General features: G+C 44.3%; 52 protein-coding genes and 1 riboswitch (2 of these 53 running past the window's edge). Of the genes, 21 read left to right on the top strand and 31 right to left on the bottom strand.

The window, feature by feature from the left end:
* Positions 1 to 71, top strand: the 3' end of a protein-coding gene (locus FKQ60_RS01760; RefSeq protein WP_158138555.1) for an NADP-dependent isocitrate dehydrogenase. The gene continues 2,158 nt to the left of window position 1, outside the view; only the last 71 of its 2,229 coding nucleotides appear in the window; its start codon lies off the left edge, out of view; the stop codon is at positions 69 to 71.
* A 53-nt stretch (positions 72 to 124) separates the two neighbouring features.
* Here FKQ60_RS01760 and cspD read toward each other — a convergent pair whose 3' ends face one another.
* Positions 125 to 346, bottom strand: a complete 222-nt coding sequence (gene cspD, locus FKQ60_RS01755; RefSeq protein WP_004395077.1) for a cold shock domain-containing protein CspD — start codon at positions 344 to 346, stop codon at positions 125 to 127.
* A gap of 694 nt (positions 347 to 1,040) precedes the next feature.
* Between cspD and clpS the strand changes: the two genes are divergently transcribed.
* Positions 1,041 to 1,361, top strand: a complete 321-nt coding sequence (gene clpS, locus FKQ60_RS01750; RefSeq protein WP_170905908.1) for an ATP-dependent Clp protease adapter ClpS — start codon at positions 1,041 to 1,043, stop codon at positions 1,359 to 1,361.
* Between the two features lie 39 nt (positions 1,362 to 1,400).
* Entirely contained in the window at positions 1,401 to 3,665 is a 2,265-nt protein-coding gene (gene clpA, locus FKQ60_RS01745) for an ATP-dependent Clp protease ATP-binding subunit ClpA (protein ID WP_040904235.1), read from the top strand.
* A gap of 172 nt (positions 3,666 to 3,837) precedes the next feature.
* Here clpA and infA read toward each other — a convergent pair whose 3' ends face one another.
* The 3 genes from infA to aat all read right to left on the bottom strand — a co-directional run bounded on the left by infA (position 3,838) and on the right by aat (position 5,573).
* Positions 3,838 to 4,056 carry a translation initiation factor IF-1 gene (gene infA / locus FKQ60_RS01740; protein WP_004395079.1) on the bottom strand — a complete coding sequence of 73 codons (219 nt, stop codon included), beginning with the start codon at positions 4,054 to 4,056 and terminating at the stop codon, positions 3,838 to 3,840.
* Positions 4,057 to 4,140: 84 nt separating this feature from the next.
* Positions 4,141 to 4,842, bottom strand: coding sequence for an arginyltransferase (locus FKQ60_RS01735; RefSeq protein ID WP_154167921.1), 702 nt, complete (start codon positions 4,840 to 4,842; stop codon positions 4,141 to 4,143).
* Positions 4,839 to 5,573: a leucyl/phenylalanyl-tRNA--protein transferase gene (gene aat / locus FKQ60_RS01730; RefSeq protein WP_154167923.1), complete on the bottom strand. Its 735-nt coding sequence runs from the start codon at positions 5,571 to 5,573 to the stop codon at positions 4,839 to 4,841. The genes FKQ60_RS01735 and aat overlap by 4 nt, the downstream gene beginning before the upstream one ends.
* Before the next feature lie 33 nt (positions 5,574 to 5,606).
* On the opposite strand from aat, the gene FKQ60_RS01725 reads away from it, so the two are divergent.
* Both FKQ60_RS01725 and aroA read left to right on the top strand, forming a co-directional pair.
* Positions 5,607 to 6,062, top strand: coding sequence for a glycine zipper 2TM domain-containing protein (locus tag FKQ60_RS01725; RefSeq protein ID WP_040904237.1), 456 nt, complete (start codon positions 5,607 to 5,609; stop codon positions 6,060 to 6,062).
* 133 nt (positions 6,063 to 6,195) lie between these two features.
* A complete protein-coding gene (gene aroA / locus FKQ60_RS01720; protein WP_154167925.1) occupies positions 6,196 to 7,476 on the top strand; it encodes a 3-phosphoshikimate 1-carboxyvinyltransferase in 1,281 nt (426 codons plus the stop codon).
* 59 nt (positions 7,477 to 7,535) lie between these two features.
* Here aroA and FKQ60_RS01715 read toward each other — a convergent pair whose 3' ends face one another.
* Entirely contained in the window at positions 7,536 to 7,787 is a 252-nt protein-coding gene (locus FKQ60_RS01715) for a YciN family protein (RefSeq protein WP_158138553.1), read from the bottom strand.
* Positions 7,788 to 8,204: 417 nt separating this feature from the next.
* Here FKQ60_RS01715 and topA point away from each other — a divergent pair, with 417 nt between their 5' ends.
* From topA to FKQ60_RS01695, 4 genes are all read left to right on the top strand, one after another.
* Positions 8,205 to 10,835, top strand: coding sequence for a type I DNA topoisomerase (topA, locus tag FKQ60_RS01710; RefSeq protein ID WP_004395085.1), 2,631 nt, complete (start codon positions 8,205 to 8,207; stop codon positions 10,833 to 10,835).
* 433 nt (positions 10,836 to 11,268) lie between these two features.
* Positions 11,269 to 12,486 carry a glucose-1-phosphate adenylyltransferase gene (glgC, locus tag FKQ60_RS01705; protein ID WP_170904597.1) on the top strand — a complete coding sequence of 406 codons (1,218 nt, stop codon included), beginning with the start codon at positions 11,269 to 11,271 and terminating at the stop codon, positions 12,484 to 12,486.
* A gap of 10 nt (positions 12,487 to 12,496) precedes the next feature.
* Positions 12,497 to 13,942, top strand: coding sequence for a glycogen synthase GlgA (gene glgA / locus FKQ60_RS01700; RefSeq protein ID WP_170904628.1), 1,446 nt, complete (start codon positions 12,497 to 12,499; stop codon positions 13,940 to 13,942).
* Positions 13,943 to 14,155: 213 nt separating this feature from the next.
* Positions 14,156 to 14,980 (top strand): alpha/beta hydrolase, encoded by an 825-nt coding sequence (locus tag FKQ60_RS01695; RefSeq protein WP_004395089.1) that lies wholly within the window; start codon positions 14,156 to 14,158, stop codon positions 14,978 to 14,980.
* A gap of 238 nt (positions 14,981 to 15,218) precedes the next feature.
* On the opposite strand, the gene FKQ60_RS01690 is transcribed toward FKQ60_RS01695, so the two are convergent.
* The 3 genes from FKQ60_RS01690 to elyC form a co-directional block, all read right to left on the bottom strand.
* A complete protein-coding gene (locus FKQ60_RS01690) occupies positions 15,219 to 15,809 on the bottom strand; it encodes a TfoX/Sxy family DNA transformation protein (RefSeq protein WP_040904243.1) in 591 nt (196 codons plus the stop codon).
* 116 nt (positions 15,810 to 15,925) lie between these two features.
* Positions 15,926 to 16,008, bottom strand: a riboswitch (cyclic di-GMP riboswitch).
* A gap of 205 nt (positions 16,009 to 16,213) precedes the next feature.
* Positions 16,214 to 17,224, bottom strand: coding sequence for an HTH-type transcriptional repressor PurR (gene purR / locus FKQ60_RS01685; protein ID WP_154167931.1), 1,011 nt, complete (start codon positions 17,222 to 17,224; stop codon positions 16,214 to 16,216).
* Between the two features lie 382 nt (positions 17,225 to 17,606).
* Positions 17,607 to 18,413 (bottom strand): envelope biogenesis factor ElyC, encoded by an 807-nt coding sequence (gene elyC / locus FKQ60_RS01680; protein WP_154167933.1) that lies wholly within the window; start codon positions 18,411 to 18,413, stop codon positions 17,607 to 17,609.
* A gap of 115 nt (positions 18,414 to 18,528) precedes the next feature.
* Between elyC and cmoM the strand changes: the two genes are divergently transcribed.
* From cmoM to mukB, 4 genes are read left to right on the top strand one after another with little or no spacing between them, the layout of a single operon-like run.
* Positions 18,529 to 19,323 carry a tRNA uridine 5-oxyacetic acid(34) methyltransferase CmoM gene (cmoM, locus tag FKQ60_RS01675; protein ID WP_154167935.1) on the top strand — a complete coding sequence of 265 codons (795 nt, stop codon included), beginning with the start codon at positions 18,529 to 18,531 and terminating at the stop codon, positions 19,321 to 19,323.
* Positions 19,320 to 20,657, top strand: coding sequence for a chromosome partition protein MukF (mukF, locus tag FKQ60_RS01670; RefSeq protein WP_161426348.1), 1,338 nt, complete (start codon positions 19,320 to 19,322; stop codon positions 20,655 to 20,657). Before cmoM ends, mukF begins: the two co-directional genes overlap by 4 nt.
* Entirely contained in the window at positions 20,638 to 21,366 is a 729-nt protein-coding gene (mukE, locus tag FKQ60_RS01665) for a chromosome partition protein MukE (protein WP_004395095.1), read from the top strand. Before mukF ends, mukE begins: the two co-directional genes overlap by 20 nt.
* Positions 21,363 to 25,820, top strand: coding sequence for a chromosome partition protein MukB (gene mukB / locus FKQ60_RS01660; RefSeq protein WP_154167937.1), 4,458 nt, complete (start codon positions 21,363 to 21,365; stop codon positions 25,818 to 25,820). Before mukE ends, mukB begins: the two co-directional genes overlap by 4 nt.
* A gap of 426 nt (positions 25,821 to 26,246) precedes the next feature.
* Here the strand turns inward: mukB and FKQ60_RS01655 are convergent, their stop codons facing one another.
* From FKQ60_RS01655 to FKQ60_RS01630, 6 genes are all read right to left on the bottom strand, one after another.
* Entirely contained in the window at positions 26,247 to 27,227 is a 981-nt protein-coding gene (locus tag FKQ60_RS01655) for an alpha-L-glutamate ligase-like protein (protein ID WP_170905973.1), read from the bottom strand.
* Entirely contained in the window at positions 27,223 to 28,731 is a 1,509-nt protein-coding gene (locus FKQ60_RS01650) for an inactive transglutaminase family protein (protein WP_154167941.1), read from the bottom strand. Before FKQ60_RS01650 ends, FKQ60_RS01655 begins: the two co-directional genes overlap by 5 nt.
* Before the next feature lie 8 nt (positions 28,732 to 28,739).
* On the bottom strand, positions 28,740 to 29,492 hold the full coding sequence (locus FKQ60_RS01645) for an ATP-dependent zinc protease (RefSeq protein WP_170905907.1): 753 nt from the start codon (positions 29,490 to 29,492) through the stop codon (positions 28,740 to 28,742).
* Positions 29,493 to 29,648: 156 nt separating this feature from the next.
* On the bottom strand, positions 29,649 to 30,620 hold the full coding sequence (gene cmoB, locus FKQ60_RS01640) for a tRNA 5-methoxyuridine(34)/uridine 5-oxyacetic acid(34) synthase CmoB (protein WP_004395101.1): 972 nt from the start codon (positions 30,618 to 30,620) through the stop codon (positions 29,649 to 29,651).
* A 116-nt stretch (positions 30,621 to 30,736) separates the two neighbouring features.
* Entirely contained in the window at positions 30,737 to 31,465 is a 729-nt protein-coding gene (gene cmoA / locus FKQ60_RS01635) for a carboxy-S-adenosyl-L-methionine synthase CmoA (RefSeq protein ID WP_004395102.1), read from the bottom strand.
* 175 nt (positions 31,466 to 31,640) lie between these two features.
* Positions 31,641 to 32,543, bottom strand: a complete 903-nt coding sequence (locus FKQ60_RS01630; protein ID WP_170905972.1) for a DUF72 domain-containing protein — start codon at positions 32,541 to 32,543, stop codon at positions 31,641 to 31,643.
* 323 nt (positions 32,544 to 32,866) lie between these two features.
* Here FKQ60_RS01630 and aspS point away from each other — a divergent pair, with 323 nt between their 5' ends.
* Together aspS and FKQ60_RS01620 are read left to right on the top strand one after the other, a co-directional pair.
* Positions 32,867 to 34,642 carry an aspartate--tRNA ligase gene (gene aspS / locus FKQ60_RS01625; RefSeq protein WP_170905906.1) on the top strand — a complete coding sequence of 592 codons (1,776 nt, stop codon included), beginning with the start codon at positions 32,867 to 32,869 and terminating at the stop codon, positions 34,640 to 34,642.
* Positions 34,643 to 34,811: 169 nt separating this feature from the next.
* Positions 34,812 to 35,390, top strand: a complete 579-nt coding sequence (locus tag FKQ60_RS01620; RefSeq protein ID WP_040904246.1) for a thymidine kinase — start codon at positions 34,812 to 34,814, stop codon at positions 35,388 to 35,390.
* Between the two features lie 206 nt (positions 35,391 to 35,596).
* Here the strand turns inward: FKQ60_RS01620 and FKQ60_RS01615 are convergent, their stop codons facing one another.
* The 3 genes from FKQ60_RS01615 to FKQ60_RS01605 form a co-directional block, all read right to left on the bottom strand.
* Positions 35,597 to 36,226 carry a YdcF family protein gene (locus FKQ60_RS01615; RefSeq protein ID WP_158143798.1) on the bottom strand — a complete coding sequence of 210 codons (630 nt, stop codon included), beginning with the start codon at positions 36,224 to 36,226 and terminating at the stop codon, positions 35,597 to 35,599.
* Positions 36,219 to 37,049: an NAD-dependent epimerase/dehydratase family protein gene (locus tag FKQ60_RS01610; protein ID WP_170905905.1), complete on the bottom strand. Its 831-nt coding sequence runs from the start codon at positions 37,047 to 37,049 to the stop codon at positions 36,219 to 36,221. Before FKQ60_RS01610 ends, FKQ60_RS01615 begins: the two co-directional genes overlap by 8 nt.
* A 127-nt stretch (positions 37,050 to 37,176) precedes the next feature.
* On the bottom strand, positions 37,177 to 37,413 hold the full coding sequence (locus tag FKQ60_RS01605) for a TIGR02647 family protein (RefSeq protein WP_004395108.1): 237 nt from the start codon (positions 37,411 to 37,413) through the stop codon (positions 37,177 to 37,179).
* A gap of 252 nt (positions 37,414 to 37,665) precedes the next feature.
* Here FKQ60_RS01605 and focA point away from each other — a divergent pair, with 252 nt between their 5' ends.
* Both focA and FKQ60_RS01595 read left to right on the top strand, forming a co-directional pair.
* Positions 37,666 to 38,508, top strand: coding sequence for a formate transporter FocA (gene focA, locus FKQ60_RS01600; RefSeq protein WP_170905904.1), 843 nt, complete (start codon positions 37,666 to 37,668; stop codon positions 38,506 to 38,508).
* Between the two features lie 241 nt (positions 38,509 to 38,749).
* Positions 38,750 to 39,139 carry a DUF2750 domain-containing protein gene (locus tag FKQ60_RS01595; protein ID WP_040904785.1) on the top strand — a complete coding sequence of 130 codons (390 nt, stop codon included), beginning with the start codon at positions 38,750 to 38,752 and terminating at the stop codon, positions 39,137 to 39,139.
* A 110-nt stretch (positions 39,140 to 39,249) separates the two neighbouring features.
* On the opposite strand, the gene FKQ60_RS01590 is transcribed toward FKQ60_RS01595, so the two are convergent.
* Genes FKQ60_RS01590 through sapA form a run of 5 tightly spaced genes read right to left on the bottom strand, consistent with a single transcriptional unit; the run spans position 39,250 to position 44,488 of the window.
* Positions 39,250 to 40,038 carry an ATP-binding cassette domain-containing protein gene (locus tag FKQ60_RS01590; RefSeq protein ID WP_154167953.1) on the bottom strand — a complete coding sequence of 263 codons (789 nt, stop codon included), beginning with the start codon at positions 40,036 to 40,038 and terminating at the stop codon, positions 39,250 to 39,252.
* Between the two features lie 2 nt (positions 40,039 to 40,040).
* Positions 40,041 to 41,030, bottom strand: a complete 990-nt coding sequence (locus FKQ60_RS01585) for an oligopeptide/dipeptide ABC transporter ATP-binding protein (RefSeq protein ID WP_004395112.1) — start codon at positions 41,028 to 41,030, stop codon at positions 40,041 to 40,043.
* Positions 41,030 to 41,917, bottom strand: coding sequence for a putrescine export ABC transporter permease SapC (gene sapC / locus FKQ60_RS01580; protein WP_154167955.1), 888 nt, complete (start codon positions 41,915 to 41,917; stop codon positions 41,030 to 41,032). The genes FKQ60_RS01585 and sapC overlap by 1 nt, the downstream gene beginning before the upstream one ends.
* Positions 41,904 to 42,866: an ABC transporter permease subunit gene (locus FKQ60_RS01575; RefSeq protein WP_154167957.1), complete on the bottom strand. Its 963-nt coding sequence runs from the start codon at positions 42,864 to 42,866 to the stop codon at positions 41,904 to 41,906. The genes sapC and FKQ60_RS01575 overlap by 14 nt, the downstream gene beginning before the upstream one ends.
* Positions 42,866 to 44,488 (bottom strand): ABC transporter substrate-binding protein SapA, encoded by a 1,623-nt coding sequence (gene sapA / locus FKQ60_RS01570; protein ID WP_170904589.1) that lies wholly within the window; start codon positions 44,486 to 44,488, stop codon positions 42,866 to 42,868. Before sapA ends, FKQ60_RS01575 begins: the two co-directional genes overlap by 1 nt.
* A 303-nt stretch (positions 44,489 to 44,791) precedes the next feature.
* Between sapA and FKQ60_RS01565 the strand changes: the two genes are divergently transcribed.
* The gene (locus FKQ60_RS01565; protein WP_040904250.1) at positions 44,792 to 45,349 is read left to right on the top strand and encodes a DNA-3-methyladenine glycosylase I; all 558 of its coding nucleotides are present in this window, start codon (positions 44,792 to 44,794) and stop codon (positions 45,347 to 45,349) included.
* Between the two features lie 32 nt (positions 45,350 to 45,381).
* On the opposite strand, the gene FKQ60_RS01560 is transcribed toward FKQ60_RS01565, so the two are convergent.
* Together FKQ60_RS01560 and cls are read right to left on the bottom strand one after the other, a co-directional pair.
* Positions 45,382 to 46,578, bottom strand: coding sequence for a cystathionine beta-lyase (locus tag FKQ60_RS01560; RefSeq protein ID WP_004395116.1), 1,197 nt, complete (start codon positions 46,576 to 46,578; stop codon positions 45,382 to 45,384).
* Positions 46,579 to 46,610: 32 nt separating this feature from the next.
* The gene (gene cls / locus FKQ60_RS01555) at positions 46,611 to 48,065 is read right to left on the bottom strand and encodes a cardiolipin synthase (RefSeq protein ID WP_004395117.1); all 1,455 of its coding nucleotides are present in this window, start codon (positions 48,063 to 48,065) and stop codon (positions 46,611 to 46,613) included.
* Between the two features lie 344 nt (positions 48,066 to 48,409).
* Between cls and FKQ60_RS01550 the strand changes: the two genes are divergently transcribed.
* Positions 48,410 to 49,744, top strand: a complete 1,335-nt coding sequence (locus FKQ60_RS01550) for a sodium-dependent transporter (protein WP_004395118.1) — start codon at positions 48,410 to 48,412, stop codon at positions 49,742 to 49,744.
* A 266-nt stretch (positions 49,745 to 50,010) separates the two neighbouring features.
* A complete protein-coding gene (locus FKQ60_RS01545) occupies positions 50,011 to 50,709 on the top strand; it encodes a TIGR01621 family pseudouridine synthase (protein ID WP_161425556.1) in 699 nt (232 codons plus the stop codon).
* A 112-nt stretch (positions 50,710 to 50,821) separates the two neighbouring features.
* On the opposite strand, the gene FKQ60_RS01540 is transcribed toward FKQ60_RS01545, so the two are convergent.
* From FKQ60_RS01540 to FKQ60_RS01520, 5 genes are all read right to left on the bottom strand, one after another.
* Positions 50,822 to 51,454, bottom strand: a complete 633-nt coding sequence (locus FKQ60_RS01540) for a CDP-alcohol phosphatidyltransferase family protein (RefSeq protein ID WP_004395120.1) — start codon at positions 51,452 to 51,454, stop codon at positions 50,822 to 50,824.
* Positions 51,447 to 52,094: an ATP-binding cassette domain-containing protein gene (locus tag FKQ60_RS01535; protein WP_170905903.1), complete on the bottom strand. Its 648-nt coding sequence runs from the start codon at positions 52,092 to 52,094 to the stop codon at positions 51,447 to 51,449. The genes FKQ60_RS01540 and FKQ60_RS01535 overlap by 8 nt, the downstream gene beginning before the upstream one ends.
* Before the next feature lie 3 nt (positions 52,095 to 52,097).
* Positions 52,098 to 53,756 carry a thiamine ABC transporter permease gene (locus FKQ60_RS01530; RefSeq protein WP_170905902.1) on the bottom strand — a complete coding sequence of 553 codons (1,659 nt, stop codon included), beginning with the start codon at positions 53,754 to 53,756 and terminating at the stop codon, positions 52,098 to 52,100.
* Between the two features lie 8 nt (positions 53,757 to 53,764).
* Entirely contained in the window at positions 53,765 to 54,910 is a 1,146-nt protein-coding gene (locus FKQ60_RS01525) for an ABC transporter substrate-binding protein (RefSeq protein ID WP_004395123.1), read from the bottom strand.
* Positions 54,911 to 55,145: 235 nt separating this feature from the next.
* Complete coding sequence (locus FKQ60_RS01520; RefSeq protein WP_004395124.1) at positions 55,146 to 55,589, bottom strand: META domain-containing protein; 444 nt, start codon at positions 55,587 to 55,589, stop codon at positions 55,146 to 55,148.
* A 207-nt stretch (positions 55,590 to 55,796) separates the two neighbouring features.
* Between FKQ60_RS01520 and FKQ60_RS01515 the strand changes: the two genes are divergently transcribed.
* Positions 55,797 to 56,051, top strand: coding sequence for a DUF1289 domain-containing protein (locus FKQ60_RS01515; RefSeq protein WP_158138536.1), 255 nt, complete (start codon positions 55,797 to 55,799; stop codon positions 56,049 to 56,051).
* 192 nt (positions 56,052 to 56,243) lie between these two features.
* Here FKQ60_RS01515 and FKQ60_RS01510 read toward each other — a convergent pair whose 3' ends face one another.
* Both FKQ60_RS01510 and FKQ60_RS01505 read right to left on the bottom strand, forming a co-directional pair.
* Positions 56,244 to 56,462: a hypothetical protein gene (locus FKQ60_RS01510; RefSeq protein ID WP_004395125.1), complete on the bottom strand. Its 219-nt coding sequence runs from the start codon at positions 56,460 to 56,462 to the stop codon at positions 56,244 to 56,246.
* Positions 56,463 to 56,664: 202 nt separating this feature from the next.
* A protein-coding gene (locus tag FKQ60_RS01505; RefSeq protein WP_170905901.1) for an aromatic amino acid transport family protein crosses the window boundary here: on the bottom strand, positions 56,665 to 57,671 show its 3' portion. Its footprint extends 250 nt past the window's final position; only the last 1,007 of its 1,257 coding nucleotides appear in the window; the start codon falls outside the window, past its right edge; it ends in the stop codon at positions 56,665 to 56,667.

Genomic DNA, 57,671 nt, shown 5'->3' with positions numbered 1-57,671 from the left:
CTGAGTTTGCCAAGGCGTCTACTTTGATGCGTCCTAGCCAGACGTTAAATAAGATTATTGACCGCGCTTAAACAACAAAACCCGCCGAAAGGCGGGTTAGTTTTAGACACAAGTTGGCAGCGAATTATTTACTTGGTTGGCCTTCAATCGGTACCACATTACTCGCATGATAGCCTTTAGGGCCCTGTTCCACTTCATAAGCAACCTGTTGGCCCGCCTTTAATGTGCGATAGCCATCCATTTTGATCGTTGAATAATGAGCAAAAATGTCTTCATTTCCGCCTTCCGGACAAATAAAACCAAATCCTTTAGCGTTGTTGAACCATTTTACTGTACCTGTAGCCATGCTATACATCCCTCATGCATTGTATTACTGATGTTGTTAACGCTTACCTTGTTTATCGACAATCTCCAATAAACAAGGCATCAATCTTCGCTTTTTATTCCGTTAGCGAAGCGGTTGTTAAGTGAATAACCATTTAGCCGCTGCCAAATTTTTAGTCACTAATTGACCAATGTAGCCAATGATTGAGCGCAGTCAATAGTAAAAAGACATAAAAATCGTCACTTTTATAGGTAAATCACTTAACTAGCCTGCTATAAAACGCATATTTATCAAATACACGCTGGCGTTGTGGTATTGATACGGTCTCAGCCGCATTGATAATGTGATCCTCAATCGCTAAAAGATAGATGCGTTGTTTAGGATTTCCCTCCAGATCTCAGTTGATCGATTGAAGGGGTTATTAACGTAAGATGATGTAATGAGAAATTTAGCGTGTGGATAAATGCAATTTGATTTGCAAATAGCAATGCATAATGTGACATCTGGTGCATAGTGGTGGGTGAATTTTACACATTTAAACCTAGCGGATAACCGGAAAAGTGAGGTTTTATTTGCAGCGATACCATTGCTAGATTAGTCTCTAAGTAAGGGTTGTTTTTCACCTGAGCAAGCCACCAGTAAAGTTTATTTACTGCGCTGATGAAAAGGGTAACAATGAGTAATACAACGAGAAACGCTCCTAAATACGACGGTTATGAGTAGAAATTTTGAATGGGTCACTCCAGGCTCTGACTTACTGGAGAAAGAGAAAACCGCGGTTAAACCCCCGGCAATGTATCATGTGGTACTCAATAACGATGATTATACTCCGATGGAGTTTGTCATCGAAATACTGGCTCGGTTCTTTTCAATGGACATGGAACGAGCGACGCAAGTCATGTTGAGAGTTCATTATGAAGGAAAAGCCATTTGTGGCACGTATACTGCAGAGGTAGCAGAGACGAAGGTGGCACAAGTCGCGACATACTCAAGAGAAAATGAACATCCCCTCTTGTGTACCATGGAGCAAGCTTAGACTTGCAACAACAATCTGGTTGTTCCTCAAGGAGGCCTTATGCTTAACAAAGAACTAGAATCGAGTCTCAATGGCGCGTTCGCTCGAGCGCGAGATAAAAGACATGAATTTATGACCGTCGAGCACCTCCTACTTGCATTATTAGAAAATGATGCAGCGAAGGATGCACTCGTCGCTTGTCAAGCCGATATCGATAACTTACGTCGCGAGCTTGATCAGTTTATTGATCAAACCACACCCTTAATTCCTAATAACGATGAAACACGCGAAACTCAGCCTACATTAAGTTTTCAACGTGTATTACAGCGTGCTGTTTTCCATGTTCAATCTTCTGGCCGAAGTGAAGTAACGGGTGCCAACGTATTGGTTGCCATTTTTAGTGAGCAAGAATCTCACGCGGCGTACCTATTGAAAAAGAACGATATCAGCCGTCTCGATATTGTTAACTACATTTCTCATGGCATCACGAAAACATCTGGTGCCGAAGATTCGTCAGGGGATGCCTTTGGTAGCAGTAGCCCTGAAGAATCAAATTCTGATGAACGTTTAGAAAGCTTTGCTTGCAACTTAAATCAGCTTGCCAAACAAGGCCAAATTGACCCTCTAATCGGCCGAGATAAAGAGCTTGAGCGCACTATTCAAGTATTATGTCGTCGTCGCAAAAACAACCCTTTATTAGTGGGTGAGGCCGGAGTAGGTAAAACTGCGATTGCTGAAGGTTTAGCGTGGAGGATTGTTGAAGGGCAAGTGCCTGAAGTCATCCAAAATAGCGTGATCTACTCTTTAGATATTGGTTCGTTATTAGCCGGGACCAAATACCGTGGTGATTTTGAAAAACGTTTTAAAACCATTCTAAAACAGTTAGAAAAAGAAAAAGATGCAATTTTATTTATCGATGAAATTCATACCATCATCGGTGCTGGGGCGGCTTCTGGCGGACAAGTTGATGCGGCTAATTTAATCAAACCTTTGCTGAGTAGTGGTAAGCTACGTTGTATCGGCTCAACGACTTATCAGGAATACAACACCATATTCGAAAAAGAGCGTGCGTTATCCCGTCGCTTCCAGAAAATTGATGTTGTCGAGCCTTCCATCGATGATACAACAAAAATTTTGATGGGCTTAAAACCAAAATATGAAGCTCACCACGATGTTCGTTATACCAATAAAGCGTTGCGCGCAGCGGTGGAGCTCTCGGCTAAATACATTAACGAGCGTCACTTGCCAGATAAAGCGATTGACGTCATTGATGAAGCTGGGGCGAGAGTTCGATTGATGCCTGCAAACCGACGCAGAAAAACGGTCGGTGTGGCAGAAATTGAAGCCATGGTTGCTAAAATGGCTCGCATACCCGAAAAGTCAGTTTCTTCTTCAGATAAAGATATTTTGAAAAATCTGGATAAGAAGATGAAGATGCTGGTATTTGGTCAAGACAAAGCTATTGAAGTGTTGAGCGAGTCGATTAAGCTGACTCGTGCAGGATTGGGTGCGGAAAATCGCCCTGTCGGCTCCTTCTTATTTGCAGGCCCAACAGGGGTCGGTAAAACTGAAGTCACTGTTCAGCTATCTAAGTTGCTTGGTATCGAGTTACTGCGCTTTGATATGTCGGAATATGGTGAGCGTCACTCGGTCAGTCGTTTAATTGGTGCGCCTCCTGGTTATGTTGGTTACGACCAAGGCGGATTATTGACTGATGCAGTGATTAAACATCCTCATGCTGTCGTGTTATTGGATGAGATAGAAAAAGCGCATCCCGATGTATTTAACCTATTACTCCAAGTGATGGATAATGGGACGTTAACCGATAATAATGGCCGTAAAGCCGATTTTCGTAACGTTATCTTAGTCATGACCACCAACGCTGGGGTTGCGGAAACGGTTAAAAAATCGATTGGTATGATTCAGCAGGATCACAGCCATGACGCGATGGCGGAGATCAAGAAGGTCTTTACGCCAGAGTTTCGTAACCGTTTGGATCATGTAATTTGGTTCAATAGCCTTGATGAGCGAGTGATTCACCAAGTCGTTGATAAATTTATTGTTGAACTACAAGTGCAGCTTGATGCTCGTGGTGTTTCTCTTGAAGTGTCAGAAGATGCACGCCACTGGTTAGCCGTGAAAGGGTATGATCGTGACATGGGGGCTCGCCCGATGGGTCGAGTGATTCAAGATCAGTTGAAAAAACCATTGGCTAATGAATTACTGTTTGGTTCGTTAGTCGAAGGTGGAACGGTCAAAGTGGATTTAGCTGATGATCAATTAACGTTTCAGTATATGAGTTCTCGTGAAAAGGTCGCTCATTAAGCGTAATCCTTTGCTCAGCGAAACTCACGATTGAATGAAATTAAGTTAATAAAAAAGCGCACAGAGTATCGTGCGCTTTTTGTTATCCGTGTATCACCCGATCCATGATTCACTCTCAGGCAACAAAAACGGAGCATTAAGCTCCGTTTTTGTTGCATTCGAAAATCAGTGATTAACGAGCACGGAAGACGATGCGACCTTTAGAGAGATCGTACGGTGTCATCTCGACAGTAACTTTGTCTCCAGTAAGAATGCGGATATAGTTTTTGCGCATTTTACCAGAAATGTGAGCCGTCACTGTGTGACCATTTTCTAGCTCAACACGGAACATTGTATTTGGAAGAGTATCAAGGACAGTGCCTTGCATCTCAATTACGTCTTCTTTAGCCATTTAATCCTCTTTAGAAATTTGGCGAAAAATAATCAACGGCGTATTTTGCCGTTAAAAAATCAATATGTAAACTTGGGGCGTATTCTACCCTTGCCAACGCTGTTTGACTAGCTTTTGATGTGCTCTGAAGCGTACTTTGTAGTTCATCGCTGGGCATTCATCAATTTGATATCCCAAATAAAGCCACTGTTTGTTCATGGTTTTAGCAAGCTCAAGTTGACTAAGAACGCCCAATGTTCCTAAAGATAGGGAACTATCGGGATCAAAGAAGGTGTAAAATGCACTCGCACTACTCGGGAGAATATCGGTGATAGCGACAGCGACTAACTGATCATCCAAATAGAGATGTAAGTATTGTGTATCTAACCAGTCCGAATTAGCAAATTTAGCAAATTCATCACGGCGAGGAGGATACATAGTACCGCTGTTATGACGCGCTTCGATGTAACGAGAATAGAGCGTAAACCAATCTTGATCCATCTCTGGTTTTAATTGCCACCGATAACGAGATTGTACTTGTTTGAGCAGGCGTTTTTGACTTTTCGATGGGGTGAACTCACTCACTGATACGCGCAGAGCTTGGCAAGCTTGGCAATGATCGCAATGAGGCTTATAGATAATGTCACCACTGCGTCGAAAACCATTGGCTAGCAGTAGCTCATAGTTTTCTGGGCTCTGCATGTGAGGCTCCATTGCAACGGCGACTCGCTCCATACGATCGGCTAAATAACTGCAGGGATGATTACTGGTTAAACCAATGCGTATTTGCTGTAAATCAGAACTCATAGCGACTCCTTCGATGAGTCGTTAACGGTAAGAGATAACCATTGAGGTTGAAAGCAGTGATCTGTTACCTGACCTTGCTTTAAGGATAGCAATGAATCTAAAAATTGGTCACGTGGTAATTCAACGGCACCTAATGAGCGAAGATGTGGGTTCATGACTTGGCAATCGATTAATTGTCCACCACAGCGTGCAAAATGGACACAGAAATACCAAAAACCGATTTTTGATGCGTTATCAGCTAAACTAAACATCGATTCACCACAAAAGAGCTGCCCGACTTGAATGCCGTATAGCCCACCCACTAAGGTATCATCACGCCATACTTCAACGGAATGGCAAATGCCTTGCTTGGCAAGTTGTTGATAGGATGAACGCATATCCGCATTTAACCAAGTTTGCTCAGCAGGACGTACTGCTGCACATAATTCAATCACACGTGCCGTATCATGATTTAAACTGACTCGATAAGTGTGTTTGCGTTGAAATTTTTGCACACTTTTTGCTGGTTTAAAGGTCTTAGGAAAAAACACGGCACGCGGGGAGGGGCTCCACCAAAGAATGGGTTCACCAGGGCCATACCATGGGAAGATACCATTGTGGTAAGCTGAAATAAGACGATCGGGATGCAAACTCCCACCAAAAGCCAGTAGGCCATTAGGCTCATCTGAGGCAAGTAAAGGCGAGGGGAAATCGAAATTATCACTCGCTAATTCAGTGAGATAGAGTGCCATTACTTAACCAACTTATCCTAATAGGAGTAAAAAATGACAAAGTGGATATGGATCTTATTGATTTTTCCTCTGTTTGCCAATGCTGCGTATCAACGAAATCAGGCGAGACCGGTTAATGATGTCGTTTTTGGGCAAGTAGAAACCGTCCGTTATATTACCCAGCAAGAGATTATACATTCAAAATCAAAGGGCTGGGAAACATTGCTTGGTGCGGTAGTTGGAGGTCTTGTCGGTCATCAGTTTGGTGATGGTCGAGGTAAACAAGTTGCCACGGCGGTTGGTGCAGCAGCTGGTGCGGGTGTTGCTCATCATCATGGAAATAAAACTCATCTTATTGAGTATAAATTGGTTGAGCTATTGATTAGAACGAACGATGGTCAATTGATTGATGTTATTCAAGATCTCGATAACCAAATGATCTTTAACCGAGGTGATTTAGTAAGAATCTTGTACTTCTCAGATGGTGTGAGAGTGGATAAAGAAAGATAAGCAAGATTTTTTGTATTGAGCGGGGGATAAAGACTAGCGAGGATAAAAGATTTTGGTTAGTCTGCCAGTATCAAGAATTTTACTGCCTTCAATATTAATGGTTATGATGACAGTGCAAGGAAATACACGTTTAATGGAAAGTCTTACCTTACAGCCTATTGCAAATATTAATGGTGAAGTTAATTTGCCAGGTTCAAAAAGCGTTTCAAATCGAGTGCTTCTGTTAGCCGCATTAGCCACCGGAACGACACGCTTAACCAATTTACTCGACAGTGATGATATCCGCCATATGCTCAATGCATTGAGCCAATTGGGTGTTAAGTATCGGCTTTCAGCGGATAAAACACAGTGCGAAGTAGAGGGGTTAGGTCAACCCTTTGTAATCGATGGTTTACAAGAACTCTTTCTCGGTAATGCCGGGACGGCAATGCGCCCATTGGCTGCAGCATTGTGCTTGGGGCGTGGTGAGTTTGTTCTCACGGGTGAGCCACGAATGAAAGAGCGACCAATAGGCCATTTGGTGGAGGCTTTGCGTCAAGCGGGGGCAAATATCGAGTATTTGGAAAATGAGCATTATCCTCCATTGCGTATTCAAGGAACCGGATTAAAGGCGAGTCATGTTTCGATTGACGGTTCTATTTCCAGCCAATTTTTAACGGCCTTCTTAATGTCGGCACCATTAGCAGAAGGCACCGTGACTATTGATATTGAAGGCGAGTTAGTTTCAAAACCGTATATCGATATTACGTTACATCTGATGCAACAATTTGGTGTTCAGGTGATCAATCACAACTATCAGCAATTTGTGATTCCTGCCGGTCAATCGTATGTTTCTCCGGGTGATTTTCTGGTTGAAGGCGACGCTTCTTCTGCTTCTTATTTTCTTGCTGCTGCCGCGATAAAAGGCGGTCAAGTTAAAGTAACGGGTATTGGTAAAAATAGTATTCAAGGCGATGTCCAGTTTGCTTATGCGTTAGAGAAAATGGGCGCACAAATTGAATGGGGAGACGATTATGTGATTGCTCGTCGTGGAGAGTTAACTGCAGTCGATTTAGACTTTAATGCTATTCCTGATGCTGCGATGACGATTGCTACGACGGCTCTATTTGCTAAAGGGTCAACGGCGATTCGTAATGTTTACAATTGGCGAGTTAAAGAGACCGATCGGTTAACCGCGATGGCAACAGAACTGCGTAAAGTCGGTGCTCAGGTCGAAGAAGGTGAGGACTACATTATCATCACTCCGCCAAGCCATTTACAACATGCGACAATCGATACCTACGACGATCATCGCATGGCGATGTGTTTTTCTTTAGTCGCGCTTGGTGAGACACCAGTGACGATTAATGATCCAAAGTGTACATCAAAAACTTTCCCTGATTATTTTGAGAAATTTGCCCAGTTATCTCACTGAGTTAATTAGGAAAATAAATGTTCAGCGTCACTACGGAAAAAGCCTCAATATAGAGGCTTTTATTGTTTTTTAAGGGTAAATTGTTTTGAAAGATGATGAGCTAAATATTTAAACATATTAAAAACGGCGGTTGTTTTTTCACTTGGCAGACCTTGAGGGTCAAGAAAATACTCACCTTTAAATACCAATACGCCGTCTTTTTCTTCTACGCTGGTCGTGCGCATTCCCTCTATATAGCTATCGTGTTCTTGAATTAATTGATTGGCTATGAGTAATAAATCGAATTCATTGATGGGTTGTTTGGTCTGCATATTGTTCTCTTTATTTTAGGTTGTTCTTTGATTTACTTGCTCTCGGTATTACGTTTCTCTATGCTGCTGCCCAGTAGATAACGACTGTCTAGCAATTGATAACGTGATTGTAGAATTGTGTCATGTAAAAACCATGATCATAAACAGGAAATGGATAAAAGACAATTTTGCTTGATTTTGTGATTAACAACATATTTTCTAGATTAATGGTCGCGCCTAAAACAGACTCTCTTTACTATGAGGCTAATTTTGTCTTGCGAATGCGGTTTCGTCGATTTGTCGAGCAAACAAGCGTTTTTTTTCAAAAACAGGTTGATCTTCTGCTTAACTGGCTCGATAGTAAAAAAAGAAGCAATATTTTTAGAACATCATGCGATTTATTACTCGCAGTGTGATTAAGGGCATTTGAATCAAATTATGGGTAAATCACTCGTTATAGTGGAATCGCCAGCCAAGGCTAAAACAATCAATAAATACCTTGGTAAAGACTTTATTGTTAAGTCTAGTGTCGGTCATGTCCGCGATCTGCCTACGGCAGGTCAAACTACTACCACGGCTAAAAAAGCGACACCAGCAGCGAATAAAGCACTTTCTTTGGAAGAAAAAGAGCGTTTAAAAAAAGAAAAAGAACGGACCGCTCTGATTAAGAAAATGGGAGTGAATCCTTTTCAAGGTTGGGAAGCGAACTATCAAATTCTCCCAGGCAAAGAAAAAGTGGTGGCTGAGCTACAGAAATTAGCTAAAGACGCCGATTGCGTTTATCTCGCAACCGATTTGGATCGCGAAGGAGAAGCTATCGCTTGGCACCTACGTGAGATCATCGGTGGTGATGAAGAGCGCTATAAGCGGGTAGTGTTTAACGAAATTACTAAAAATGCCATTCAGCAAGCCTTTGAGCAACCGGGAGAGCTGAACATGGATGGCGTTAATGCTCAACAAGCGCGTCGTTTTATGGATCGCGTTGTAGGCTTTATGGTCTCGCCATTATTATGGAAAAAAGTGGCTCGTGGCCTTTCTGCTGGTCGTGTGCAGTCGGTAGCCGTAAAACTTTTAGTTGAGCGTGAGCGTGAGATCAAAGCGTTTATTCCTGAAGAGTTTTGGGATATTCATGCGGACACAAAAACCAGTACGCAAGATGATTTTCGTTTGATGGTGGCTCAACAAGCGGGCTCTGCTTTTAAGCCGACCAATGAGGCTGAAACTCAAGCCGCGCTTTCAGTGTTACAAAAAGCGCGCTTTGAAGTTTGTAAACGCGAAGATAAACCTACCAGCAGTAAGCCTAGTGCACCTTTCATCACCTCAACGCTTCAGCAAGCCGCCAGTACACGCTTAGGCTATGGCGTGAAGAAAACCATGATGTTGGCACAACGCTTGTATGAAGCGGGTTACATTACTTATATGCGTACTGACTCGACTAATTTAAGTGGCGAGGCGGTAGAATCAGCCCGTCAGTTTATCGAGCAGCAATTTGGTCCACAATATCTGCCACAACAAGCGATTGTCTATGGTAGCAAGAAAGGGGCTCAAGAGGCGCACGAAGCGATTCGTCCTTCCGACGTTAATGTCAAAGCCGATGACTTACAAGGGATGGAAGCGGATGCACATAAGATTTATGCTCTGATTTGGAATCAATTTGTCGCTTGTCAAATGACCCCCGCCCAGTACGATTCAACCACCATCAGTGTTAAAGCAGATGAGTATACGTTGAAAGCGAAAGGACGGATTTTGAAGTTCGATGGCTGGACTCGCGTACAGCGTCCACTCGGTAAAAATGAAGATCAAATTTTACCCGCAGTTCAAGTCGGTGAAGTACTTACTCTTGAGAAACTTGATCCTAAGCAGCATTTTACCAAACCGCCAGCACGTTTTACGGAAGCCGCATTAGTCAAAGAATTAGAAAAGCGTGGCATTGGGCGTCCATCGACCTACGCATCGATCATTTCTACCATTCAAGATCGTGGTTACGTGAAAGTTGATCAGCGCCGTTTTTATGCAGAGAAAATGGGCGAAATCGTGACCGACCGTCTCGATGGTAGTTTTACCGATCTAATGAACTATGATTTTACTGCTCGGATGGAAGAAAAACTTGACCAAATTGCAGAGGGTGAAGCGAATTGGAAACAAGTATTGGATGCCTTCTTCGTTGATTTTAGTGGTGATTTAGAGCAAGCCGAGCAAGACGAAGATCACGGTGGTATGAAGCCTAATCATATTGTCATGACTAATATTATGTGCCCAACCTGTTCTCGTCCTATGGGGATCAGAACGGCTTCAACGGGGGTCTTCCTCGGTTGTTCAGGTTATGCATTGCCTCCGAAAGAACGTTGTAAAACGACGATTAATTTGGGCGATGAAGATGGCATTATCAATGTTCTTGAGGAAGATGTCGAAACGGCAGCGTTACGAGCGAAAAAACGTTGTCCGATTTGTGAAACGGCGATGGACGCTTATCTGATTGATGGTCAACGTAAACTACATGTTTGCGGTAATAACCCAAACTGTGAAGGTTATGTCGTTGAAACCGGTGAGTTCAAAGTTAAAGGTTACGACGGTCCCGTTGTTGAGTGTGATAAATGTTCATCAGATATGGTGTTAAAAACTGGACGTTTTGGTAAGTACATGGACTGCACCAATGACAACTGTAAGAACACTCGAAAGATATTGAGAAACGGCGAAGTTGCTCCTCCTAAAGAAGATCCGGTTCATTTCCCTGAACTGCCGTGTGAAAACTCAGATGCTTATTTTGTACTACGTGACGGTGCTTCTGGACTATTCTTAGCCGCCAGTAATTTTCCGAAATCTCGTGAAACACGAGCGCCTCTTGTTGAAGAGTTACAGCGTTTTAAACAACGTTTACCTGAAAAGTACCAATATCTAGCGACGGCTCCCACTCATGATCCCGATGGGCTTGCTGCGGTGGTACGGTTTAGTCGTAAGAGTAAAGAGCATTACGTACGCACCGAAGTAAATGGTAAACCTTCCGGTTGGACGGCAATCTATGACGATGGTCACTGGCAAGTGACGGACAAACGAAAGTCAGCCAAATAAGAGAAATTTTTCTTATCGATAAAAACATTGAGGCAGCCATTGGCTGCCTCAATGTTTTCCGAGTGAGTCATTTTTAATGGGGAATCGGTGTGCTTTTTCAAGCAAAATTATTCCCCAATTTTCATCCTATTTTTCCCATCATCAATAAATAGTCGTTATTTTTCGTTACCAAAAATGAAACATAAAAATGCAATTTCATAACGTTATGATGCCTTAATTGTGAACAAGATTAGGAGTTCAACCGATTGGCTGTTTTACTGGCTCAAAATAGACAATTGCCATTTGTATTTTTATGCAAACGCTATAAAGTAATACACAACCAATTGCACTTTTCGTGGTTGGCCGAAAGGCCGTAATAAACTAAGGATAGTATCGTCATCCCCCCAATAATATTGACATGACGATAATCAATAAAACTTAATGGAGAATAACAATGACCGGTGTACTAGGAATGATTCTGGCTGGTGGTGAAGGCTCAAGATTGAAGCCTTTAACTGAATCGCGTACTAAACCTGCCGTGCCATTTGGTGGTAGTTATCGCTTGATAGATTTCGCCCTAAACAATTTTATTAATGCAGATTTAATGCGAGTGTATGTATTAACCCAGTTCAAATCGCAATCCCTTTATCTGCATATGAAAAAAGGCTGGAACGTCTCTAGCTTGCGTGGCAGCTTTATTGATTCCATACCTGCCCAGATGCGTGATGGTAAACGTTGGTACGAAGGAACGGCCGATGCTATTTATCAGAACTTACGTTTCATTGAAATTTCTGAAGCCGATGATGTCTGTATCTTTGGTTCTGATCATATCTATAAAATGGATATTCGTCAGATGCTTGATTTCCATCGTCGAATGGAAGCCAAACTGACCGTCTCTGCCATTCGTATGCCTCTTGCCCAAGCGTCACAATTTGGGGTGATAGAGGTAGATGTTACGGGGAAGATGATTGGTTTTGAAGAAAAACCTCAACACCCTAAATCGATACCGGGCGAGCCTGATTGGGCATTAGTATCAATGGGTAACTACATTTTTGATACCGATACGTTATGCCGTGAATTACGTGAAGATGCGGTAAACCCAGAGTCTAGCCATGATTTTGGTAAAGATATTATCCCTAAAATGTTTCCGCAGGGTGAAGTCTTCGTTTATGATTTCTCAACCAATAAAATCAAAGGTGAGAAGGGCGAAGCCTACTGGCGTGATGTCGGCACGATTGAATCTTATTGGTCTGCGCATATGGACTTATTGCAAAAAGATGCGCCATTTTCTCTTTATAACCGCAGTTGGCCTTTACATACTCATTATCCACCGTTGCCACCAGCGACCTTTGCTAATGAAGGAGAGAAAAAGGTTTGTATTACCGATAGTTTAATTTCAGCGGGAAGTTACATCCAAGGTGCAAAAATTTATAAATCGGTGTTAGGTTTTCGAACCAATATCGGTGCAGGTTCATGGATCAGTGAATCGATTATTCTTGGTGATGTCAAAATTGGCGCTGGTTGTACGATTAAACGCACGATTATCGATAAGGACGTCGAAATTGCTCCAGGAACGGTGATTGGGGAAGATCTACAATTAGATAAGCAGCGCTTCCATGTCTCTGATGAAGGCATTGTAGTCATCGAAAAAGGAATGAAAGTTGGATTCTAATCTTGAAAAAATGAATATTTGGTTTGTTGTATCCGAAGCAGAAGGCTTAGTGAAGAGCGGAGGCTTAGCCGACGTTGCCAAAGCTTTACCAAAAGCATTACAGGAGTTAGGTCACCAGGTAGCCATTGTGCTACCTGCTTATCGTTCAATTCCAAATAAAATGGATTTACCCATCATACTCGAAACCGAGTTAACCCACTGGCCTCATACTCGCTATCAAGTAAGGCAGGGTGAGCTCGATGGTGTTGTGGTTTACCTGATTGATTGTGATGTTTACTTTGATCGACCAGAAATGTATGCGGAGCACAATCAAGCTTACACGGACAACGGTGAGCGTTTTGGTTTTTTCTCGGCGGCGTGTCTGGATATTTTGCCCAAGCTGAATATTAAGCCAACCATCATCCATGCCAATGATTGGCATACAGGTTTAGTGCCTTTTTTATTAAAAACTCGCTACCGTGAAGACCCACACTTTTTCGGCGTTAAGTCGGTGCTGACTATTCATAATGCCATTTTCAAAGGTATTTTTTCCTATTACCAATTGGAAGTTATCCCCGAGTTAAATCTCTCTGGGATGGAGTTTCTACAGTACGGACATGATCATGTTAGCATGCTACGAGCTGGTATTGCTTTTGCCGATAAAATCAATGCGGTGAGTCCTAATTATGCTTCTGAACTGTTGACGCCGTTAGGTTCTCACGGATTGGTGGATGATTTTGTGCGCCGTGCGCGAGATCTGCATGGGATTGTCAATGGATGCGATTATTCTGAATGGAGCCCTTTGACGGATCGTTATATTCCTCAGACTTACCATGCGGAACGACAATCGCTCACTCGAGGAAAATCAGCCAGCAAGCTTGCCTTGCAGCAAGAGTTAAATTTACCACAAGTGACGACACCGATGTTTGGCATGGTATGCCGTTTGACTCATCAAAAAGGATTTCATTATTTATTGCCTATTCTTGAGTCGTTTTTGCGTAATCAGGTACAAGTGGTGATCGTCGGCACCGGTGAACCGGAGATTGCGGCGGCATTACATAAAATTGCTGCGCATTATCCTGATAAGTTAGGGTTTGTTGAGACTTACAGCAATCGTTTGGCTCATTTAGTTGAAGCGGGCTCGGATTTTTTTCTCATGCCCTCAGAATTTGAAGCTTGTGGACTAAACCAAATCTACAGTATGGCTTATGGTACTTTACCTATCGTACGCGAGGTTGGGGGTTTAAAAGATACCGTACAAGATTATGATAAATACCCTCAGCAAGCGACGGGGTTTGGTTTTCAAGAGCCGTCACCAGCGGCATTATTGATCACGATGCAGAGGGCGTTGCTGTTTTATCTACAGCAGCCTGAAGAGATGCTTAACGTTCAAATACGAGCGATGAGCAGAGATTTTGGCTGGCGTGAGTCTGCTCTTGAATACCTTAAAATGTACCGCTTAGCCATTTTTGACTAAATGTCTATGAAGACGGGAAGCGTCAATGCTTGTTGATCGGCTACCATCGTCTTTTCTTTTCTAATCACTTTCCTTTATACCGATGGGGAGCTTCCCCGTCGGTTTACTAATCGCCCGTTTAACAACAATAGATTTTTACAACTCAAAAACGATTTTTGACACTAAAATATGCTAATCTCTCAGTATCAATGATTTTGATTTTCTGTGGTATCCATGTCTCAATCTTTACTGTTTCATAAAGTTTATCCACATCCAACCAGCCGAGAATGGGTGGTGTTTGTGCATGGGGCGGGTGGAAGCTCGTCTATTTGGTTTAAGCAGATCAAAGCGTATAAGCAGCATTTTAATCTGCTATTGATTGATTTACGCGGCCATGGAAAATCTCATCGTCTTATCAAAGATCTGATTGCTAATCGATACACCTTTAAGACAGTAACCATTGATGTACTTAAGGTGCTGGATCACTTAAAAATAGCTTCAGCCCATTTTGTCGGGATGTCACTGGGGACCATTATCGTGCGTAATATTGCCGAATTGTCCGCCCAGCGAGTTCGCTCTATGGTATTAGGTGGCGCTGTCACTCGTTTGAATATCCGCTCTCAGCTTTTGGTGAAGTTAGGCCATCTCAGTAAACATCTCATTCCCTACATGTGGTTATATCGACTGTTTGCTTATATTGTCATGCCGCAACGCAGTCAGAAAGAGTCTCGTCATCTGTTCGTTCGAGAAGCTAAAAAATTGTGTCAGCAAGAGTTTAAACGTTGGTTTACATTGACTGCCGAAGTCAATCCATTGATGCGTTATTTCAAAGATCGAGAGTTGCCTATTCCCACCTTGTATTTAATGGGGGAGCGCGACTATATGTTTATTCGCCCAGTACGCGAAATGGTCGCCGCGCATCGACAGAGTGAACTGTTGGAACTCCCAAATTGTGGTCATGTTTGTAATGTCGAACAACCGGAGTTGTTTAACCAGCTGTCGATTCAATTTATCCAGCGGCAAAGTACAGCAACGACTTTATCTCATTCAGTGACTTAATCTCAGTATCAACTGATTGAATGGCACGATTGTTGGGCAGCTATGCTTGTCTTAAGCCAATCATGTTGTTGATTTATATTGATAGAGATTAGAGGAAAGGGTTGGCGAGCTGTCAGCTTCAATTGTGCAAACGATATCGAAATGATTAAGGTCAAGGAATCATGATGCTTATTAGGAGGCGTTATGATTGGTAGATATACCCGCTACTGATTCTCAGTGAGCGGGCTAGATATCAAAATTAAAACAGGTTTTTTTTCAATTCTTCACGACGACTTGGAGGGATAACCGACCAATGTTTACCTTCGATTGCCCCTTCTAACGCCCACAATAACTCTAAACTGACATCAGATGAGTGACTTTGTCTGATCGCCTGATAAGCGGCGACAGCACCCGTTTGTTGCAACTGATCAACGGAATGAATACCTGCTTTTTTGAGCATTCTTTCGGTTGCTAAACGTAGGTTAGGCAGATCTTTAAGACGAGTGGGTTTAGTCTGCTCTTGCTGCTCTCGCTCCGATTTGGCTTGACGTAAGGCCACGGTTGCTTCCTGCAAAATGGTCGTTGGATCAAGCCAACAGGTATCAGGTAAAGCAAAGTACTTAGTTACCACAGGAAAGCCCCGTTTTTTATAAACGTAGGGCAGATAGCCTCTTTCGGTAAAAACTTTAGCGGATTCATCGTCAGCTCGAAGATGGAGTTGATTGTTGACGACTAAAGCGAACATAGTGTCATCGACAAAAATTCCGAAGCCACCAAACATTGAGCGCGACTTGACCTGGCCAAGCAGTTCGAATAGCCGCATTGAATCTTTTAATACCGGTTTATCCATGCTGTCATTCTCGGTGTATTAAGCAATTCGCCAGCAAAATCAGGTCCGAGAAAATAGCAAAACGTCAAAAAGCATAATAATAGGGGGAGTTGACTGCTTGTTTTGGCTATTTTGTCATCGGCAACCCCGCTACCTACCACTATGGTTTAGGCCGGAGGCTTTGCGTCCCATCTTTTCAAATGGTTTGCCCTGTGCGTGACACGTTTCATTATTGACAAAATAGTATAACGTGGATGTATAAAATAAACAAATCATTGAATAAATATCACACTCAGTGATTGTTTATATGATGTTTGTTTCATTTTGATTTGAATTAGGCAAAGATTGCCCCCCAATCGTGGCGCTAAGGCTACGATTGGGTTTGAAGTCTTTTTTGCTCAACAATGGGTCAATGAAGTGGTTATCTATTTAGCGGTGAGTTTTTTGACTGAGTCACGTTCCACGATTTCAGGGTGCATTTCAAAAATACGTCTTTCGTGTTCTTTATCTTTGATGCGCTCCAACAATATTTCAAACGCATTTTTCCCAACACGGCGTTTAGGTTGATGGACCGTGGTTAGTGGCGGAGAAAAATATTCGGCTAACTCAATATTATCATAACCAATGACTGACATATCGTCTGGTACGCGTATGCCACGTTGCTGTAAACGGCTGATCAGACCTAATGCCATGGTATCATTAAAGCAGAATACCGCGCTCGGGCGTGTATCCATAGCAATGATTTTATCCGCGGCTAGAACGGCAGTATCGCATTCGAAATTGCCTTCTAAAATCCAATCTTCTTTTACCGTTAGGTTGGCTTCTGCCATGGCACGCCGAAAGCCTGCGATACGTTCTTGACAGGCGGCTTTAACAAAGTGACCACTTAGACAAGCAATTTCAGTGTGCCCATTTTCGATCAAATATTTCGTTGCTAGATAACCCCCTTCTTCAGAGTTATCAATGATCTTATCGGCTTGTGATGTTTGCGGGCCCCAATCCATAATAACTTTAGGGATCGAGGGATGACTCTCTAACATCTCAAGTAACTCTTCCGTTAAATCGGAGCACATGACCAACATACCGTCGACCCGCTTTTCAGCAAGCATGCGAATATAGTCACGTTGTTTCTCGTAGATACCCCCGGTATTACAGAGGATCAGCGTATAGCCTTGGCGATAGCAATAGCTTTCAACACCATCGATCACTTCAGAAAAGAATAGATTGGTGGATTGAGTCACCAGCATACCGATCGTACGCGTGGTGTTACATTTTAAGCTGCGTGCGACGGCGCTTGGTGCATAATTCAGCTGTTTAACCGCGTCCAAGACTTTTTCTTGAGTGGTTTCTGCCACAAAACGTGTTTTATTGATGACATGAGATACGGTTGTTGTCGATACGCCTGCTAGGCGTGCAACGTCTTTAATCGTAGCCATAAAATTATCCTGTCGGTGACTGCTCGGCGTTAGGTAACTAGAGCAGTAGTTATGTCCCGAAAGTGCAATCGCCCTGTTAGGAGATCGTGATAGGAGAGAGGTTTGTTTTAAGCACTGTCGATGCTGCCTTTTTACAACGTCTCATTCTTCGGGTATAGGCTAACGTCAGCCTAAAAGTAATAAAAACACAAAAACCGCTGTTAAATAGCGGCCTATTGGTTACATTTAATCTTGTTAATAACCAGCAAGATTCTAGACTGCAACGCAGTAACTCGCAATCAAATTCGGCCCATAATCCTTCCAATTGATGTTAAATGTGCACAATGTTTATCAAGTTGTGCACCAAACCACTTTTTCGACGATGCCGCTTATAACAAGAATATCAATCACCCTCTACAGCAGGCGATGATTCATTCAATTTGGGTTCATGGCTCACCCAATCGCGCATGGCTTGCCATATTAGCCCCATGGTTTCATACCAATACCGCTCAGTTTGTTCTAAATAGAGCGCTCTCGGAATATATTTATCCCAAGCTTGGCTGATATTCGTTTGGGCAAGATAATTTGTCGGCGCAGGGATAGGCGTTAGCCCTGCAGATTGAAATTCATTCATTGCACGGGGCATGTGGCTGGCCGAGGTGACCAGAACCAGAGTGCGCTGCTGAACAAAAGCGGCCGCTTGTCTTGCTTCTTCCCACGTATCTTGCGCCGTTTCGAGCAAAATAATGTCTGATTTTGCAACACCAAGCGCAAGCGCCACTTTAGCCAGCATGCGTGCATGACTCATTTCACTCCCGCCTGCATAACCCGATAGGATCAGTTTTGCGCCAGGGTACATCCGCATTACTCGAATTCCTTCGCTAAGACGCATTAACGCGGCTCGGGTAAGTTCAGAGGTTGGTGGGATGCTATCATCGACGACATGGCCATTACCTAAAACCATAACATAATCGATAGTACCCTCAATGGGTAAAAAAGCGCTGTACTGACGCTCTAAAGGCATTAATAAGCGACTGGATACTGGTTGAAAAGAAATAACCAATAAACTAGACAAACAAAATAGAACCACTAAGCAGCCAGTCTTTCGCTTTGCGGTAAACATAATCAGCATCAAGCCGATAAAACCAATCATCAGCAGTGCTGGTAATGGCATCAGTAGAGAAGAAACGATTTTTTTCAGCTCAAACATAGATTAAATAGTCCGAAAAAACAGCACTTGATAATAAAATCAGCGAAAGGTCCTTTATTCCTGCCATTCCTATGACAGAATAGCAGCACGATTTATTATCATAACTCAAGCCACTGTGACTGAAGATCGCAATTTCGACGATATTGCCCACAAATTTGCAAAAAATATTTACGGCTCTGACAAAGGCGAGATTCGTCAAGTCATTGTTTGGGATGATCTCATGCAAATTTTGACCCATTTTAACGGTCAGACAACGCCCCTGCATATTTTGGATGCGGGAGGGGGCTTGGCGCAAATGTCGCAAAAACTCGCCATGCTTGGCCATCAAATCACCTTGTGTGACCTCTCGCAAGAGATGCTCGATTTAGCCAAACAAGAGGTGACCGACCATGGATTACTGGAGAGATTTCGCTTTGTGCATTCTCCCGTACAATCTGTGCAGCAACATTTGACTGAGCCCGTTGACATCATCTTATTTCATGCGGTGATGGAGTGGTTGACGGAACCACAAGAGGCTTTACAGCAGCTGTTAGCACTGGTGCGTCCGGGCGGTATGGTTTCGGTGATGTTTTACAACCAACATGGCTTAGTTTATAAAAATGCGGTATGTGGCAATATTCCGCATATTTTAAATGGCATGCCACATCGTAAACGATTTAAATTACAGCCACAAAAAGGGCTGCTCCCGGCTGATGTGTATCAGTGGATTGAACATGCTGGATGTCAAATTATGGGTAAGTCAGGCATTCGTTGCTTTAGCGATTATATCGGCAATATGACCAATATGGGCGAGTTTGAGTTTGCAGACCTTTTGGCATTGGAGCAACAATTTTGCCGCCAAGAGCCTTATCTATCTTTAGGACGCTACATCCATGTTTGGGCTAGGAAACAACCACAGGAAGAACAATGAGTGATATGACTCACAATGCGACTGAACAACCGATTGATGAACTCGTCAGTTGGGTGAAGCAGCACGATTTTTCTTTGAACTTACCTGCTGAACGGCTGGCGTTTTTGATAGCGATTGCGGTATTGAGCCATGAAAAATTCGATGAAGAATTAGGGGAGGGGGAATTGCATGATGCGTTTGCGATTGTTAGCCGCCTATTTACTGAAACGGGTGATGTCTCTGCATTTCGGGCTAATAATGCTATTAATGAACTGGTTAAACAGCGTTTGCTCAGTCGTTTTACTAGTGAGGTCACCGATGGCGCGAGCATTTATCGCTTGTCGCCTTTGGCGATTGGCATTACCGATTATTATGTTCGTCATCGTCAGTTTTCGAAATTAAAACTCTCTATTCAACTTTCCTTGTTAGCGGATGAAATGGCTAAAGCCGCCAACTCCGCTCAGCAAGGGGGGACACCTGCGCATTGGAAAAAGAATGTTTACGGGGTATTAAAATACTCGGTGAGTGAAATCTTTGATCGCATCGATCTCAACCAACGCGTTTTAGACGAGCAGCAGCAATCCGTGAAACAACAAATTGCCGATCTATTGAATAAAGATTGGCGAGAAGCGATTCATAACTGTGAAAGTTTATTGTCTGAAACCTCATCGACGTTACGAGAGCTACAAGATACGCTTCAAGCCGCAGGCGACGAATTACAAACTCAAATTCTTGATATTCAAGAGATTGTTTACGGCGATCCAGAATTAGAGTTTATCGATGAAGTGCTGTTTGTGCTGCAAATGAAATTAGACCGAATCATCAGTTGGGGACAACAAGCGATCGATTTATGGATTGGTTATGACCGCCATGTGCATAAGTTCATTCGCACGGCGATAGATATGGATCAAAATCGCGCTTTCAGCCAACGTTTACGCCAGTCGCTGCACGATTACTTTTCTCAACCTTGGCTGCTCACTTATGCCGAGGCCGAGCGTTTGTCTGATTTACGCGATGAAACTCTGATGTTACGAGATGAAGAAGTGACCGGCCACATTCCCCCAGCTGTCGAATATGAAACGTTTCAAAAGGTTCACGATGAGCTTGCAGAGCGTATTGCTGGGATGCTTCAGAGCCATAAACAACAGGGCCAACCGATCAACCTTGGTCATGTGCTGCGTGATTATCTTGCCGCACACCCAAGAACTCATCATTTCGATCTAGCCCGTATTGTTGTCGACCAAGCCGTTCGCTTGGGGTATTCACAATCCGACTATCAAGCCATTCAACCTGATTGGCAAGCGATTAACCAATTTGGTGCAAAGGTACAAGCTAATGTCATTGACCGATATTAACCACTATATGCCAGAGAATCTGGCTAAAGCGATTGTTAACCCGCTTTTTCCGGCTTTAGACAGCCAATTACGCGCAGGGCGCCATGTGTCCAGCGATGATTTAGATAACCATGCGTTTCTCAGTGATTTTGAGCCAGAGTTAGCACTTTTTTATCAGCGCTACAATACTGAGTTAGTTCGTGCGCCCGAGGGCTTTTTTTACTTACGTCCACGCTCTACCTCATTGATCAATCGCAGTGTTTTGTCTGAATTAGATATGCTGGTTGGTAAGGTGCTGTGCTTCTTATATCTAAGCCCAGAGCGTCTTGCCCATGAAGGCTTATTCACGTATCAAGAACTCTATGAAGAGTTATTGAGTTTGACCGATGAGAAGAAATTGATGAAGCTTGCGACCAATCGTGCGCAAGGTTCAGATTTAGATAAAGAGAAACTGTTTGAAAAAGTCCGCACTTCGTTACGTCGTTTACGCCGCCTAGGGATGATTATCCACCTTGGCGAAACCACCAAATTTAGAATTACCGAAGCGGTATTTCGTTTTGGGGCCGATGTGCGTATTGGCGACGATTTACGTCAAGCGCAATTGCGTTTGATACGAGATGGTGAAGCCGTTGTTCATAGTCAAGAGCCCAGTCAGCAAAGCTTATTGGATACGGTATCTGCTGACGAACAACATGAAGATCAACCGACATTATGGGAAGATGAAGCATGATTGAAAGAGGTAAGTATCAATCGCTGACCATGATCAATTGGAACGGCTTTTTCGCACGTACTTTTGATATTGATAATTTGGTGACGACGTTATCGGGCGGCAATGGGGCGGGTAAATCAACCACGATGGCGGCGTTTATCACCGCATTAATTCCCGATCAAAGTTTACTGCATTTTCGAAATACCACAGAAGCGGGCAGCTCTCAAGCCTCTCGTGATAAAGGCCTGTACGGTAAATTACAACCTGGCGCCTGCTATGCGGCATTGGATGTGGTCAATTCTCGCCATCAACGCTTACTGTTTGCAGTAAAACTTCAACAAGTTGCCGGCCGTGATAAAAAAGTCGATATTAAACCCTTTGTGATTCAGGGTTTACCTAGCCATATCAAACCGACGGATATTTTGATTGAAAGTGTTTCTGATCAACACGCTCGAGTGAGACAGCTCAATGAAGTCAAAGATGCCGTTCATGCTATTGAAGGTGCGCATTTTAAATCGTTCAGTTCCATCGTCGATTATCATAGCCACATGTTTGAATTTGGTGTGGTACCAAAAAAGCTGCGTAATAGCAGCGATCGATCAAAGTTTTATCGCCTCATTGAAGCGTCTTTGTACGGCGGTATTTCCAGCGCGATTACCCGTTCATTACGCGATTACTTACTGCCACAAAATGGTGGGGTGAAAAAAGCGTTTCAAGATATGGAGTCAGCGCTGCGAGAAAACCGCATGACGCTGGAAGCGATTAAAAACACCCAAGCCGATCGTGATCTGTTCAAACATTTAATCACCGAATCGACCCAATATGTTGCCGCAGACTACATGCGTCACGCCAATGAACGTCGCAGTAAAGTGCAGCAAACGTTGACGTTACGCCAAGAGTTATTCAGCGCTCGAGATACGCTTCTGGAACACAATCGGCTATTGAATCAAGTGCACGAAGAGCTGGAAACGCTGCTTGAACAAGAAGCTGCGCTAGAACAGGATCATCAAAGTGCAGCCGATCATCTGCAGTTAGTACAAAATGCCCTTCGTCAGCAAGAAAAAATCGCCCGTTATCAAGACGATCTTGAAGAGTTGAGTCTGCGTCTTGAAGAGCAGCTAATGGTGGTTGAAGAAGCGCAAGAACGCTTAGTGATGGCTGAAGACCAAGCCACTGCGGCTGAAGAGGAAGTCGATAGTCTGAAAACTCAGCTTGCGGATTATCAGCAAGCGTTGGACATTCAGCAAACGCGCGCTTTGCAGTATCAACAAGCAATGCAAGCCTTGGCAAAAGCACGTCAGCAGCTCGCTGATGATAGCTTGACGGCAGAAAGTGCTCAGACGGTGATGATTGAGCTGAGCGCACGCCAAGAGTCAACCACCCACGAATTACTGGCGGTTAAACATAAGCTCGATATGTCTTCGGCCGCTTCCGCGCGGTTTAACGAAGCCTTACATTTAGTGAGCCGCGTTTTAGGTGAGGTCACTCGTAGCCAAGCGGCAGAGCATGCAAACCAATTACTCGCTCAAGCACAGCAAGCACAGCAACTCGTACAGAATGAAGCGCTTTGGTATGAACAGCAGCGCGATTTACAGCACCGTATCGAACAGCAACAATCTGTGCGTCAATCGGTGACTGATTATCACCAGCAATTTCAGGTGATGATTGATGATCCATCCCAATTGCAGCAAGAACGCGAGAAGCATCTCGCTCTGTTAGAAGAGCTTGATGAGGCACAAGAAGTGCTACGCGATCAGCGTAGTCAACAGCGTGGTCTTGAACAAGAACAACGCAATGCTATCAAACAGTTGGAGCTAAAAGCGCCAGCTTGGCATCAAGCGATAGAAGCATTGCAGCTATTGCGTGAGCAAAGTGGGGCGGGTTTAGACAGTCGACAGTCGGTAATGACTGAGATGCAAAGCATTTTAGAGCGTGAAAAACACCAATCGGCTCAGAAAGATGCGTTAGCTCAACGTCGTGAGCAATTAGAGAAAGATATCGAACGCTTGGCTTCACCGGGCGGATCGAATGATCCTCGCCTTAAAGGCCTTGCCGATACCCTTGGTGGCGTTCTACTTTCTGAAATTTATGATGACATAACGTTAGAAGATGCGCCGTACTTCAGTGCTATGTACGGTCCGGCTCGTCACGCGATTGTGGTCTCTGATCTTTCAGGCATCAAAGAAAAACTGGTCGAGTTAGACGACTGTCCAGAAGATCTTTATCTGATTGAGGGCGATATTGATGCGTTCGATGATAGCTCATTTAATGCCGCAGAATTAGAAGGTGCGGTCTGTGTTCAGCTCAATCAGCGTCAAATGCGCTATTCCCGTTTTCCAAAAATCCCACTGTTTGGGCGTGCAGCTCGTGAGCAACGTTTAGAGCTACTGCGCGATGAGCGTGATGAAGTCGTCGAAGCGCATGCTAAGGCCGCGTTTGATTCACAAAAGTTACAGCGCTTATACCGCAGTTTTAATGATTTTGTTGCTCAGCATTTGCAGGTTGCGTTTGAGTCGGATCCTGAACAAGCACTCAGTCAAGCTCGTGACGCGCTCAATCATCTTGCTCGCCAGTTAGTCGAGTTAGAGCATCAACAACAGCAACAAACCAGTCGACGTCAACTGAGTAAACAGGCATTAGCACTATTAGAGAATATTGCGCCTCATTTACGCTTGTTGTCTGAATCTGGATTAACCCAACGAGCCGCAGATATTGACGCCAAGTTAGCTCAGTTAGTGGAAGCGAAAGCTTGGCTTCATGATCATGGTAAAACGGTTGAACAACTGGCGCCGATTGCTTCAGCGTTAGAGGTTGATCCTGAGCAGTTTGAAGTCTTAGAACAGCAATATCTTGCAGCGGATCGCGGGCTGCAACAACTCAAAACACAAATTTTTGCCCTCGCTGATTTGGTTGAACGTCGCCACCACTTTGCTTACGCAGATTCGGTGGATCTTCTCAATCAAAGTAGCGAACTCAGTGAGCAGTTAAAAGCTAAGTTAGTTCAAGCTGAGAGCCTGCGTCAGCGTACTCGCGAAGAGTTAAAACAAGCGCAAGCGCAATTCAATCAGTACAACCAAGTGTTGGCATCGTTGAAAAGTGCTCATCAGGCTAAATTGGAAACAATGCAAGAGTTTAAGCAAGAGCTACAGGAGTTTGGCGTACATCCAGATGAAAACGCATTATTCAGAGCTCAGCAGCGCCGTGATGAGCTGCATGAACGTTTGCACAGCTCTCGTAGCCGTAAGAGTCACTATGAGCGGACAATCACCTCAACCGAAATTGAGATGAAATCGCTTGCCAAGCGATTGAAAAAATTAGAAAAAGAGTATCAAGATTTACGTACTTTCGTTGTTAATGCCAAAGCTGGGTGGTGTGCGGTTCTTCGTTTAGCCCGCCAAAATGATGTTGAACGTCGTTTGCATAAACGTGAATTGGCTTATTTATCGGCTGATGAGTTACGCTCCATGTCGGATAAATCACTCGGGGCGCTACGTCTTGCCGTGGCGAATAATGAGGCGCTGCGTGATGCGCTGCGTCTCTCGGAGGATAATGCTTATCCTGAACGTAAAGTACTGTTTTACATTGCGGTTTATCAGCACTTACGTGAGCGCATTCGACAAGATATTATTCGTACCGATGACCCTGTTGAAGCGATTGAAGAGATGGAAGTCGAGCTAGCTCGCCTAACAGAAGAGCTGACTCAGCGGGAAAACCGCTTAGCGATCAGCTCAGATTCGGTGGCGAGTATTATTCGTAAAACCATTCAACGTGAACAAAACCGTATTCGCATGCTCAACCAAGGGCTTTCGAATATTGCTTTTGGGCAAGTGAATGGTGTGCGTTTAAATGTCAAAGTTCGTGAAAGCCATGAAGTTCTGCTCAGTGGTTTAGCCGAGCAGCAGGCTCAACATAAAGATCTGTTTGAAAGCTCACGTTATACCTTCTCAGAAGCGATGGCGAAGTTATTCCAGCGCGTCAATCCACACATCGATATGGGGCAGCGTTCACCACAAATATTAGGTGAAGAGCTACTCGATTATCGTAACTATCTTGAGTTGAGTGTTGAAGTTAATCGTGGTTCAGATGGATGGTTACAAGCCGAATCGGGCGCATTGTCAACGGGTGAAGCCATTGGTACTGGCCAATCTATCTTACTGATGGTCGTACAGAGCTGGGAAGAAGAGTCTCGTCGTCTACGCAGTAAAGATATTATCCCATGCCGTTTATTGTTCTTAGATGAGGCAGCACGTTTAGATGCTAAATCAATAGCAACGCTATTTGAACTGTGTGAACGTTTGGATATGCAATTATTGATTGCGGCGCCAGAAAATATCAGCCCAGAAAGAGGGACCACCTATAAACTGGTGCGTAAGGTATTTAAAGATCATGAACACGTGCATGTGGTCGGACTGCGTGGCTTTACTAGTGAAAAACCAAAAAATGAGTCTTTGCCACTGGCCGATGCTGTCAGCTAAGCTGAGTCACTTGTAAATAAAAAGCGCCTTGATGATAAGGCGCTTTTTTATGATCATTGTTGTCTTCGCTGAACGGGTATTGATGTAGGAGAACATTAAAGTTTGAAACCTTTCTGCTTCCGAAGCTCGCTTCCATCGCGGCTACCAGAGACCAAATGTAACAATAAAGATTGAAACTTAGACTCAATCAACGTGGCTACCCTAAGAAAAAGTGTGACTACACAGATTTCGTTTTTAACGGCGTAACACATTTCGGGGCAAATCTGCGTTACGGTCATTGCCCTTCAGTATGGTTCTGGATAAAACCTTGTCAGAGTAAAAGGTAAACTACGACAAAAAATCATCGAAAAGTTTCGAACTTTATTGTCGAGCTGCAAACTTAGTTGTCCACCGTTAATTGAATGGCGGTAATCAATCTAATGAGTATTACCCGTTTTTTAGCCCAAATTGTTTCGCGGCATAAGCCACTCGCTCGGCTGGTGTTGGATAAATCAGTGGTGATCCGATGCTTTCAATATGCTGTAACCTTGGTAGTAAGCCAGCACCATTAGCGGTTTGAATCGCTAAACCTGGGCGGGCATTAAGCTCAAGCACCATCGGACCTTCTTCTTTATCAAGGACCATATCAGTTCCAATATAACCTAAACCGGTCATTTCCCATGCACTGGCCGCTAAGGTTAATAAGCGTTCCCAATGCGGTACCGTAAGCTCAGATAATGATCTTCCGGTATCGGGATGATGGGTCACTGGGCGATTGAACTGTACAGCACGTACCGCTTTACCCGATCCGAGATCAACGCCCACTCCCACCGCTCCTTGGTGTAAGTTAGCCTTGCCATCTGAAGCCGAGGTAGAAAGCCGCATCATTGCCATTACTGGGTAGCCTTTAAAGACGATGATCCGTACATCGGGAACGCCTTCATAGCTGAAACCATCAAAGCAGTCATCAAATTTGATTAGGTTTTCGATCACGACAACGTCATTTTTACCACCCAGCGAGAAGAGACCAGCTAAAGCGTTACTGACGTGCCGTTCCACATCTTCTTTATTAATGGTCGAGCCAGAGGGCTTGGTGTAAATGCCATCTTTGTGTGAGGTGATGACTAAGATACCTTTGCCGCCACTGCCTCGTGCCGGTTTGATAACAAAGCCCGGCCACTCTTTGACCATCTCGTGAATACGCCTAACATCGCCTTGGTTGCTGATCACGCCAATCAGCTTTGGCACCGTACAACCTGCGCGTTGAGCAATCAGTTTTGTTTGCAGCTTATCGTCAACCAGAGGGTATTTGGAGCGATCATTATAGCGACCAATATAGCTATGATTACGCTTATTCATGCCCATGATCCCCTTACGGCGTAGCTTGAAAGGGGAGGTGTATTCAGAAAGAGAAAAAAACATATTAATCTCCGTCTACCAAGGGTTTAAAGCGACGCAGTTCGGTTAAGCGATAACCGGTATACGTTCCCAATAATAAAATGCCTGCTAAGACAATTAACTGTAATCCGATAAAGTTGAAAGTTAAGTGCTGCACATAAGGGTTAGTCATGGCTAAATAAATCAGTACGGCAGTCAATAACGAGCCACCACCTTGCAGAATCACTTCTTTAGCGCCTTCCTCTTCCCAAAGGATAGACATCCGTTCAATGGTCCAAGATAAGATGATCATTGGGAAGAACGTAATCGTTAAGCCTTCGGTCAGGCCGATTTTGAATGCGACGACAGTAAACATTGAAATGATTAAAATCACCGAGATAATCACCGCCGATATTCGGGCGACCAGCAATAAGTTTAACTTAGAGAGATAGCTACGAATGATTAAGCCTGTGCCGACAATCAATAAAAACCCGATGATCCCCGTGGTTAATTGGGTCTGCACAAACGCGACGGCAATCAAAACGGGCATAAAAGTGCCCGAGGTTTTTAAGCCAATGATCACACGTAAAAAAACCACAATCAGTGCGCCGATAGGGATCAGCATAATATTTTTAAACATCGCTTGTTCTTCAAGCGGTAAGCTATGAATGGATAGGTTTAATAATCCATCGGCGCTGACTTTACTGTTGGTGGCTTGTTGAGGAGAGACATCTTGCGCAATCATCGTGAAATGCACTTGGCTGTTTTGTCCACCCATCACATCAAGTAAAGAAACATTCGATTCATCCCACACCAACAAATTCGGTTGAGTCGGTTGCGTGCCAGTTTCTGGATTAAACAGCACCCATTTACTGCCGTCCCAGACTTGATTCATATGTTGGATCGATTGACGCCGACGTCCGTCTTCTAGGCGAATGACGCCAACCACTTTATTAGGAATTTGTGCATACGAAAGGAGTTTTTGCGCCGCGTCGACTTTACTCATTTTATTGAGCAGTAAGGCGGCGTTTTGATTTTCTGCTTCGTTGAGCGCTTTAATCAGTTCGCGAGTAAAGGTAACGTCATCCGCTGAACGACGGTTAGCCTGCTCGATAAGCGCGATGGCTGAGGTTTCATCTGGACCGTCAAATGTGGGTTTAACCATTGGTGCGCTTGGCGGGAGAGGAATCGCGTTCGCTTGTGGGTCCACCAAGAACTGAGTTTTGTAATAAATAGTCTGTGGACCTTTGGCCTGACGAATTGTCCACTCTGCACGTCGGCCACTTTCTGTAGTGACATAAGAGATACCGTAACCCGGAGAAGAGGCATTCTCTCCAATCAACGTAAAGCCATCTTGGGTATGAGGAGCGGCGAGAGAGACTTTGACTTCCCGACCTTGCGCGTTAAATTCAATTCGCGCTTCAATGTCCCAGACTTGGCGAGTTTCACCGGGTGTCCATGGTACACCATAGCTTTGATGACGCATGACACTTAAAGTAATCCCCACCACAATTAACAACAATATGGATAGATAAAACGGAATTCGTGACGTCATAATGGGCCTTATTTTACTTTAGTTTCTGTCTGAATGTATTGACGGCTTACATCCACCACGGCGATATCGCGAATAAATTCCCGACCTAATAAAATAGGATGGGTCATTTGTGAACGATCAGCGAGGGTAAATTGAGATTTTTGATGAATAGGCCCCAATTTCACCCATAATTCGACCACAGCACGACGCTCTGTTTGCTCGTTGGTCGCTTGACGAATACGAACATAACGGAGAATAGGCGCTTCTATCCAATTGCTATCGTCTTTGACGCTATTATCACCGGTGAGGTGAAAACGTACCCAATTCTTGCCATTGCGTTCAAACTCTTCAACGTCGACGGCATTCAGTGAAGAAGTCGCTGCGCCAGTATCAATTCGAGCATCAAACGATTGTTTAATACTGTCGATGGTCACGCGTTCGATTTCACCTAATACCAGATCCTGACGAGGAATAGTTTGAGTGGCATTCACCGTGGCGAGGGAATCAGCGGATGATGATGGTTCACTGATGATGATTGGTCGGTTGGCGAGGTCTTTTAGCTCGTACATTTCATTCTGTAAGCTAGAGACTTTACCTTCAAGGCTATCGATATAATCCATCTGATTGCTGATATGGAGTTCTAAATTAACGATTTTATTAGCAATGTTTGACTCGGATTGGTGAAGTGCGGCCAGCGTAGCCTGATGATATTCATCCCCCTTTAATAGTGTGCAGCCTGAGAGTAGGCTCAGTGCAACGATGGGAGCTATTCGCTTAAACATTGGCAACCTTATTGTTATGTGATGGTTTCATTCATTATACCCTCGATGACTTAAAGGACGATCGGTGACTTTAAGTCATCGATCAGCGCCCGAGGGCGCTAATCTCATCCGTTAGGGTAGACGTATCCGTAGCCTGACGAGTTAAGGCTGTGTCAATTATGGTTTCTGAGCAATTAAAATTGCTCGACGTGGCGCTGGATAACCTTCCACGGTTTTACTTGGATCGTTATTATCAAGGTAATCGGGGAGCGAATTATGAGTCATCCACTCGGTACTGCGTTGCTCATCTTGTGAGGTAATGTTCTCATCGACAATCCGTACATCCACAAATCCGACTTTTTCTAGCCAGCCTTTTAATGCCAGCGCTGATGGGAAAAAGTACACATTTCGCATCTGGGCATAGCGGTCAAAAGGCACAAGAACCGCATTTTCATCCCCTTCAATCACCAGAGTCTCTAAGACCAATTCACCCCCACTAACCAGTTGATTTTTTAATTGGATGAGGTGATCTAATGGTGAGCGACGATGATACAATACTCCCATACTAAATACAGTATCAAATGCTTGTAATTCAGGGAGTTGTTCAATACCAAGCGGGACTAAATGGATACGTTGATCGTTATCCATCAATTTTCGAACGGCTTCAAATTGGATTAAAAACAGTTCAGATGGATCGATACCCATCACCTGATACGCTCCTTCGCCGAGCATACGCCACATATGGTAACCATTACCACAGCCGACATCCAATATTGAACGCCCCTGAAGGGGTGAAATGTGAGGTAGAAGACGATCCCATTTCCAGTCGCTGCGCCACTCGGTATCGATATGAATGCCATGCAGTTGATAAGGACCTTTGCGCCATGGATGGAGCGTTTTTAATAGACTGGTTAGTTTTTTTTGCTCACCTTCAGGCAAGGGGTGTGTATTGCTCACCGACACCGACTCTTTTAAGTCAATATGATCAGGGCTGGCATCCGAGATTTTTTTTAAGGCGCGTAGCCAGCGTTCCATATCCCCATGAGGTTTCGCCTGCCATTCAGCAAGCTGCTTAGGTAACACTTCTAACCAAGGCTGTAAGCGGGTGTCTTGCGCAATGCGCTGATAAAGTGGACCAAAATTAAACATAATCGTCTATTCCTAACTAGTACAAACCCACGATGGTAGAGAACCCATATCTACCTTGCAGGAAAAAAGTGTGGTTATTATTTGAGGTAATCATGCCAAGTCAGCACACGATGAGATTATTTGATGGCGAACATCGACCCAAAATTAAAGCATTGGAACCACATTTCGTAGCTCGAAAAGCCTAAGGCTTTGAAGCGTGCTTTGTGGGCTTCTATTGAGTCTGGGCGCATCACATTTTCAATTGCACTGCGCTTTTGGCTAATCTCTAATTCGCTGTAGCCATTAGCACGTTTAAAGTCATGATGTAAATCGATCAGCAGCTCGTGAGCCGTTTGATTAGGGAAAATAAACTTTTCAGAAATAATCAATATTCCGCCACTACGTAATCCAGCATAAATATTTTCCAGTAGGCGATAACGATCGTCAGGGGACAAAAATTGCAGTGTGAAGTTAAGCACCACCACAGAGGCATTTTCGATCTGAATATCACGAATGTCCGCTTCGATAATCTCGACTGGCGTATCAGAACGGTAAGCATTCACGTGCAATTTACACCGTTCTACCATCGCCGATGAGTTATCGACGCCGATAATTTTGCACCCTTCTTGTTGGATATGACGACGCATGGATAAAGTGGCAGCGCCTAATGAACAGCCAAGATCATACAAATTAGAGTGTGGCTTAGCAAAACGTTCGGCGAGCATGCCAATCGCGGAAATAATATTACTGTAGCCCGGAACGGAACGCTGAATCATATCGGGGAACACTTCAACCACTCGCTCATCGAAGGTAAAATCACCGATTTTATCGATAGGAGCGGAGAATATGGTGTCTTTGTTGGCCATGAGTAACCCTTATACACACTTGATTTTACCTGTCCTTTTATCATCACGACGCGAATAGAAATGAGCGCTCGCTAACATCGAGGAATAAAAGGACGGGTTAGATAAAAAAGTGCCGTATTTTATGAAAAATTTACTGGTCTGTCATTATATACCCAGAGCTAGTGACAAAACATCGTCAAAATATCGACATTTGTTGACTGTTTTGGGCCGGAAATGGAGCTAAATCGGGTAACCTTGTTTGTTTGGCGATTTCATCGGCAATAAGCGCAAGTTGGACGCTGGTTTGTAATTGCCGATACAAATCAACCGCGAGTTCTGGGGCATAAAAGTTATCCGGCGTATGAATCATCAGATAGGGTTGTTTTCCGGCGGCGATCCATTGGGGTAACTTTTGTAGCCAAGGCTTAAAAAAAGCATCATTCGCGGTTAAATCAGGATGGCCGATAAAGCGAATCATGGGGTTATCGGCAGTGGCTAATGCGTGGACGGGCACTTTCGGCTTTTTCTTTTGTGCATCAATAATGGTTTCGTTGCTTGGCTCGGCGGCAAAAACAGGGCGGCTATCCATGATAATTCGATTGATCCCCTCTTCAATCAGCCATTGGTTAAAACGGCGCTCTTCTTCACCTTTAGCAAAATAGTCACGATGGCGCACTTCTACCGCTAATGGGAAATCTTTGGGGAAATAGCGGCAAAATTTTTGTAAATGACTCAACTGAGCGGTACTAAACGAAGCCGGCAGTTGTATGGTCCATAAACCAATTCGTTGATGCAGTGGAGCCATTAATTGTAAAAACTGTTTGAGTTCACCTTGGCATCCAACCAACTGATGTTGGTGGGTAATACTTTTCGGTAGCTTAAATGTGAAACGGAAATGGTCATGGGTTGCGGCTCGCCAATTATTCACCGTTTGTGGCGAGGGCGACGCATAAAACGTCGTATTGCCTTCGACGGTGTGAAAAACGGTTGCGTAGTGCGCTAAACGATCGGCCGCTGAACTACCCGAAGGATAAAAGCGCCCTTGCCAGCCGGTATGTGACCATAGGGTCAGTCCTAGACGTAGTGGTAAGTTTGTCATCGTCACGGTTTATTTGCTTCTTACTTCAAGTGGTTTGGTCATTGCTGCGATGATGAGTTTTTTCTTGTTGGTAAGCATGAGTTCTTTGAAGAATACGTTATTTTAACGTTATAATCAGCGCCAATTTTATTACTGTTGATGCTTTGTACATATTTTGCCGAATTATTGTACGGAAAAAGCAGGGCAGAAGAAAACACAGCAAAATTGTATTCTGGAAGGTCGATTTTCAACTTTTTTCAGCGTATAAATGGAATCATGCGCCGTAGCTAACATTATCTGCGGCTAGGAATAAGATGAATTAAATAGAGGTTGGGAATTTCATTATGCGTAGCCATTATTGTGGTCACCTGAACAAGTCCCTTGTTGGACAAACAGTAGAACTTTGCGGTTGGGTTAACCGCCGTCGTGATTTAGGCGGTCTGATTTTTATTGATATGCGAGATCGTGAAGGTATCGTTCAGGTTGTTGTCGACCCCGATATGGTGGATGTGTTTAACATTGCCAACCAAGTGCGTAATGAGTTCTGCATCAAGCTAACGGGTGAAGTCCGCGCTCGTCCAGACAGTCAAATCAATCAAGATATGGCAACGGGCGCAGTAGAAGTACTGGCTCAAGATTTGCAGATCATCAACCGTTCAGAAGCCTTACCTTTAGATTCCAACCAAAAGAACTCGGAAGAGCAGCGCCTAAAATACCGTTATTTAGATTTGCGCCGCCCAGAGATGAGCGATCGGATTAAGCTGCGAGCCAAAGCGTCAAGTTTTGTTCGCCGTTTCCTTGATGGACATGGCTTTTTGGACATTGAGACGCCAGTATTGACCAAAGCAACGCCAGAAGGTGCACGTGATTATCTTGTTCCAAGTCGGGTGCACAAAGGCAGTTTCTATGCTTTACCTCAGTCTCCTCAGTTATTCAAACAGTTACTGATGATGTCTGGCTTTGACCGCTATTATCAAATCGTTAAGTGTTTCCGTGATGAAGACTTACGTGCCGATCGCCAACCAGAATTTACTCAAATCGATATCGAAACCTCATTTATGACGGCGGATCAAGTTCGTACGGTTACTGAGCAAATGATTCGTGAGATGTGGTTGGAGCTATTGGATGTTGATTTGGGTGAGTTCCCCGTCATGCCGTATAGCGAAGCGATTCGTCGTTTTGGTAGTGATAAGCCTGATTTGCGTAACCCAATGGAACTGGTTGATGTAGCGGATTTACTGAAAGACGTCGATTTTAAAGTTTTCTCTGGTCCTGCCAATGATGAAAAAGGTCGTGTTGCTGCGCTTCGCGTCCCTGGTGGTGCAGCGCTATCGCGTAAGCAAATTGACGAATACACCGCGTTTGTCGCTATTTATGGCGCGAAAGGTTTAGCGTGGTTGAAAGTCAATGATCGCGCTGCTGGTTTGGAGGGGATCCAATCGCCAGTCGCTAAATTCCTAAATGCCGAGATTGTGCAAACAATTATTGAGCGTACTCAAGCAGAGAATGGCGACATCATTCTTTTTGGCGCTGATAATGCCAATGTTGTCGCGGAAGCGATGGGTGCTTTACGTCTTAAAGTAGGCAAAGATTTGGCCATCACCAACGGGGCCACTTGGGCACCATTGTGGGTTGTTGATTTCCCTATGTTTGAAACCGACAGCGAAGGCAATGTTGCGGCAATGCATCACCCATTCACTGCACCATTGAATATGACGGCAGAAGAATTAAAAGCCAGCCCAAGTAATGCGTTGTCTAATGCTTACGATATGGTGTTAAACGGCTATGAAGTCGGTGGTGGCTCTGTTCGTATTCATGATGCGACCATGCAATCAGCGGTATTTGATTTGCTGGGTATTGATGAGCATGAGCAACGTTTGAAGTTTGGCTTCTTGTTGGATGCACTAAAATACGGCACACCACCACACGCTGGCCTTGCGTTTGGTTTAGACCGTTTAGTGATGCTGTTGTGTGGAACGGAAAACATCCGCGATGTGATTGCTTTCCCGAAAACGACCGCAGCGGCTTGTTTATTGACGGATGCTCCAAGTGTCGCTAACCCAGCCGCTCTTGAAGAATTAGCGATTGCCGTGACGGCAGCTAAAGAAAAAGCACAGTAAACGATGGTTGTTTGATGATAAGAAGAGGGTGGCTTTGAGCCGCCCTTTTTTATCGTAGAAATGATCCGTTAAGCTCACGAACAAGCCTTATCGTCGCTAATAAGCATCCACATTTGATGATGGTTTGCTACAATGGCGCGCTTTTTAGTTTTAATAGGAAACCTCCCCGTTGGCTCAGATGTATTTTTATTACTCCGCAATGAACGCGGGTAAATCAACCACCTTGCTGCAATCGTCGTTTAACTACCAAGAGCGGGGCATGACTCCGGTGATTTTTACTGCCGCGATTGATAACCGCTTTGGTGTTGGTAAGGTCAGCTCGCGTATTGGCCTTGAAGCGGATGCTCATCTGTTTGATGACACCACCGATTTATTGCACGCGATCACTCAATTAAATACCGAACAGAAACGCCATTGTGTACTGGTTGATGAATGCCAGTTTTTAACTCGCGAGCAAGTGTATCAGTTAACGGAAGTGGTCGATAAGTTAGATATTCCGGTACTTTGCTATGGTTTGCGTACCGACTTTTTGGGTGAGCTGTTTGAGGGAAGTAAATATCTGTTATCGTGGGCGGATAAATTGATTGAACTGAAAACCATTTGTCATTGTGGTCGCAAGGCGAATATGGTGATCCGTACCGATGAGCACGGTCAGGCGATCAGTGAAGGTGACCAAGTGGATATTGGTGGTAATGACCGCTATGTCTCGGTATGCCGACAGCACTATAAACAAGCGCTTGGGCGTTGAGTTCTGTTCGCGATATTCCTTGCCGTCAATCATCTCAGTAGACAAGGGGCAAGCCTTCATTTGCCCCTAATATACCCTTCCTACTTGAAGCTGCAGCGGTGTTGGCTACGTTCGTTCACCCCAATCACATAGTTTGCCTATGCTCATGGGGATTTACTCACTTGCCGCCTACCTGCAACTTCAACTTGTTTGGGTATAATGAATGTTTAAAACAACCGCTTAAGGGCTTGATAAGCTTGCTGTACTTCATCTGGGATCGATTGGGGAACCTGAAAACCCTGCGCAGGGTAATCCAACAAACGTTGAAAATCGTCCAGTAAGGCGTGGAGTACTACATCGAGCGTCAGGGATTCGGTCAAGTAATCAAAAAAATCTCCGCCAGAAGAGGTCACTTGCAAAGACGTCAACGTTGCTGGCCACTGTTTAGTAAAGGTCGCGAAAGCGCGTCGCTCCATATATGGTTTATGCACAATCAGTAAACGTTGAGCCTGAATACCTTTCTCACTAAGCAATTGATGACTCAAACACACATTCTCACCACTATGGGTGGCTCGGGTTTCTAATAAGATCGCAGAACTGGGTAAGCCGCACTCTTTAGCGACCATCGCGAATGTTTCAGCTTCACTGTACTCAAATAAATCTTCCGTAAAGCGCCCTTTATCCCCAGAAAAAAGCACCCACGGTGCTAGTCCTCTTTGGTATAAATCCGCGGCCACTTCGGCAACACGTATATCATTACTACCAGGGACAACGATCACATCAGCAGGTTTTAACTCGTGCCCCATTTGCATAAACTGCCAGAGAGTTTCTAAATGTTGATAAAGACGTTTACTCATAACCGTGCAGCGCCTCTAATGTATTAGCGTAGTGAAAATGAAATCCCATCGTGATCAGCTTATCACTGACAATTCGTTTATCGGGTAAATGAACAATCGGTGGTAACGGATGAGGTGATTGAACCGCAGACAAAGCCGCTCGGTAAAACTCGGCTTTACTGACCGTTGTCGGCGTAGTGACATTGATAATGTGGTTGTTAATCTCACTCAGCGAAAAAGTAATCGCTTGTAAAACATCATATTGATGGACCATATTGGCGGGCGCTTGATCGCTGACTTGAGAAAGACGAAGCGCAAAGCGAGCAGGGTGGCGATTGGGACCGATTAACCCACTGCAACGCAAAATAGCATACTCGATACCGCTATCGATAACGGCTTGTTCGGCGCAGAGCATGATTTTGGCTTTCTCTGAAAACATAGAGTTTTGTTCACACTGAACCAAAGATGCATCTTCTTCACGCATCGTTTTTGCTTGGTCAGGATAAACACTGGTTGAGCTGATCATGATAATTTTGCGGATGCCCGCTTGTTGTGCTGCGTTAACTAACGTTTGCCAGCTTGCTTGGTAGTCGGTGCCGTGGCCTTTGCGAAAACCGGGAGGAAAACAGCCAATCAACGCATCGCAGCGAAAGTTTAAGAGCGCTTCGACAAGCTGGGGGGCATCTGGTAACTGACAAACAAACCCATCCACACCTTGTGCGTGCAATTGCTCAACGCCTGATAGGCTGGTGCGGCTGGCACAAACGTAATAATTTTGTTGTTTGAGATGTTGAATCAGTGGTTGGCCTAGCCAACCTGCACCGATAATGGCGATACGTTGCATACAATTACCTGTTGGATAGTGGTTGTTAGGAGCTTGTCACTGAGAGAGCAATAACGTTAACTCCAAAACCACCGTGAATGATGAGCCGAAAGTTAACGTTATTATCGCATGGTTTGATGGAAGAAGATTAAGCGTGAGTTAACACGTGCAAAAGACGTTGGGTAAGTTCGGCCATTTCAATCCCTTCGTGAGTCAAATAACCACCATCGGGTAAGCTGCATAAGCCTTTTTCATGAAGTCGCTGTGCAGCAGCTTGGAGTGCTTCTGGAGCATCGCTGTGTACTTTTATACCCGTTGCTGCGCTGCTGACATCAAATTGAATAAGCAGGTTTAATTCATCAAGGTGCTGTGGAGAAAATTTCATCGTAAACCCTTACTATGGTTGATTTAAATTCACCTTAATCGTCGAAAGAAAAAGACGCAATCATAAACATAGAGAACTGTTATCTTAATCCATTATGGGCTTTTTTTATGCAGTTAAAGGAAGGAGAAATAAGCTGCGTGAGGTAGGCTTTAAAACATTTTTGGTAAACATCAATAATACCCCCTTGAACAAAAAAGGAAATGGAGCGATTATCCGCCACTCTTTTACCTGTATCAAAATGTAACATTAATTATGGATCTGAACCAGTTCGACTCTCTGCTTCCTCCACAAATGGCGGAACGTGCTGCCGTCACCGGAGAAAGCAAAGCCACTAAACCTATGTATAAATCGTTTTTACTGGCGATTTCTGCAGGCATTCATATTGGTATCGCTTTTGTGTTTTACACCGTGGTTACCACGGGCGCACAAGATATTCCCTACGGTATTGCTAAGCTGATTGGCGGGATAGCCTTTAGTCTTGGATTGATTTTGGTGGTGATTACGGGGGGAGAGCTCTTTACCAGCTCTGTATTGACCTTGGTCGCCAAAGCGAGTGGGAAAATTTCTTGGCCACAGTTAGTCAAAAACTGGATCGTGGTCTATTTTGGTAACTTATGTGGTTCTGTTTTATTGGTTGGGATCATGTTATCAACCAAGCAGTTTATGGATGATGGCGGACAACTCGGTTTAAATGCAATGGCGATTGCCGAGCATAAGCTGCATCATAGTTTTCTGCAGGCTTTTTCTCTTGGTTTGATGTGCAATATTTTGGTCTGTTTAGCCGTATGGATGACTTTCAGTGCTCGCTCTTTAACAGACAAAGTCATGGTACTCATTTTACCCGTAGCGATGTTTGTTTCTTCTGGGTTTGAACACTGTATTGCTAACATGTATCAAGTTCCGTTAGCCATTGGCATCAAATACGTGGCCCCTGAAGCTTTTTGGCAGATGACTGGGGCGAATATCGCCCAGTATGCCGACTTAACCATGATGAACTTTATTGTCGATAACTTAATTCCTGTTACCTTGGGCAATATTGTCGGTGGTGGTGTGTTTGTGGGGATTTGGTATTGGCTAATTTATCTCAAAGAGTAGGTTTTTATCGTTGGGCTGGTTATCCACATTTTCTGTGGATAAGTGCTTTCAAACTCAGTGCGTAACATTAACTGAATGATTTTTCGTATAAATGATGCACGACATTCGTGCAGTGATAGCACGGCTAAGGTGCAGCGGCAGCGATGAGTATGAATGTGATGTTGTCGTGGCGGCGCAAACGGAGCTGGCGTAATGATTAAATTACGGTATGATCTTGGGCTTAAAAAAAGCGGAGAATATTATGTCTAATTCACTTAGCGCGGAGCAAATCGCGGCCGTCAATCAGTATGATTCTGAACAGCGTTTAACGTATTGCATTAAGCACATTGTTGCTAATCAGCAAGTCTGGATTTTAAAAGACCAAGATGGCTGTGTGATGCTCAATACTGAAGACGAAGAGTGTGTGCCCGTTTGGCCGCATCGTGAGCTAGCCGAGGCATGGGCTACTGGCGAGTGGGCAGAGTGTGAAGCTCAGTCTATTCCTCTTAATCAATGGCGCAGTCGCTGGACTCCTGGATTGGCAGATGATGATCTTTCGGTTGTAGTTTGTCCGAATGAGAATGAAGAAGGGGTGGTCTTATTTCCCGATGAATTTGATAGGGAATTGAATAAGCAAAAGTCCGCCCAATAAAGTGAGTTAGAGAACAAAGGCCCAATGATTTGGGCCTTTTGCTTATTCGAGTAGGCATTCAATCGTTGATCTTAACCGCTCAATGATGCTTTATGTTACTGGCTAAGCTGTTACTTAAAGTTTGGTGCTTTTTGAAAATGGCTTTCAATCATCCGTTGAGTGATGGGGTGCTGGGGATCAGCTAAGACTTGTAAAGTGTTACCTGACTCAACAACTTCACCTTCATGCATGACCATGATTTTATCCGTGATATGTTTAACAATGCCAATATGTTGCGAAACATAAATAAAAGACACGCCCATTTCTTCTTGTAACTCTAAGAAAAGGTTGATGATTTGTGATCGCATGGCCATGTCTAAACCGTTTAATGCTTCATCGGCAATGATCACCGAAGGTTGCAAAATCAGCGCCCGAGCCAAGCAAACCCGCTGTTTTTGCCCAGTGGCTAACATTTGTGGATAAAAGTAAGCATGTTCTGGAAGCAGTCCTACGCGCAGTAAGGTGTCTCTTACGCGATTCATCCGTGCTTCTGGTGTCATGCTGGTATTACGTTTCAGCGGGCCTTCTAAAATTCTACCTATTTGTAGGCGCGGATTGAGCGAGGTATTTGGATCTTGAAAAATCATCCGAATTAATTTGCAACGTGTACTGTAATCTTGATGTGCCAGACGCTCACCATTGACCAAAATGTCGCCGCCGGATGGCTCGACTACGCCTGCTAACATACGTGCAAGAGTCGATTTACCTGAGCCATTTTGACCGATAAAACCAATAGTCTGTCCAGCCTCTAAGCTAAAACTCACTGGCTTGACCGCATGGTGAATGGTTTTACGAAACAGACCAGAGCGATTCACAAAATCTTTGGACAACTGATGAACTTCTAGCAGTGAAGCACTCATGATTATGGCTCCATATTCAGTGGAAAATGACAAGCAAACTTATGGCTTTTAATGAATCGAGTGGCAGGCACTTCGACACATTGACGCTGAGCATAAGGACAACGAGGTCCTAAGCGACAGCCGATCGGGAGATGTTGCAATGGGGGAATGGAGCCTGGCAATGATTGCAGCTTCTGTTTGTGAGGTATCCAATCACTGAAATCGGGCATCGCTTTGAGAAGCGCAACGGTATAAGGGTGCTTAGGCTCAGTCATGATCTTAGGTGTATCAGCGGATTCCACGGATTGACCACAATACATAACAGTGATGCGTGTTGCCCATTGGGTAATGGTGGTTAAGTCATGGCCGACTAACAAAATAGAGGTATTATTGACTTGGTTCATCCGACTGAGTAAACGTAAAATTTGTGATTGAGTAATGGGGTCCAAGTCATTTGTTGGTTCATCGGCAATCAACAATTTCGGTTTTGCTGCAATCGCCATGGCGATCATCACTTTTTGGCATTCACCATCGGTTAGCTCATAAGGGTAGCTTGCCATGATTTTACGATGGTCTTTAATACCGACTTTATGCAGTAAAGCAATGGCTTGTTTTTTCCGCCAAGTAAAACGCTCCCACCAACGCCCTTCAAAGGTACGCGAGGGGATCGATTCAATCAACTGTTCCCCGACTTTATCAGAGGGGTCAAGGCAGGTTGAGGGTTCTTGAAAAATCATGGCAATATCACGAGCAATGACTCGTCTGCGTTCACGGGGGGTCAGTTGGAGCAGATCAATATTGCCAAGACGCATCCTATCGGCAGTAATTCGCCAGTTATCTTTGCTCACCCCCACAATGGCTTTAGCGACTAAGCTTTTACCTGATCCAGACTCGCCAACTAAACCTCGAATCTCGCCTTCATTCATGGTTAAGCTCATACGGTCGACCGCTTTAACTAACCCTTGCGGCGTATCAATTTCAATCGTGAGATGGCGAATATCTAACAGCGGCATTATTCCACTCCTGCATTTAAGGCTTGACGGACGCCTTCACCGACTAAGTTAATCATCACCACAGTAAACATAATCGCGATGCCGGGTAGCGTCACCGTCCAAGGTGCTAAGTAAATCAGCTCCACAGAATCACCGAGCATGGCTCCCCATTCGGTACTGGGTGATTGAGCGCCTAAACCTAAAAAACCGAGGGCTGAAATATCTAAAATCGCCACCGACAGCCCTAGTGTGATCTCGGCGGCAATGACCGGTAGTACGTTAGGTAATATGGAATACCACAAGAGATAAATATCACTCGCTCCATCAAGGCGAGCGGCCAAAATATAATCTTTCTCTACCTCGTTATGTACTGCGATATAGACTGAGCGAACAAAACGCGGGATCAGGGCTAAGCCGATAGCCAATAAGACATTAAATTCGCCAGGCCCTAAGAAAGCGACGAAGATTATCGCCAGTAGCAAGGAAGGGATGGACATGACCGTATCTAATAAATGATTGAGGGTGCTTGAGAGCAGTCCTTTGGTCATGCCCGCTAAAATACCAATTAAACATCCGATGAGCGCTGCGATAAAGGTGATCAATAATGCAGAACCCAAGGTTGAGCGAGATCCATCAATCAGACGAGATAAAATATCACGCCCAAAGTCATCAGTGCCTAAAAAGAATTTGACGGTTCCGCTAGGATCCCAAGATGGCGGCATTAATAACTCTCCTGACTGACTATGAGGATCGTGAGGTGTTATCCAATAAGAAGTCAGCGTGAGAAAAAGAACGATTAATAAACACCATAACCCAAACATAGCGAGATTATTGGCTTTAAAACTCCGCCAAAAACGCTCAAATTGGGTCGGGATGTGCTCTTCTTGGTAAATACTATTTGTTAGCATACCACTCTTTCCTTATCAGAGGGTTGACGAGAGTTCCGACGAGGTCTGATAAAATATTGGCGGTTAATACCAATACACCAATCACAATTACCCCGGCTTGCATAGACACGTAATCCTTGTTGGAGAGCGCTTCCAGCAGCCAGCGGCCGATGCCAGGCCAGTTAAAAATCGATTCGGTAATGATCGCCAGCGTCAGCATACTGGAGAGTTCAAAACCAAATTTAGGGATAATTGGTGGAATCGCGTTAGGCAGAACATGTTGGGTAATGATCCGATAATACGATAGCCCCTTAATACGAGCGGCACGAATATAGTTCTGAGCCATCACATCAGAGACAGATGCACGCATTAATCCGATCACTTGAGTGGTTGGCGCTAGAGCCAGCACTAAGCAAGGTAAAATCATATGCTCAATCACACTTTGTAGTGCATAGTGGCGATCCGGCCCTTGCGCAAGAAAGGCATCTATTAATGCAAAGCCAGTTATGGGTTGGATTTGATAAAGTAAATCATAACGTCCGGCAACAGGCAGTGCTTCATAATTGAGTGAGAATAACATGATCATCATCAGCGCGACCCAAAAAATCGGAGCCGAATAACCAGAGATTGAGGTAAAAGAAATTGCCGTATCCACCCATTTTCCTTGCTTCATACCAGCAATGGTGCCGACAGGAATTCCAATCACAAGCGCTAGGGTAAAGGCAATTAAACACAGTTCCAAGGTGGCTGGAAATACGAGCAATAGTTCGTCTATGATCGGCGTGCCATTTTTATTGACGCCAAAATTTAAACGAGCCAGTTCTTGCACATAAGACCACCAACCTAGCCAGTAATTATCTTGTATCGCATGAGAGCTCGGATCTAATCTGAGTAAGCTATAACCGACTAAGGTTAAAATAAATAAAGTCACCACAAAGAGGTTAAAGCGACGAAACGTATAGTTAAACATTATTCACTTATCCTCTCGATGGTATTGAAAGGTTGCACATTAAATGGACTCAGTTGAAAACCCGATAGTGATGTCGTGTACGCTTTAAATTGTTTGCCATGCGCTAAAGGAATAATTGGAAACTCTTGATTCAGTATATTTTGCGCTTGGGTGTAGAGGTTAAGCCTATAGCGTGGTCGCTCGACTTCTCTTGCTAGATCAAGTAGGAAATCAAAGTCATCATTGCACCACATGGCGACATTAAGACCTGCCCGATTCGCACTACAAGAAAGTAAAGGACGTAAGAAATTGTCCGGATCGCTTGTGTGTCCAATCCAACCTGTCAGCAGTAAATCGACTTCTGTACGTTGTGGCAGTTCACCTCGTTGTAGGCGATCTTCAGCCACCAAGTGCAGTGTAATACCAACCTCGGCCAACTGAGTCTGGATTAATTCTGCGGTTTTTCTTGGACTAGGATTATAAGCCCGAGGTTCATTTGGAACCGACATGGTGAGCTCTAATCCTGAGGTAACGCCAGCTTCACGTAATAGAGCGAGCGCATAGTTACGATCATAGCGAATTTGTACCGTATCTTTTTGATAAGCCCATGAGCTTGGCGGTAGTAGGTTATAGGCGATGCTGCCGGTACCGTAGTACACCGAATCTAAGATATTTTGTCGATTGATCGCAAAATTAAGCGCTTTACGTACCCGAACATCATTCAGCGCTGGATGTGAGGTATTCACTGCAATAAAAGCAATATTCATCGCCGGCTTAGATTTGAGAGTGAGGTGTGGCTGATTTTCGATGATTGGCAGTTGACTGGCGATCGGTGACGTTAACACATCACACTCGTGACGCAGTAACTTAGCCAGCGTTCCGGTACCGCGTTGGGAAATATCAAACACCACTTGCTGCATTTTCGCCGGTCCATTCCAATAGTGTGGATGGCGACGTAAACGAATCAGATCAAGAGGTTGATACTCATCCAAATAGAACGGCCCAGTACCGACGGGATGGGTATCAATATTCGCTAATTGATTACTGGCTTGCAGTTGTTGTGCATATTCCGCCGAGAGGATGACCGCGTGCGCTGTAGAGATATTGGCTAAAAAGGTATTATCTGGTCGAGTCAGAGTAAACTTTACCGTATTAGCATCTAACGCCTCGACCTCTTTGAGAGTATTCGTGATGTTTAAGCTCGTAAACCAAGGATAACTTGCATTATTGATGCTATGAAATGGATGCGTAGGATCGATGATACGTTTGAAACTAAAGACCACGTCTTCTGCATTCAGTGCGCGGGTTGGAGTAAACCAGCGCGTGGTTTGAAACTCAACGCCGGAACGCAGGGTAAAAATATACTCGGTGCCTTGATTAGTCGCATACCACTCACTGGCTAAGCTAGGTTGAATAAAATGAGAATCAGGATCGATGGTGAGCAAGCTATTATACAATTGTGGACTTAAAGCTTCGGAAGTGATGCCACTATCAACCAACTGAGGGTTAAATGTACTAGGGCTACCTTGTCCACAATAGACAAATCCAGATTGGCGGATTTGATGATGTTCGATACTTTCACCACATCCAATTAGCAACATTAGGCCAGATAAGCCTATGGTGTATCGTAATAAACTATTCATAATAGAAGTGCGCATGTGAGCAACGAGGCTAAGCAATATCCCTTTATTCTACTTGAAGTTGTCGTACTATCATACCCAAGTAAAGCGAAGAGCCTCTTTTCTGTGAAAATTGCTGGGTTAGCGAAGAACGCTATAGTATTCGATATTAATCTTGAGCAATCGACATCGATGTTAAGCGCTAATAACATCATCGTGAAGGTTCATCACTCCTCTAGATTTGATTGCTTTTCGGTATCGGTCATCACAGTATAGCGGAATAATTTTATCCTTGAGCTAAACCAAACATCCAACGAGTAGGTAACAATGACGAGTAATTTAACCTGTCCATGGGCACTAAAGCATCCTCTTGAGCGTGAATATCACGATACGGAATGGGGCAGGCCAGCCTATCTGGATCGGGTTTTGTTTGAATTTATCACTTTAGAAGGCGCTCAGGCTGGGCTTAGTTGGTTAACGGTATTAAAAAAACGTCAGGCTTATCGACAAGCGTTTGCCAATTACGACTTGAGCGTGTTAGCTCAATACGATGATGCTGATGTTGAAGCGATCATGAGCCAGTTTGATGTGATTAAACATCGTGGAAAAATAGCGTCGGTGTTTACTAATGCTCGTGCTGCGATAGCGATACAGAAAGAATGTGGGTCATTGAGCGATAAATTATGGTCTTTTGTTGGCGGAGAGCCGAAGATCAACCACTGGCAAAGCGCAGATCAAGTTCCGGCTTACAGTGATGAGTCGAGTGCAATGAGCCACTATTTAAAGCAACACGGGTTTAAATTTGTCGGACCGACGACGTGCTATGCTTTTATGCAAGCGGTAGGTATGGTTAATGATCACCTTTTGAATTGCCCATGCCGATAACTAAAATGTTCAGTTATCGGCAAAACAAGCGTTCAGCAACGAGAGTCCAATACGGTTTGATAGCGTGCAAACCCTTGTTCAAGATCAGCAATTAAATCTTCTACCGCTTCTAAGCCAATATGTAAACGAATTAAAGTCCCGTCAAAATTGGGTCGAGAGACACTTCGTAACTGGGTAAAGCTTTTCGGTTCATTCGCTAAAATTAAGCTTTCAAAGCCACCCCAAGAATAACCCATACTAAAATGTTGCATGCCATCGAGCAGAGCGGTGGTTGCACGAGGATAGCTGGTTTTAAGAACAAACGAGAAAAGTCCGTTGCCACCAGTGAAATCACGTTGGAAAAATTCGTGTCCTGGACAACTGGCGAATGCCGGATGACGAACCTCATCCACTAAAGGATGAGTGGCTAACCAATTGGCCACCGCAAGGGCATTTTGTTGATGTTGCTGTAAACGGACCGCTAAGGTTCTTAATCCACGAAGACCTAAATAAGCATCATCAGGTGAAATGCATTGGCCCATTAAATAGCTATTTTCACGTAATTGGTCCCAATATTCCGCTTTAGCAACGGCAGTACCAAGCATCACATCGGAGTGGCCTACAATGTATTTGGTCGCCGCTTGAATCGATATGTCAACACCATGTTGTAACGCCGCAAACTGAATACCCGCAGCCCACGTGTTGTCCATCATCACAATGATATTTTGTTGATGAGCAATGCGAGCCAAGGTGGGAATATCTTGAACTTCCATGGTGATAGAGCCCGGTGACTCGGTAAATAAAATCTTGGTATTAGGCTGGATAAGAGCGCTGATCCCTTCACCAATCATCGGGTCATAATACGTCGTTTCAACCCCAAATTTTTTGAGTATGGTGTTACAAAAATCACGCGTTGGTTCATAACAGGTATCGACCATTAATAAGTGATCGCCGGATTGAACAAAGGCCAGAATTGCGTTACTGATCGCCGCAGCACCGCAAGGGTAGAGGGCGCAACCTGCACCGTCTTCTAATTCACTCATCGCTTCTTGAAAGGCGAAATGAGTGGTGGTTCCTCGGCGACCATAAAAAAGAGTCTTATTGGCTCGATTCACCGTCGCGTGATGCTTATCGGCAACCGTATCAAAAACAATGGTTGATGCGCGTTGAACCGGAGGGTTGACACTACCTTGTGTCCATTTTTTATCTCGACCAGCAGTGATCAATTGAGTCTTTTTATTGTGTGACATGTCAGAGTCCTTGTCTAAAGTTTCCTAGTCGATTACAGAAGAGGATTGAACAGATAAAATACCCGCTCTAAAAAGCGATGACCTAAGGATCGCTTCTCCCACTCACTGGCTTGGACGGCTTGAGATTGGTCGATATAACTTTGTTGTTGCCAATACAATTGCTGAGTGAACTCTTGATCATCAACGGCTAGCGTGACTTCAAAATTAAGCCATAAGCTGCGCATATCAAGATTCACGGTGCCGACTAAACAGAATTTTTGGTCAATAACAACCGATTTAGTATGCAGTAATCCACCATGAAATTCGTAAATAGTGACGCCTGCTGCAAGCAATTCTTCGTAAAATGAACGAGAAGCCCATTGCACCATCATTGAGTCATTTTTTTGCGGAATAATCAATTCAACCGTGATCGCACGTTGCGCCGTCATTTTTAATGTGGCCAATAAATCAGCACTTGGCACAAAGTAAGGCGTGGTAATCCGTACGGATTGATTGGCTTGATGCATAGCAAGAATCAGTACTTGTAAGATCAAGTGCTCTGGCATTCCCGGTCCGGATGGCACGACTTGTATCGGGTGTTGGGGTTGACTTGTATCGAGTTGGCATTCTGGAATATTAGGCAACATCCGCGACCCAGTTTCTACCTCCCAATCCCAACAATGGATAGCTGAGAGGACATTAACGGTAGGCCCAGTGATACGTACCATAATATCAATCCATTGCCCGACGCCGGAGTCTTGCTTGAAAAACGCAGGGTCGACCATGTTCATTGAGCCAGTGTAAGCAATGCTATCATCGATAACGATAATTTTACGGTGCTGACGAAGATCTAAACGGCGAAATAGCATCCGCCAAGGACTGACTTGCAACGCTTCAACGACATGAATGCCAGAACTGCGCATTAATTTGTACCAATGACTACGGAAAAATTTCGGGCTTCCTGCGGAGTCGAGCAATAGTTTGACATCGACGCCGCGTTTAGCCGCCTGAATTAAAGCCGAGCCAACGGCATCAGCCAAACCGCCGGGATACCAGATATAAAACTCCATGCGAATATTATGTTGTGCTTTTTCGATATCAGCGATGATCGAATGGAGGATTTCATTAGGCGAATTTTGCAGTGAGAGTGTATTGCCGCTTAACGCCGGAATTCCCATGCGACGGTTGCACAGCTCATCAATTTTATAAATATGAGCGCCCATGGTTTCAGGCATATGCGCTTGGCAATCATTGAGTGAACGAAACCATTCACCAAACGGTTTAAACATCTCTTTTGCTCGTTCGGCTCTGGTTCGACCAAGGTTCAGCTCCCCGAACATGAAGTAACAGATCACGCCGACAATAGGAATGATGTAAATGATCATTAACCAAGCGAGAGAGACGCTCATGGCCTTACGTTTAAGAACAACGCGCAGAGTGACCCCGGCGACCAGTAGCCAATAAATCACGATGCTTGCTAACGTTAAAAAGTGATAAATCTTATCCATATACTCACGGTATTGATTGTTGTCTATGTGGATAGTAAAGGGAAAGCGTCAGAGAAGGAAGGATTGAAAGGTGATATGAAACAGAACTGTACAAAAAAGTGATCGTTAAAAGAAGAATGCGGTGGAGGAACCTAAGATGATCAATGGGTCGAACAAAAAAGCACCAAACAGACAAAAGAGGCTTCATCTTGGTGTTTATTTAGAGCGTTCGGACTTCCAATTTTATAATTAAACTGTTTTACTTGCTATATCCACGTTGATAGTCGTGCTTTGTTTTGGTGTATATTTTTTTGTACACACTAAGGGCGGTTAGTGCGTTTACAATAACATGATGGTATCTATTTATGGCGAGTAGTTCTCGAGGCCAATTCACCTCCCGATTTGGTTTTATTATGGCAGCAGCAGGTTCTGCAGTCGGTTTGGGTAATGTTTGGGGGTTTCCGACTCAAGCTGCGAGTAACGGCGGTGCGGTTTTTTTAATCGTCTATTTACTGATGGTGTTTTTATTGGCGTTTCCTATGCTGGTGGCCGAATTGACCGTAGGGCGTTATGGGCAATCTAACCCGATACGCTCGTTTCGTTCGGTATGGCCAAAAGGCAAGTTCGGTGCCATCTTACTTGGCGTTATCGGCATGGTCGTCGTCTCTTTAATTCTCAGTTTTTACGCGATTGTTGCTGGTTGGTTATTAGGGTCATTATTTGGCAGCAGTTTAGAATTGGTAGGCATAGAGAGTGCTAGCCAATGGTTAACCACTTTTAGTACCGAACGTAACTTAATTCTGATGATGGCTTTTATGGCTCTGACCATGTTTGTGGTCAGTAATGGGGTCGCAAATGGGATTGAAAAGTGGTCGACTCGTCTGATGCCTCTGCTATTTATCCTATTTGGTTTATTGACGGTGTATATTTTCACTCAGCCAGGCGCATGGGATGGGTTAACCATGTACTTAGTACCCGATTTCAGTCATCTGACACCGCAACTGATTGTCAGTGCGATGGGACAAGCGTTCTTTTCTCTCTCATTGGGTGTGTGTGTGATGACCACTTATGGCTCTTATCTGAAGAAAGAGACCAACATCCCTAAAACGGCCGCTCAGGTAGCACTGATTGATACTGGTGTTGCTTTTATTGCTGGTTTGATGATCTTACCTGCGATGTTTGTGGCTAAACATAATGGCGTAGAAATTTTTTCTGCCTCGGGTGAGTTACTCAATTCAGATACCTTGGTGTTTACGGTTTTACCTGCCATGTTTGATACCATGGGCACCGTCGGGACATTAATCGGTTTAGTGTTCTTCTTATTGATGGTCATTGCTGCCCTGACTTCATCAATATCCATGCTTGAAGTGCCCGTGGCGTGTGCCACTGAAGAGTTGCAGCAGAGCCGCCGCTCGGCGGTGTTGTGGATTGGCGGTTTAGTTACGTTGTTTTCAGCGGTGATTGTCTTTAATTTCTCGGCGTTATTTGGTCTGGTGATTCAGTTTACTACCGTTTATTCACAACCAATTATTGCTCTCTTGATCACTTTAATGGTCGGGTGGATTTGGCATCGTAACCACATTCTCAATGAGTTAAAGCAAGGTTATCCAGAAATAGAACAAAGCTGGTTTTGGAAAATTTGGCCTACGTATGTGCGTATCGTCTGTCCTGTGTTGATGTTATTGGTCTTTTTTGCCTAATTAACCTGCTTAATTTTCGCCGCAAACACCGTCTGCCATGACGGTGTTTGCGTTTACGGGGCATTGAATAAGTGATTATGAACTTTCAGCATTTGCTGACGTCTAGCTACCACTCCACTTTATTCGCGATAGAAGCCTTCGGTTTCGCTTATTAACTAAACCTAGGTGAAACTTAGCCGTTGCTTTATGATCCTCGGTCTCAATTTATTATTCATCTACAGTCTGAAGTCGCCGTAGGTGAATATCGTTTTTATTCGGAAAATACCATGTTTGATATAGTTGTGACGCATACGGATTTTTTAGTCGTTAATAAACACCCTAATGTTTCTGTTCATAAAGATGATGGGGAGACGATGTTGCTGCATGAAGTCGGGCAGCAAAGTGGCGATACACAACTGTATTTGGTGCATCGCTTAGATAAAATGACTTCTGGTTTGCTACTGCTCGCCCGCAATGCAGCGGCAGCCAGTGAATTGTCGCAGGCTTTTGCTAAGCGAAAGATTGAGAAATATTATCTCGCGATAGGTGCCAAAAAACCGAAGAAGAAACAAGGGTTGATCAGTGGTGATATGCAACGTTCACGTCGAGCCAGTTGGAAACTCGTACCAACGTATGATAACCCAGCCATCACACAATTTTTCTCTTTACCGGCTGAGCCAGGCGAGCGGCTGTTTTTATGTAAACCGCACACTGGCAAAACCCACCAAATTCGAGTAGCACTCAAATCGATAGGCTCGCCTATCGTCGGTGATCCTATTTATTTGCCGACTAGCCAAGCGGATCGTGGGTATCTGCATGCTTTTGCTTTGCGTTTTTCTTTTCAGGGCACACACTTTGAGTTTGTTTGTGATCCAAGAAATGCCCCTCTGCTAGGCGAAAAATGGTCTTCGCCTATGGTTAGTCAAGGTATTGATAACTGGATTAAACCTTGGAATATCCTCTGGCCTGAGATCAAAGCTCGCTAAGCGAAGAGTTGTGATTATCCGCTATATTAACCGTTGAATAGTGTCGTTCTATTTCGACCAAAACGGATTGCCCATTAGTGACGCTGTCACTAATGGGTTGTGTCGGAACGTCTTAATGTGAGTTATTGGTTTTCTCTAATGTTGATAGTGTATGAAAACCAGAATAGAGCCGTGTTCCAGTCGTTATCCAACAAGCCGCTGCGAACAGATAGGCAATCAGTGAAAAATAGTCAGGAAAGAGACAAAATAGAACCAAACAAACGATGGTTTCTGTCCCTTCGGTTAATCCACTCATATAATACAAAGACTTATGCTGATAAACAGGGTTGATGATCCCGTGCTTGCTGGCCATGACGGCAAAAGCGAGAAAACTGCACCCAGTACCAATGAACGAAAAAATCAAAAAAGCGCCCGCAATGCTGTTGGCTTCTGGATTCGCGAGAATAAAACCAAAAGGGATTAACGAATAAAACAGAAAATCTAAGCTAATATCGAGAAATCCCCCTGCATCAGTGAGTCCTTGAATTCGCGCTAATGCTCCATCCAGCCCATCACAAAGTCGGTTAGCGAGGATCAGCCATAAAGCCAAAGTATACTGCTCTAATAATAACGCTGGAAAAGCCAAACACCCCAAAGCAAAACCGAAGAGTGTCACCTGATTTGCGGTCACGTTGAGTTCATCCAATTGCTCTGCCGCATAGGATAAGGGGCGGCGAATAACCGGGATAATGTAGCGATCAAGCATTGAGTTGCTCCTCAGGCCATTGGATTACACGATCACAGTGAAGCACATCTTCTTCATCATGAGTGACCATTAAGGTTGGAATTTGCGAGGCTTTTAACTGTTCAAATACCCACTGGCGAAATTGTATCCGTAGTGTTTTATCTAATTTACTGAATGGTTCATCAAGTAGCGCTAGGCGAGGTTGAGCGAGCAGCATACGCAGCAAACTGACTCTGGCTCTTTGTCCACCCGACAGTTGGTCTGGGAAAGACTCCGCTAACGCGAGTAACGATACGTTCTCTAAAGCTTGTTGCGCTTGTCGTTTGCGATGTTGATCTTTGACTGTATTGGGTAAAGCAAAGGCTAAATTTTCCCACACATTCAGATGCGGAAATAGCAAATCATCTTGGAACAATAAACCAATTTGGCGTTGATGTGGGCGCAGCGTCGTTAGATCTTGTTGATTGAATGTCATCTCTCCACGATAACGAAAATCGGTGGGTAAATGTCCGGCAATAACATTGAGTAAGGTCGACTTACCACAGCCGCTTGGCCCCATTAGGCTGACGATCTCACCTCGATGAATGGTTAAATCAAAATGGCTTAGCAGTGGCTGGCCATCTGGCTTATGTAGGGTAAGGTTTTTGAGATAAAAACTCATTAGTTAACGGCTTCTTGTTAAAGATTGAGGCTGAAAGGCGCGACTAAGAATAATCGCAAGCAAGAAAAAAATGAACGGTAACACGGCTTGCCAAAGAGCATAAATAGCCATTACCCGGCGGTCAAAACCACTGGATAGTGTCACCGCTTCGGTAGTAATGGTAGCGAAGCGACCGCCTCCAAGCATCAGCGTTGGTAAATATTGCGCTAAACTCACACTAACCCCTACCGCCCAAGCGTAGAGCATAGCCGGCCTTAATAAGGGTGCTTTAACTCTACAAAAGATAGACCAATCACTTTTACCTAAACTGGCGGCGATTTTATGGTAGTCAGCAGGGTAGCTTTTCCATGCCCCATCAAGCGCAAGATACACCAGCGGAAAGGCAAAGAAGAGATGCCCCCAAACGACCCATAAGACATAGTTTGAGCCTGAGATCAGTAAAGTGAGAATTTGTACGCCAAACAATAAAGAGAGTGCAGGGACTAGCATTGGCATGACAATCAAATAGGTCGGTACTGAGCGAGGCGAAGCTTGACGATACTCATGAGTGAGGACAGCAAAAAACAGTGCTAGGCTACCACTGACCAGCGCTAAACCAACACTTTGATAGAGAGCGGGGAGCATGGTTGGCCACTCCGCTAGCCAAAAACGCCAGCTGTATTCGCTGGGCCACAACTCAGGAAAACGCCAACGCTGAGCAATGCTCCATAGCATCATCAGAGGGAAAATACTCAAAGAAATAAAGCACACTAAACAGAGTAAGCTTTTTCCTGGTAAGAATAAGGCGTAACGGCCTGACCACATCCATTGACGGCATAAACCCAAGAGTATGCGCTCAATCAGTAATACTAACAGCAGCATGATACTCGCTAATCCTAAGAGCAGTAACGCGCCAGCGGCGGCGCGGGGAATTTGCTGCAGATCGGCATCACTGAACCATTGCCAGACTAAGACTGCGAAGGTCGGAGGGGTATTCGGACCTAAAATTAGACTGAGATCGACTACCGAAATACCGTAGCTAGTGACAGCAAATAAGGCAAAGCGCATTTTAGATAGCCATTGTGGAAAAACCAACTTACACCAAGCTTGACGAGGTGAGTAGCCGAGAGAGGCCGCAACGGTGAGTAAGGATGGAATGCGTAACTGTTGTACCACTGAGAGGCTCATCAAAAGTAGAAAAGGAACTTCTTTTAATGCTAAGGCGATAGTGAGTCCCAGCGCGTAGGGATCTTGAACTAGCCAAGTGGCACCTTGAGTGGAAGGTTGATAGCCCGACATGGAATGGATCAAACGCGAAACCATTCCTGTCGGTGCAAATAGGAAGGCAAAGCCAATCGCAAAAGCTACATGAGGAAGAGCAAGCAGCGCGGATAACGCATGTTCAACCCTTCGCCAATATGGAGAGTGCCAAAGCGAGGCTAAAATAGCAAAACTGATCGCTAAGGCAAGGTAGGTACTCAATAGGGTTGAGCTAAGCGAGAGCAGCAATGAACGTTCAATACCGGTCCATTGCCAAACTTGCTGAAAAGCCTCAACGCCAGCACTATTCAATCCTACGGCAGGGATATAACCCAACGCAGAGCTGACGATACCGAGCACTCCAGGAATGATCGGCGCAACGCAAATCAGCAGTACGCCCCAATAAGCCAATCGTAAACGCATAATGATCGTTATTGACGATGACCGTAACGACGCTGCCACTCTTCCCCTAACGCAGTTTGCCAACTGGGATGAGGTTCGTCTATCGAAGGATACAATTTCGAACGGCTGGCAGAGCCGCTAAGGTGTTGCCTTTGGATCACGGCAGGGTCACCCCAAATAGCCAAATCCCCTTTACGAGATTGGGCTTCTGGGCTGAGTAAAAAGTTGATTGTCACTAAAGCCCCCGCTTTGGCATTGGCATTCCAAGGGATGGCTAAAAAATGAATATTGGTTAAAGCGCCATTTTGCATCGCGTAACTTTGTGTACTTTTTGACAGCTTACCCGCAGCCTGAGCGGCAAAAACAGCATTAGGATTAAAAGTAATCGCAAGATCAATTTGTCCATCATCCAGTAATTGGAGCATTTCTGATGAGCCAGATGGAAATTGTCGCCCTGATCGCCAAGCGACGGTGTGCAGTTGATCCAAATAATCCCATAACGGTTTAGTGATGATAGGGAAAGACGCGTGATCAACCGGTAAACCTAATGCAGCATTGTTCGCCGTTAATTCAATCAATAATGCTTTAAGAAAACTGGCACCATGAAATTCAGGTGGGCGAGGGTAAGTAATCCGGTTAGGGTATACCTTGGCATAACTGAGCAACTCTGCGAAAGATTGTGGGGGATTATTGAGCTTTTGGTGGTCGTGAATAAACACTAACTGACCGACTCCCCAAGGGGCTTCTAACCCTTCCGTTGGTTCAGCAAAATCACGATCGACCGGAAGTGATGAGTCGACGATTGCCCAGTTGGGTAGCATGTCAACGATTGGGCCGTATAATAATCCATTATCTTTCATCGACTTGAAATTAGCACCATTGATCCACACCATGTCAACACTACCAGCATCGTGACGGCCTGCGGCTTTCTCTGCGACTAGTCGGCTGGCCGTTTCGGCAATATCAGATACCTTCACATGCACTAAATTGATGTCGTGCTGTTGTTTGAGTTGTACAGCCGCCCAACGTAAATAGTTGTTAACTTCTTGACTGCCACCCCAAGCATGGAAATAGACCGTCTCTCCTCGAGCTTGTTGGGTGATGTCTTGCCAAGATTGGGCATGAAGCGCAAACGACAGTAAACTTGCGCAGAGTAGAGCTAGCCAGTTTTTCATTATTATCCTTAATCTCTTTTTCTACTGAGGGTGACAGTGCTATCGGCAATGCGGAGTCATTTTGCTGCAATAACTCGCTGTCCTCGCCCTTTATCGAACCGCCATATCGATCCATTATGAAGGAAAATCATTAAATAAGTTAATCTTCTGTGTAACAAAATTGGCTTAATAAAAAAAGACAGCAAAAAGCTGTCTTTTTTTATTACTCACTGTGAACATGAAAAACCGATGGCTTTTACTTAACCCAATCACTCAACGTGAAAGTAAGTGTATGTGCTTGGTTTTTTAAGGTTAGTGTTTCTTCGGTTAATGTTACGTCATTCCAGTCGCTCAATGATTGAGAGACGAGTTGCTCGGTATCCATAACATCACCGATACACATTTTCATCGTCATGCCCATTCTTTCAATACGCAGTTTGTTATCTTTTAGCTCGGCTTGACCGAAAAAGTTGTTACAGCCGGCATTACCACTGGCCATCATTTTTTCGCCAAACTCGAGTCTTGGTGCGTCATAATGCTCATCCATGACCAACGGCTGCCCATCGATATGAGTCAGTTGCCAATGATGATGTTGCAGTACGTCGGCAGTAATCTCGGTTTTATCTTGGTAACCTGCACAAGCAGAGAGTAAGACAGGTAAGGATATTGCGGCAAGTAGGGCTTTTGAACTAAGCTTCATGTGAGAACTCCTAATCAACAATCGGACATCAAATAGCATCAGGACAACCTAATCACGTTAAGTTGATGAGATGATTGGCATAGAGTATAACGAGCCATGATTAAGTTGTGTTAGCGGACTGTCATGCCTAAAGCGTAGGCGATCATGAGATAATCGCTAACCGAATTGTTTATGGGGTCAGATAGGGCATAAAACAATGGAGTGGTTATGGAGCAATTGGAGTTTTTCCAGATCCCAAGCCCTTGTGTGGGTGTCTGTAGCGTGGATGAAAAAGGCTATTGTCAGGGCTGTATGCGTAAAAGAGAGGAACGCTTTACGTGGTTAGATATGACGCCAGCTCAGCAACTGCATGTCATTCATCTTTGTCGGCAACGTTATCGGCGTAAACAACGATCACAGCAAAATCAGGCCAATAAGAGGATGGAAATGGCTAACGAGGATCGACAAAACGAACTGTTCTAGTCGCTCGGTTTCGTACTTTTAAGCGAATGATACTCGATGAACGGCGGTAAAAAAGTGTCACATGAAATCCATTTCTAATCACACCATAGTTGGCAATACCCTAAGGACGACTAGCTGCACATCCAATCGAGTTCGACGTTTGGCCTTCGCATCGGTAGGGTATCAGCAATAAAGTGGTTCGCGAGAGTTGGACTATTTATTATCCCAGTTATCGCTAACCCATCCACCGGCATGCTCATCAAAATGCAAACCTGAGAAAATCCGTTTCGGTTCTTGTTTCGGTTGACTGGTTTTGTTGTGAATTAATGTATTGATGTATTGCGCCATAGGATCGGCATTGGTGGGAGAGGTGTTGCGTTTTGCAACTTCTTTAATCATTTGCAGACGCGAAGTTGCGCTAGAGCGTTTCATGGAATAGCCTTCTAATGTGATGAAGATTACATTACAAGGTACGACTTGGTTAAATATTAGTCAACAAGTTCTGCGAGTATTTTAACTAAAGTATGACGATGATTGATCTTACTCCTTGATAAATAAGTCGTTTCTCCATCACTATAACGCGCCCCTCTCCGCCGATGAGATTCCAGTGGAGAGGAGGAGATGTTACCGAGACTTAATGGAGTAAGCGATAAAGCAAAGCAGAGACTGCCATCATGCCAATGGCAAATACAAAGTAAGTGCTTAGGTGTTTTTTATAACCATTGAGAGCGTTAACACGATAGACGGCAATCATGGGCATGATAAATAAAATTAAGGCGATAACGGGTCCAGATAACGCTTCCATCATACCTAAAATACTTGGATTGAGTATTGCCGCTGCCCAAATAGTCACAAATAGAAATCCAATCCCTAATTTATTCGCCTGAGCGTAATTCAGAGAGCTGTGCTTAGTCAGTAATCCATTTAAGCTTTCACGAGCCCCTAAAAAATGCCCTAAGAAAGAGGAAGTAATCGCAATAAAAGCCACCAGTGGGCCGAGCGTTGCAATAAACGGATTATCAGTCGCGTTCGCTAAGTAAGACAAAATAGATAAGTTTTGCGTCTTAGCGTCAAGGAGTTGCTCTGGGGATAGCGTTAACACACATGAAAAAACAAACAGCAATACAAAAGCAATCAGCACTATGCTGGTGCGTTTTAGTATCTGTTCACTTTTCTTTAAGGCTTGTTGCTGATAATAGCGTCGCTGCTTATGAGCAAAACTCGAAATAGCCGCAGCATAACTGAATGAAAAAACAATCACCGGCACTGATAGCCAAGCGGTATGAATAAATTCCCCAGCACTCGGCAGAGCAAGAGAAGGCAGATGCCAGCGTGGAATTAAATAGAGTGATAGAGCGGCTAAAATGGCCGCGAGAGGATAAACCATGACGGCGAATGCGCGTAACATGATTTTTTCACCGCCGAGCATAATCGCAATCAACCCACTGACTAGAACACCGGACAGTAACCAACGAGGCAGAGCGCTGAGCTGTGCTTGGTTAACCCAGAAACTATCAACGGTATTGGTCAATCCCACGCCATAAATCAATAAGATAGGGAAAATAGACAGAAAGTATAACCATGCAATGGCTCTGCCAGCCGTGACTCCAAAGTGTTCTTCAACCACATCCGTAAAGTCAC

Origin of the sequence: Vibrio sp. A11 (genome assembly GCF_013048705.1) — a bacterium.
Classification (GTDB): Bacteria; Pseudomonadota; Gammaproteobacteria; order Enterobacterales; family Vibrionaceae; genus Vibrio; species Vibrio metschnikovii.
Note: the sequence above shows the minus strand (reverse complement) of the source record. Positions and strands in the feature narration are given on the sequence as shown.

Coding starts and splice junctions, on each gene's coding strand:
- cspD (WP_004395077.1), bottom strand. CDS start 346: ATGGCTACAGGTACAGTAAAATGGTTCAACAACGCTAAAGGATTTGGT.
- clpS (WP_170905908.1), top strand. CDS start 1,041: ATGAGTAGAAATTTTGAATGGGTCACTCCAGGCTCTGACTTACTGGAG.
- clpA (WP_040904235.1), top strand. CDS start 1,401: ATGCTTAACAAAGAACTAGAATCGAGTCTCAATGGCGCGTTCGCTCGA.
- infA (WP_004395079.1), bottom strand. CDS start 4,056: ATGGCTAAAGAAGACGTAATTGAGATGCAAGGCACTGTCCTTGATACT.
- FKQ60_RS01735 (WP_154167921.1), bottom strand. CDS start 4,842: ATGAGTTCTGATTTACAGCAAATACGCATTGGTTTAACCAGTAATCAT.
- aat (WP_154167923.1), bottom strand. CDS start 5,573: ATGGCACTCTATCTCACTGAATTAGCGAGTGATAATTTCGATTTCCCC.
- FKQ60_RS01725 (WP_040904237.1), top strand. CDS start 5,607: ATGACAAAGTGGATATGGATCTTATTGATTTTTCCTCTGTTTGCCAAT.
- aroA (WP_154167925.1), top strand. CDS start 6,196: ATGGAAAGTCTTACCTTACAGCCTATTGCAAATATTAATGGTGAAGTT.
- FKQ60_RS01715 (WP_158138553.1), bottom strand. CDS start 7,787: ATGCAGACCAAACAACCCATCAATGAATTCGATTTATTACTCATAGCC.
- topA (WP_004395085.1), top strand. CDS start 8,205: ATGGGTAAATCACTCGTTATAGTGGAATCGCCAGCCAAGGCTAAAACA.
- glgC (WP_170904597.1), top strand. CDS start 11,269: ATGACCGGTGTACTAGGAATGATTCTGGCTGGTGGTGAAGGCTCAAGA.
- glgA (WP_170904628.1), top strand. CDS start 12,497: ATGAATATTTGGTTTGTTGTATCCGAAGCAGAAGGCTTAGTGAAGAGC.
- FKQ60_RS01695 (WP_004395089.1), top strand. CDS start 14,156: ATGTCTCAATCTTTACTGTTTCATAAAGTTTATCCACATCCAACCAGC.
- FKQ60_RS01690 (WP_040904243.1), bottom strand. CDS start 15,809: ATGGATAAACCGGTATTAAAAGATTCAATGCGGCTATTCGAACTGCTT.
- purR (WP_154167931.1), bottom strand. CDS start 17,224: ATGGCTACGATTAAAGACGTTGCACGCCTAGCAGGCGTATCGACAACA.
- elyC (WP_154167933.1), bottom strand. CDS start 18,413: ATGTTTGAGCTGAAAAAAATCGTTTCTTCTCTACTGATGCCATTACCA.
- mukF (WP_161426348.1), top strand. CDS start 19,320: ATGAGTGATATGACTCACAATGCGACTGAACAACCGATTGATGAACTC.
- mukE (WP_004395095.1), top strand. CDS start 20,638: ATGTCATTGACCGATATTAACCACTATATGCCAGAGAATCTGGCTAAA.
- mukB (WP_154167937.1), top strand. CDS start 21,363: ATGATTGAAAGAGGTAAGTATCAATCGCTGACCATGATCAATTGGAAC.
- FKQ60_RS01650 (WP_154167941.1), bottom strand. CDS start 28,731: ATGACGTCACGAATTCCGTTTTATCTATCCATATTGTTGTTAATTGTG.
- FKQ60_RS01645 (WP_170905907.1), bottom strand. CDS start 29,492: ATGTTTAAGCGAATAGCTCCCATCGTTGCACTGAGCCTACTCTCAGGC.
- cmoB (WP_004395101.1), bottom strand. CDS start 30,620: ATGTTTAATTTTGGTCCACTTTATCAGCGCATTGCGCAAGACACCCGC.
- cmoA (WP_004395102.1), bottom strand. CDS start 31,465: ATGGCCAACAAAGACACCATATTCTCCGCTCCTATCGATAAAATCGGT.
- FKQ60_RS01630 (WP_170905972.1), bottom strand. CDS start 32,543: ATGACAAACTTACCACTACGTCTAGGACTGACCCTATGGTCACATACC.
- aspS (WP_170905906.1), top strand. CDS start 32,867: ATGCGTAGCCATTATTGTGGTCACCTGAACAAGTCCCTTGTTGGACAA.
- FKQ60_RS01615 (WP_158143798.1), bottom strand. CDS start 36,226: ATGAGTAAACGTCTTTATCAACATTTAGAAACTCTCTGGCAGTTTATG.
- FKQ60_RS01610 (WP_170905905.1), bottom strand. CDS start 37,049: ATGCAACGTATCGCCATTATCGGTGCAGGTTGGCTAGGCCAACCACTG.
- FKQ60_RS01605 (WP_004395108.1), bottom strand. CDS start 37,413: ATGAAATTTTCTCCACAGCACCTTGATGAATTAAACCTGCTTATTCAA.
- focA (WP_170905904.1), top strand. CDS start 37,666: ATGGATCTGAACCAGTTCGACTCTCTGCTTCCTCCACAAATGGCGGAA.
- FKQ60_RS01595 (WP_040904785.1), top strand. CDS start 38,750: ATGTCTAATTCACTTAGCGCGGAGCAAATCGCGGCCGTCAATCAGTAT.
- FKQ60_RS01590 (WP_154167953.1), bottom strand. CDS start 40,038: ATGAGTGCTTCACTGCTAGAAGTTCATCAGTTGTCCAAAGATTTTGTG.
- FKQ60_RS01585 (WP_004395112.1), bottom strand. CDS start 41,030: ATGCCGCTGTTAGATATTCGCCATCTCACGATTGAAATTGATACGCCG.
- sapC (WP_154167955.1), bottom strand. CDS start 41,917: ATGCTAACAAATAGTATTTACCAAGAAGAGCACATCCCGACCCAATTT.
- FKQ60_RS01575 (WP_154167957.1), bottom strand. CDS start 42,866: ATGTTTAACTATACGTTTCGTCGCTTTAACCTCTTTGTGGTGACTTTA.
- sapA (WP_170904589.1), bottom strand. CDS start 44,488: ATGAATAGTTTATTACGATACACCATAGGCTTATCTGGCCTAATGTTG.
- FKQ60_RS01565 (WP_040904250.1), top strand. CDS start 44,792: ATGACGAGTAATTTAACCTGTCCATGGGCACTAAAGCATCCTCTTGAG.
- FKQ60_RS01560 (WP_004395116.1), bottom strand. CDS start 46,578: ATGTCACACAATAAAAAGACTCAATTGATCACTGCTGGTCGAGATAAA.
- cls (WP_004395117.1), bottom strand. CDS start 48,065: ATGGATAAGATTTATCACTTTTTAACGTTAGCAAGCATCGTGATTTAT.
- FKQ60_RS01550 (WP_004395118.1), top strand. CDS start 48,410: ATGGCGAGTAGTTCTCGAGGCCAATTCACCTCCCGATTTGGTTTTATT.
- FKQ60_RS01545 (WP_161425556.1), top strand. CDS start 50,011: ATGTTTGATATAGTTGTGACGCATACGGATTTTTTAGTCGTTAATAAA.
- FKQ60_RS01540 (WP_004395120.1), bottom strand. CDS start 51,454: ATGCTTGATCGCTACATTATCCCGGTTATTCGCCGCCCCTTATCCTAT.
- FKQ60_RS01535 (WP_170905903.1), bottom strand. CDS start 52,094: ATGAGTTTTTATCTCAAAAACCTTACCCTACATAAGCCAGATGGCCAG.
- FKQ60_RS01530 (WP_170905902.1), bottom strand. CDS start 53,756: ATGCGTTTACGATTGGCTTATTGGGGCGTACTGCTGATTTGCGTTGCG.
- FKQ60_RS01525 (WP_004395123.1), bottom strand. CDS start 54,910: ATGAAAAACTGGCTAGCTCTACTCTGCGCAAGTTTACTGTCGTTTGCG.
- FKQ60_RS01520 (WP_004395124.1), bottom strand. CDS start 55,589: ATGAAGCTTAGTTCAAAAGCCCTACTTGCCGCAATATCCTTACCTGTC.
- FKQ60_RS01515 (WP_158138536.1), top strand. CDS start 55,797: ATGGAGCAATTGGAGTTTTTCCAGATCCCAAGCCCTTGTGTGGGTGTC.
- FKQ60_RS01510 (WP_004395125.1), bottom strand. CDS start 56,462: ATGAAACGCTCTAGCGCAACTTCGCGTCTGCAAATGATTAAAGAAGTT.